This window comes from Streptomyces sp. NPDC025638 (assembly GCF_055558775.1).
Map to the genome: position 1 here is coordinate 402475 of NZ_JBVHLX010000006.1, position 57671 is coordinate 460145.

A 57671-nucleotide genomic window follows, 5' to 3' on the forward strand; every position below is an offset into this window, starting at 1 on the left:
CGAAGTCGCCGTAACCGCGCGGGCGACCAGCTCGGCGACGGCCCGGTGCGCCGCCGCCCGCACCCGGGCACGGGGGTCGCCGGGCCGCCGGGACTTCGTCGCCTCAGCCATGCGGGCGGGCACGTCGATGAGCTGTACGGGCTCGTGCCCGCGTCGTGCCGACCGGTTGGCGGCGCCCTCGCTCTGGCCCGGCTGGGGCGTCCGTGCCGAGCTCAGTCGCCTGGTCGGTGGAATGCGCGCCCTTCGCCGCGGAGCTCTCCGGCACCGACGCCGGTGCCGCTCGCCACGCCGACTCCCAGGGCGCCTTCGCGGCCCCGGCAGCGTTCGGCCGGGCGCCCTCTGACCCCGGTCTGCCTCCCCTCCCGTACCTGCCCAACCCCAACTCCCTTGCGAGGACACGCGTGTCCATAGCGTCATCGGTGACAGGTTCTGGTCAAGATCTGGCCAAGTGTCGGACGTTTTCTCCCCTGCGTGGTCGGGTCGCCTGCGACGGCTGCATCAATGCCCCGCATGGGAGGATCCGTTGTCATCACGCACCCGCAGGAGACGCAGGCTCACGATCTGCGCCCTCACCGTCTCCGCCGCACTGGTGTCCCTGCCCGCAAGTGCCGCACCCGGCAAGAACAGCACCCCCTTCGGCGCCCGCGCCCTCGCCCGGCTCGCCGCCGAACGAACGCACTCGGCGGGCGGCATCACCCACAAGGCGAAGGCCGCCGACGAGGACGACGGGAACGAGGCCGACGAGATAGCCGAGGGCGCCGACCAGTACGCCGAGGCCCGCACCTCGCCCGGCATCGTCGCGCCGGGCGCCTACGGAGCCGCCTGGAACACTCTGGGCGACCTGCCAGGCACCGGCGGACGTTGGCACCACGTCACCGACCTGCCCTACAACTCCGACGACCCCCGCTACCGCGACTACGACTCCAACTCCAGCGGCGGCGCGGGCAATGTCACCGGCCGCATGGCCGCGATGGCCGCCGACAACGACGGATACGTCTACGCCGGAAGCGCCGGCGGTGGTGTATGGCGGTCGCACACCGGCGGCGGGCACTGGCAGCCCATCAGCGACCGGCTGTCCTCGCAGTCCACCGGCGCCCTCGCGCTCGACGGGTCCGGGCGGCTGTGGCTGGGCACCGGCGAGGCCACGACCAACGCGGACGCCTACCTGGGCAGCGGCGTCTACGTCCTGACCCACCCGCACCGCGGGAACTTCTCCATGCGCAGCCGGGTCGGCGGCGACGAACTGGAGAGCACCACCGTCCACCAGCTGCGCTTCGGCGACGGCAAGGTGTGGGCGGCGACCAGCAGGGGGGTGTGGAGCCACTCCACGAAGAAGCTCACCGGCGCCTGGAAACTGGAGTTCGCGCCCAACCCCGACTATCTGCCGGGCGGTTCGAAGGCGAACGACTCCTCCGCCGCGTACAAGAACATCGCCAACGACATCGCGATCGACCCGAAGGACCCCTCCAAGGTGGTCCTGGCCGTCGGCTGGCGCAGCGGTGACGCCTACAACGGCTTCTACACCAAGGTGAACGGCGCCTGGACGCGGATCACCAGCGGCCTCGGTGATCTGCCGGCCGACCCGGAGGGCGTCGGCAACGTCACCTTCGCCCGTTCCACCGACGGCTCCCGCTACTACGCCATCGACGAGTCGCCGGAGCAGCTCAACACCAACCCGGACAGCGGTCTCGAAGGCATCTTCGTCTCCAAGTCGGGCTCCCCGACCGGCCCTTGGACGAAGATCGCCGACTACAAGGGCCTCGCGGCGGACGGCTCGGCGCTCACCAGCAGCGGCTACATGCCGGGCGTCCAGGCCTGGTACAACCAGTTCCTCACCGTCGACCCGAGCGACCCGCAGCACGTGTACGCGGGGCTCGAAGAGGTCCACGAGACCAAGGACGGCGGCAGCACCTGGTCGGCGGTCGGCCCGTACTGGAACTTCGGCTTCCCCTGCTGGAGCATCGACCCCGCCAAGCAGACCGGTGACTGCAACCAGACCACCCACCCCGACCAGCACGGCGTCGCGATCGGCCGCTACCACGGCAAGAGCTTCGTGTACGTGGGCAACGACGGCGGCGTCTACCGGCGCCCGGTCACCGGCGCCCAGGACTCCTCCGGCCACGCCACCGACTGGACCTCGCTCAACGACGGCACCATCGACACCCTCCAGTACTACTCGGTGGGTATCGGCAAGGACCTGACCTACGGCGGAGTCTCGGTCACCGGCGGACTGCAGGACAACGGCCAGTCCGTCCTGCGCGGCAACGACAAGGTGATGGGCTCCAACTTCGGCGGCGACGGCGGCGACACCCTCACCGACCCCGCCAACGGCTGCAACATCGCCGAGGAGTACGTCTACCTGGCCATCCAGATCACCCAGAACTGCGCGGTGAACGACGGCAGTTGGATGACCGACCCGAGCAAGGTCACGTCGTACAACGTCGCCCCGGCCGACAGCGCCACCAGCGAGGCCCGCTTCATCGCCCCGCTCGCGGCCGACATGAAGGACAGCTCGACCTGGATCGCGGGCGGCCGCCATGTGTGGGTGCAGACCCATGGCTACGCCATCCGCAGCGGCTCGGAGTGGACCAGCCTGCACGACCTCGGCGCCGGCCGCACCGCGACCGCCGTCGCGGCCTCGGGCGGCAAGGTGTACGTGGCCTGGTGCGGCCCCTGCAACGACCAGGGCTTCACCCGTGGCATCGCCGTCGGCAACGAGGACGGCACCGGCTGGCACGACATCACCCTGCCGGTGAACGGGACCGTACCCAACCGCTACCTCAGCGGCTTCGCCGTCGACCCGAAGAACGCCGACCACGTGTACCTCGCGGTCAACGGCTTCTCCCGGCACTGGACCGAGGGACCCGGCGCGGGCGTCGGCCATGTCTTCGAGTCCAAGGACGGCGGCACCACCTGGAAGGACATCTCGGCGAACCTGCCCGACGTGCCGACCAACTCCGCGGTCGTCACGGCGAACGGCGGCCTCGCCGTGGCCACCGACCTCGGTGTCGTCTACCGCGCGCCGGGCCGTACGACCTGGCAGCGGGTGGGCCGGCTCCCGGCCGTCGCCGTGCTCCAGCTGAAGCTGAGCCCGGACGGCCGCGCGCTGTACGCGGCCACCCACGGCCGTGGCATCTACACGATCAAGGTCAGCGACTGCGACTGACGCGAGAGGGACCAGAGGGAGGGGTGGTTCCGGCCGCAGTCCGGTTTCCGGGGGCCGGGGTCACCCCTCCCGCGGGTACGGCACCACGCTCACGTCCAGCGTGAAGGCGACGGCGGGCGCGCCCGCCACGTCCGGCGCCTTCGCCGTGGCGGTCACCTTGGCCGTGCCGCCCCGGGTGCCCGCGCAGCGCAGCGAGGCCCGGGCGGTGCCGTCCGGGTCCACATGCCAGCCGGACGGCAGCACGAAGGCGGGCGCGGAGCTGCGTACGGCCGTCCATCGTTTGTCGTCCCTGCGGGGTTCGAGGACGAGGGACACCACGGTCCCGGGCCGTGCGCACAGCCGCCGTGCGGGCGCGTCACCGGGCGCGACCGTGACCTGAGTGCGCCCGGCGGCACAGCCGCCCGCCGAGGCGGAGGGCGCGGTCGAGGGCGATGACGCGGAGGGGGGCCCGGACGAGGGCCCGGACGAGGGCCCGGACGGGGGCGCGGTCGTCCGGTTCGGCGCACTGGACGTCGGTGACGCCGAGCCGCTCCCCGTTCCGGAGGGCCCCGTGGAGGATCCGCCGGACGATCCCCCGTCGGACCCCCCGCCCCCCGGCCCGCCGCACGCCGCCAAGGCGACCATCCCGGCCACCAACCATGCCCCGGCCCACCACCGCATGCCTGTACCTCCTGCCTCCCGGCCCGCTTGTCCGGACTCCAGCATGCCCCGGCGCATGTGATGCAGTTCACGCTTGGACTAGGCTGGTTGGTGAGGGAAGTGATTCCGTTGTCCATCGCCTGGGACGACATCGGCGGGCTCGTCGATGCCCACGAGCGTTTCCTGGCCGGTGAACGAGTGGACGCGGACGTCCGGACCCCGGTCCTGGACTCCTGGAAACGGTGCAGGTCCGTAGGGCTGGAGCCGCACGGGCTGCTGCTCCCCTACACATCGGATCTGGCACTGGACGACCCGCTGCTGCAGGCCGCCGACCCGGTGCTGAGGAAGCTCGCCGACTCGCTCGCCGACGTGAACATGATGGTCGTACTGTGCGACGGTCAGGCCCGCCTGATCCGGCGCTACGGCGGTGACCCACGGCTGCGCGCACGCCTCGACGAAGTCCACTTCGCCCCCGGTTTCGACGTCTCCGAGCAGGCCGCGGGCACCAATGGCGTCGGTACCGCGCTGGCCGAGCGGGGCCCGGTCTTCGTCGCCGGCCGTGAGCACTTCGCCGACTGCCTGCTGCCGTTCGCCTGCGCGGGCGCGCCCGTCCGCGACCCGCTCAGCGGCCATGTCGAGGCGGTGCTCGACCTCACCTGTCTGCGCGGCGACGGCGACCCCGCCATGCTGGCGCTGGCCCGGGACGCCGCCCACGACATCGAGGCGCGGCTGCTCGGCCAGGCCGCCGAACGGGAACAGGCCCTGCTGGCCGCGTACCGGCTGGCCGACGCCGGCGGACTGCCCGCGGCGGGCGAGCCCCCGCCCCCGTCGGCGCGGGTGGCCGGCCACAACGGCGGCGAGATCGGCCGGCTCGACCTGGCCGTGCTGCGGGAGAAGGCCGAGGAACTGATCGCCTCTCCGCAGCACACCGTCGAGGAGGTCGAGCTCTCCGACGGCCGGACCGCCACCCTGCTGCGCCGTCAGGTCAGGTCGGCGACCGGCGAGACGGGCGCGGTCGTGGAGGCCCGGGTCCTCGGCGGCCCGCGGCTGCGCCATGTGCGGCCCACGGCGCCCGCACCGGCAGCCGTGGCGGTCCCGGGGCGTTCCGCGATACGGGCCGTCGTCCCCGCCGTCGTACCGCCGCTCGCCTCCGCCCCGCCGGTCCGGCCGGCCCCCACCCGGGCCACCGGCGACGAGGACGGCACCGACGCCGACGGCTGGCTGCTGCTCCTCGGCGAGTCCGGCGTCGGCCGGCTCGCCGTCCTGGCCCGCAGGCGCCTGGAGCTGCTGCACGACGCCGGCGTCCGGATCGGCACGACCCTGAACGTCACCCGCACCGCGGAGGAGCTGGCGGAGGTCACCGTCCCGCGCTTCGCCGACTTCACCGCCGTGGACCTGCCGGACGCGGTGCTGCGCGGCGAGGAGCCCGGTCCCCTCGGCGCGAACGCCCCGCTGCGCCGGGTCGCCCTGAGCGCCCTGCACGAGGACTCCCATCTGTACGGCGTCGGTGACACGGTGCGCTATGTCCCGACCACCCCACAGGCCCGCGGCCTGGAGACCCGCCAGTCGGTGCTCGAACCCGTGCTGGCCGCGGCCGGCGGCTGGCTCGCCCAGGACCCGGCCCGGCTGGAGCGGGTGCTCGCGGCCGGGATCCACTCGCTCATCACCGTGCCGCTGCGGGCCCGTGGCACGACCCTCGGCGTGGTGAGCTTCTACCGCGCCGAGCGGCCCGCGCCCTTCGAGGACGACGATCTGTCCCTGGCCCAGGAACTGGCCGCCCGCGCGGCGATCTGCATCGACAACGCCCGCCGCTTCACCCGCGAGCACACCACCGCGCTCGCCCTGCAGCGCAGCCTGCTGCCCCGGGGGCGGCCCGAGCAGAGCGCCGTCGAGGTCGCCTACCGCTATCTGCCCGCGCAGGCCGGGGTGGGCGGCGACTGGTTCGACGTCATCCCGCTGTCCGGCGCCCGGGTGGCGCTGGTGGTCGGCGACGTGGTCGGCCACGGGCTGCACGCCGCCGCCACGATGGGCCGGCTGCGCACCGCCGTGCACAACTTCTGCTCCCTGGACCTGCCGCCGGACGACCTGCTCACCCACCTCGACGACCTGGTCGGCGGGCTGGACCGGGGCGAGGGCTGGGGCACGGGCGAGAACGCACCGGACTCCGGGATCGCCGGCGCGACCTGTCTGTTCGCGGTGTACGACCCGGTGTCCCGGCAGTGCACCCTCACCCGCGCCGGGCACCCGGTCCCGGCGGTCGTCGGACCCGACGGCACGGTGGACTTCGTCGACCTGCCGCCCGGACTTCCCCTCGGCCTGGGCGGGATGCCCTTCGAGACGGCCGAGCTGGAGCTGGCCGAGGGCAGCCAGCTGGTGCTCTACACCGACGGCCTGATCGAGGACCGCCGACGGGACGTCGACACCGGCCTGGACCAGCTCCGTACCGTCCTGGCCTCGGCCGGCCGGCCGCCGGAGGACACCTGCGAGGCGGTGCTCGACGCGCTGCTCCCGGCCCGGCCGAGCGACGACGTGGCCCTGCTCGTCGCCCGCACGCACGCCCTGGGCGCCGACCGGGTCGCCCAGTGGGACCTGCCCAGCGACCCGGCGGTCGTCTCCCGCGCCCGTGCCGCGGTCACCGAGCAGCTCGCCGCCTGGGGCCTGGACGAACTGACCTTCACCACCGAACTCGTCGCCAGCGAACTGGTCACCAACGCCATCCGGCACGCCACCGGCCCCCTCCGCCTACGGCTGATCCGCGACCGCGCCCTGATCTGCGAGGTCTTCGACGGCAGCGCCACGTCACCCAGGCTGCGCCGGGCCAGGACCGAGGACGAGGGCGGCCGCGGCCTGTTCCTGGTAGCCCGTCTCACGGAACGCTGGGGGACCCGGTCCACGACCGAGGGAAAGGTGATCTGGACCGAGCAGTCGCTGCCGCACCCCGCGGCTGGGCTCGGCGGCCGGTGGTGAGGACATCCGTCACGCTGACGGGCCCTGTCCGGCTGGGGCTGATCCGTGACCGCGCGCTGATCCGCGAGGTCTTCGAGGACAGCACACTTCGCCGTGGCCCCCGGGTGGGCTGCGTGGTTGGTGGTGAGGATCGTCCGGGAGCGGGTCCGGGCCCTGTCCGCCGCTGCGGCTGATTCGTGTGCGTGCGCTGCCTCGGCGAGGTGTTCGACGGCAGCGCTGTCTGGCTCGCCGGGCGGGTGGGCTGCGTGGTTGGTGGTGAGGATCGTCCGGGAGCGGGTCCGGGCCTGTCCGCCGCTGCGGCTGGTGCTGGATCCTTGACCGCGGTCGGCATCCCGGCCGTCACCGGGGCGGCCCCGCCGCCCGGTGGGCGCTGATCTGCGAGGTACTCGACGACGGCAGCGCCACGCGTGGCCGCCCGGTGGGCTCAGCGGTCTGTGGTGAGGACCATGCGGAAGCGGGCCCTGCCCTCGGTCATCTTGGCGACCGCGGCCGCGGTGTCCTCCAGGGGGACCTCCTCGACCCAGGCCCGTACGCCGGTCTGGGCGGCGAAGCGCAGGGTGTCCTGGATGTCCACGGCGGCGCCGGAGGCGTGTGCGTAGATCCTGCGGGAGTTGTTCAGGAGCTGGAGGGGGGTGACGTCGAGGCGGTCGGGGGAGACGCCGACCATCACGAGTTCGCCGCGGCGGCCCAGCCCGTCGATGGTGGCGGACATCGCGTCGGCGTTGGTGACGGTGGCCAGGACCACCTTGGCCCCGCCGAGCGCCTCCAGGGCCTGGGAGACCTCGCCCGCGGTGCTGTCGATGTAGTGGGCGGCGCCGAGCTTGTGCGCCAGGTCCCGCTTCTCCTGGCCACGGGCGATGGCGACCGTGTCGAAGCCCATCTTCTGGGCGAACTGGACGCCCAGGTGACCGAGACCGCCCAGGCCCAGGATCGCGACGACGTCGCCGGGGCGGGCGGCCGTGTTGCGCAGGGCGTTGAAGACGGTCACGCCCGCACAGGCCAGCGGCGCGGCCTCGACGGCGGTCAGCTGGTCCGGGATCGCCGCGAGGGCGACGGCGGGCACGACGATGGAGTCGGCGTAGCCGCCGGGGTAGGCGACGCCGGGGACCGACAGCCGAGGGCACAGCACGGCGTCGCCGTCGCGGCAGGCGTCGCAGTATCCGCAGCTGCCGCCGTACCAGCCCACCGCCACCCGGTCCCCGGTGTGCCATCCGGCCACGCCCTCGCCCACGGCGTCGATCCGCCCGGCGATCTCGTGACCGGGCGTCACCGGGAACGTGGTCCCGGGCAGCATGCCCGAGCTGATCAGCAGGTCGGAGTGGCACACACCGCACGCCTCGATGGTGATCCGCACGGACCCCGGTCCGGCCTCTCGCGGGGCGACCTCGACCAGTTCCGGTGTGCCGCCGGGCACGGTGACCTGCGCGGCGCGCAGCGGGCCGGTGTAGGAAGTGCTGGACGCAGACATGAGCTAACCCTTCGTCACGGCGCGGAGCCTGGGGCGGGCCGCCACACGTACCGGCTCCTACGGCCTCGGGGCTCCTTCGGCCGCGAGCCGGCCCGGGCGGATTTCCGTGGTCTGCACGTCCGACGATAAGCAGGGCGCGGCCCCCTCGCACGCGCGCGTGCCGCCCGCCGCTCACCCCCGGCGGGTGAGGCAGGCGCGCCACGGCGGCCGAACGATGGACGGGCAAGGCCGGGACGGCGCCTGCCCGGGCGCGGCGGCTCGACCGAGGAGGCTCCGTGGACCGGTATCCGCCCATCGCAGAGCACGGCATGGTCGGCGATCTCCAGACGGCGGCCCTGGTGTCCTCCGGCGGCACCGTCGACTGGTGGTGCACGCCGCGTTTCGACTCGCCCAGTGTCTTCGCCTCGCTCCTGGACAGCGAGCGCGGCGGGCACTGCCATCTCGCCGTCGACCTCCCGGAGGGGAACGGACTGACGGTACGGCAGCTGTATCTGCCCGACACGGCGATCCTGGTCACCCGGTTCATGGCGCCCGGAGGCGTCGGCGAGGTGGCCGACGTGATGATGCCGATCGAGTCCACGGCACCGACGGACCGGCACCGTCTGGTGAGGATCGCGCGCGTCGTCCGCGGCAGCCTGCCCTTCAGCTTCACCTGTTCGCCGCGCTTCGACTACGGACGTGCCCCGCACACCCTCACCCTGGACGACGACCACACCGCGGTCTTCCGCGGCCCGGGAACCGACCTGCACCTCCAGTGCACCACCGGGGTCGCCCTGCGGGCCGACGGGGACGACATCACCGCCCACTTCACGCTGTCGGCCGGCGAGGCGACCGCCATGGTGCTGACCAGCACCGTGAGCGGTGGCACCGTTCCGCCCCGGCCGTCCCTGGCCGGCATCGTCGACGAGGTGGAGGCCTGCCGGGCCTTCTGGCTGAAGTGGCTGCGGACGTGCACCTACCGCGGACGCTGGCAGGACATGGTGAACCGCTCGGCGATCACGTTGAAGCTGCTGACGTACGCCCCCACCGGGGCGCCCATCGCCGCGGCCACCATGGGACTGCCCGAGCAGGTCGGCGGTGAACGCAACTGGGACTACCGCTACACCTGGGTGCGGGACGCCTCGCTCTCCGTCCGGTCCCTGATCGACGTCGGCTTCGAGGAGGAGGCGCACGCCTACCGCCGCTGGCTGCGCGACCGTATCGAAGCCGGCGGCACCGCCTCCGGCGATCCCCTGCAGATCATGTACCGGGTCGACGGCGACCCTCATCTGACCGAGGAGACCCTCGACCACCTGGAGGGCTACATGGGCTCCCGGCCGGTGCGGGCCGGCAACGCGGCGGCCGACCAGCTGCAGCTCGACATCTACGGCGAGGCCTCCGACGCCCTGGTGATCGGCAGGGACATCGGGGCGATCCGCGGCTGGCGGGCCATCAGCCGGGTGGTGGACTGGCTCGCCGACCACTGGGACCGGCCCGACGAGGGCATCTGGGAAACCCGCGGCGGCCGGCAGGACTTCACCTACAGCCGGCTGATGACCTGGGTCGCGTTCGACCGCTGCATCCATGCGGCCGTCAACGGCTCCCGCCCGGCCGACGTCCGCCGCTGGACCGAGGTCCGCGACCAGGTCTTCGAGCAGATCGTGGAGCGCGGCTGGCACGAGAAGCGGCAGGCCTTCGTGCAGCACTACGACACCGACGTGCTGGACGCCTCGCTGCTGCTCATGCCCCGGGTCGGCTTCATCTCCCCGCGGGATCCGGCCTGGCTCACCACCCTCGACGCCATGGGCGAGGAACTGGTGAGCGACAGCCTGGTCTACCGCTACAACCCCGCCGCCTCGCCCGACGGGCTGCGGGGCTCCGAGGGGACGTTCAACCTGTGCAGCTTCTTCTACGTCGAGGCCCTGGCCCGTGCCGGCCGGCTCTCCCAGGCCCGGTACGCCTTCGACAAGATGCTCACCTACGCCAACCATGTCGGCCTGTTCGCGGAGGAGATCGGCCCCTCGGGCGAGCAACTGGGCAACTTCCCGCAGGCGTTCACCCACCTCGCGCTGGTCACCGCCGCGATGGCGCTGGACGAGCAGCTGAGCGCGGCGGAGACACGGCCGGGAAGCCGCGACGACCTTCCGGTGGCCCAGGGCTTCGCGGTACCGGTCGCGCCCGCGGGCGGGGGTGACACCGGTGGATGACACGGACGGCGCGAAACAGGCCTCGCCGGGGCAGCGCATTCTCGCCCCGCTGGCGCTGGCCCAGTTCATCTGCAGTTTCGCCGGCTCCAACATGAACGTGATGATCAACGACATCAGCAGGGACCTGGATACCACCGTGCAGGGCGTGCAGGTGGCCATCACGATCTTCCTGCTGGTCATGGCGGCACTGATGATCCCCGGCGGCAAACTGACCGACCGCTACGGCCGCAAGCGGTGCCTCCTGGTGGGCCTGGTCGTGTACGGAGTCGGCGCGCTGCTCAGCGCGGCCGCGCCGGGGCTGGGCGTCCTGATCCTCGGCAACTCGATCCTGGAGGGTGTCGGCACGGCCCTGCTCATCCCGCCCGTCTACATCCTCACGACGCTTCTCTACCCGGATCTGACCTCCCGTGCCCGCGCGTTCGGCGTGATCATGGGGCTGGGCGGTATCGGGGCGGCCGCGGGCCCGCTGATCGGTGGGCTCATCACCACGGCGATCAGCTGGCGGGCGGCGTTCGTGTTCCAGGCGCTGGTCATCGTGGTGATCGTCGTCCTGAGCCGGCATATCGAGGACCCGTTGCCGCCCGATCCGGACCGGCCCTTCGACACCGGCGGGGCGGTGCTCTCGGCCGTCGGCCTGGTCCTGATCGTCTTGGGCATCCTGGCGGCGGACAACAACGTGTGGCTGATGCTCGGCCTGCTGGTCCTCGGCGCGCTCGTGCTGTGGTGGTTCTTCCGCTCGGTACGGGCCAAGGAGGCGGCGGGTGAGGAGCCGCTGCTGTCGCTGTCCCTGTTCCGCGACCGCACCTCCAACCTCGGGCTCGTCACCCAGAACGTCCAGTGGCTGCTGCTGATGGGCTCGTCGTTCACGGTGGCCGCCTACCTCCAGGTCGTGCGCGGCTACGACGCCATCCAGACCGGGGTGATCTTCACGGCGGCCACGCTCGGGCTGCTGGTCACCTCGCTGTGCGCCGAGCGCCTCGCGAAGCGGCGCCCGCAGCGGACGCTCATCATGACCGGCTTCGTCACCACCCTCGCCGGCATCGCCGTACTGATCGCCCTGGCCGGCAGCTTCACCAACGCGTGGGCCTTCGCCCCCGGGCTCCTCCTGATCGGCCTCGGCCTGGGCCTGATGCTGACGCCGTCGGTGAACGTCGTCCAGTCGAGCTTCCCCGAGGAGCAGCAGGGCGAGATCTCCGGCCTGTCCCGCAGCGTCTCCAACCTCGGCTCCTCCTTCGGCACGGCCGTCGCCGGCACGATCCTGGTCTCGGGCCTCACCACCGGCGCCTACGCCGCAGCGATGATCGCCCTGGGCGTGGCAGGCCTGGGCGGCCTCGCAGCGGCGGCCCTCCTGCCCCGCCCCGCCGACCGGCGCGGCTCAGAAGGCCCCAAAGGGCAGGCCCGGGTCGGCTGACCCGGGCCTGCCCCTTGGAGCGGTGTTCGGCTACTTCGTGGCCGTCACCTGGAGCGGTGCGAGGTTCGGGCTGGGGGTGGAGCCGGCGGTGGGCCCGGACAGGGGCTGGGCGGTGGGGGACACCGGCGCGAGCCCCTTGTAGTACGGCGTGTAGACGTAGTGCGTGCCCACGCCGATGGCCGCGCCGAGCTTGGGGATGAGGGAGGCGTCGACCGACGACGTTCCGCCGAAGACGGCCACGTGGTTCAGGCTCGACGACATCCACATCAGGTAGTGCTTGGTGTCGTACGGCAGCGAGGTGGGGTCGGTCCACAGCAGCGGACCGTACGTGGCCATCGCCGACGACGCGGAGACACCGCCGCGCCAGCTGTTCGAGGCGGCCACCGCGGCGTCCGACGGCAGCGACCACCAGAACTGGGCGAGCCTGCTGGCGTTGGACTGCGGCGTGCCGCCCGCGACCCGGTAGTAGCGGTACGAGCTGGGCCAGTGCGGCATCTTGCGGGCCTGGTACGCCTTGGCCAGCGCCGACTCGGAGTCGGTCCCCACCGTGATGATCTTCGTCGTGCTGGGGCTGTACTTGTCCAGGTAGCCGTAGACCGACGAGGTCATGGTCGTGCCCTCGGTCAGCAGGACGACCGCGGTCCCGGAACTGCCGAGGGAACCGGCGGCGGAGCTCGCCGCGAGGGCGTTGTGGTAGTCGGTGCCGGTCGCCAGGAAGATGTACTTCGGCGCGCTGGTGATCGCCTTGGCCACGGCCACCGAGGTGGAGTAGCGCGAGGTGCCGTACAGCCGCTTGGCGACGTACCCGAGCGAGGTCACCTTGGACGCCACCGAGCTGCTGAGCACCTTGGTGCCGCCGATCAGATAGACCGTCTTGCCCTTCGGCAGCATGCGCTTGAGCTCGGTCTGCACCGAAGAGTCCAGAGCCGTGCCGGAGGTCATCAGCACCGGCCCGCGCTTCTTGCCGCCCAGTGAGGTCGCGGTGGTGGCGTACGCCGAGTCCGACTTGCTGATGAGCACGGCCGAGTTGGCGTTCGTCAGGCCGGGCGTGCTGGTGCCGACCTTGTTCCAGGTCCACTTGGACGCGGCGATGTTGGTGTCGTAGGTGTCGGCACCCCAGACCCGGGAGATCGCGTTGTTCCGGATCGGCTGCCAGGCCACGTCGGTGCCTTCGACCGTGGGCACCCGCGTCTCCGTGCCCGTGCCGAGGTCGTGGATCCACACCTGCGGACCGCTCGGGCCGGTGTCCGCGCTGCCGGTGAAGTAGACGTCGTACGCGATCCGGTCGCCCTGCGGAGACCAGGCGGGCCGGTTGTGGTCGGTGGCGTCGGTGGTGAGCTGCGTCAGCCCGGTGCCGTCGGTCCTGACCGAGAAGAGCTGCTTGTGACCGTCGACGGAGCGGGTGAACGCGACCGACTGGCCGTCGGGGGAGATGCTCGGTTCGCGCGCGTCGTCGGCGAGCTTCTTGAACGCCCCGGTGCGGCCGTTGTGGACCCAGACGGCCGGGGTGCCCGCGGCCCCGCAGCTGGTCCCCGTGCGGACGAAGGCGAGCAGGCCGTTGACGGCGCCGCTCGGCTTCGAGTCGCAGCCGTCGACGTCCGTACCGAACAGTGACTTGGGCGTGCGGGTGCCGTCGGCCGCGGTCACCCGGAGCCGGCCGGCGGCCGTGAAGACGATGTCCCCGCCGCCGTACCAGAAGGTCGGGTCGGCCGGATGCCAGCCGCTGCCCGACGGCATGGCCAGGTCGAGGCTCTGCGTCCCGTCGGACAACGCCGTGCCGATGTGGTCGTCGTACGGGTTCACGAAGACGATCTGGCTGCCGTCGGCGGACCAGGCGCCCTGGTTTCCGGTCGGGTAGAACTGGGACCACCGCGACCCGTCGGGGTTGATGTAGTTCATCGAGCCGCCGACTTCCGTGTACAGCAGCTTCCCGTCGGTGGCGGGCCAGCTGCCGGAGTCGGCCGCCGCCGGCCCCGGAACCGTGGCGAGGAGCCCCGCGGCGAGCGCGGTGGCGCCGGTGAGCGCCACGAGTCTGCGGCGCGTACGCGTGTTCAATGTGCCCCCACAAGTGAATGGACGGCTGCCGGACCTCTCCCCCGAGGTGAACGGACGGCATCGACGAGCCGTCCGCACGGCAGCGGCGAAACCTTAGTGCCAGGCCATGACGGGTGTGAAGGCGGGGCGCCCGATTCCCGGGGCGGGTGAACCGGCGCGACGCGGCGAGGGGTTGCCGGGTCAGGTAATTGTAAAGAACCTTGACAGTCGATTGGTCTAGTCCAACCATGGTCGCTGTTCTCCCGGTCCTTCCACCATCCACGCCTGCTCTTGGCCCCGTTCACCCTGGGAGCGTCAATGAGACGATCTGGCCGCCTTCGTACCCTGCTGTCCGGTGTGACCGTAACTGCCCTGTCGACCGCGCTGGTTGCCCTCGGGGGAGGCGGCGCACAGGCGTCGTCGCCGCTGCCCTCGCGCCTGCCCTCGCACACCGCCAGGCCCATGCCCGCACATGTCGCCGCGCCCTACTTCGAGGCATGGACCGGTGAGAGCCCGGCCGCGCTCGCCGCCGAGTCCGGCAACAAGTACCTCACGATGGCCTTCCTCCAGACGGCCGCGACGGGTTCGTGCACCCCGTACTGGAACGGCGACACGGCCCAGCCGATCGCCGAGGCGAGCTTTGGTCGCGACATCGCGGCCATCCAGGCCCGCGGCGGCAATGTCATCCCGTCCTTCGGCGGATACAGCGCCGACACCACCGGCACCGAACTGGCCGACAGCTGCACCAGCGTCGACGCCATCGCCGCGGTCTACGAAAACCTCGTCAAGACCTACGGCATCACGCGCATCGACCTCGACATCGAGGCCGACTCCATCGAGAACACCGCCGCGATCGACCGCCGCAACAAGGCCGTCGCCAAGGCCGAGCGCTGGGCCGAACGCACCGGCCACCGGCTCCAGTTCTCCTACACCCTGCCGACCACGGCCACCGGACTCGCCCCGAGCGGAGTGGCCCTGCTGCGCAACGCCGTCGACAACGGCGCCCGGGTGGACGTCGTCAACATCATGACCTTCGACTACTGGGACGGCGCCACCCACGACATGGCGGCCGACACCGTGAGCGCCGCCACCGGCCTGTACCACCAACTGGCCGCCCTCCACCCGAAGAAGAGCCCGGCGCGGCTGTGGGGCACGGTCGGTGTCACCGAGATGCCCGGCATCGACGACTACGGCCCCGAGGAGACCTTCACCACTCAGGACGCGGCCGCGGTCGAGAAGTGGGCCGTCGCCCGGGGCATCGACACCCTCTCCTTCTGGGCGCTCCAGCGTGACAACGGCGGCTGCGTCGGCACCGCCGGCGCCAACTCCTGCTCCGGAATCGCCCAGGACACCTGGTACTTCAGCCACACCTTCGAGCCGTTCACCCGCGGCGGCGCCGGCCACTGACGGCAGAGCCCCCGGCCCCTGCCGGACCGCCCTGCGATGGTTGAGCACGCTGTTGCGCTGGATGTACGGGGCAACCAGTGCGACAGCTGTGCCCCGGCCATGACCGCTATGACAGGGGATGAGGGTGTTTTCGCCTACAGCACGCCACCGGCGTTCAGTGAAGCGACGCGTACTGGCAGGGGTCTTCGCCGCGGCGGCGGCCGGGCTCGCGGTCACCGTCACCGTGACCATGAACGCCGAGGCGGCATGGACGTCGGCCTGGAACGTGTCGGCCAAGGGCTGGTCGCCCGCCGACTCCCCCCAGGTCTCGGTCGACCGGCAGGGCGACGCCCTGCTGGCCTGGACCGCCGGTGACCTGTCGACCACGTACTCCTACCAACGCGTCCAGACCAGAGTGAAGTTCGCGAACGGAACGACGGGCGCGATCCGCACCCTGTCGCCGGACGGCGCCGCGGTGGCCTGGCCGGAGGCCGACTCCGACGACACCGGCGACTCGGCGGTGGTCTGGCAGCAGGACAGCCAGGTCGTGGGCCGGCGGGTCGCGGCCTCCGGCAGCCTGGTCGGACCGCTCCGCCAGCTCTCCACGTCGGCGCCCGCGAACACCCCGGTCGTCGCGGTGTCGCCGGGCGGTACGGCGATGGCGGCGTGGACGGAGATCCGCGACGGAAGCTGGTACGCGGTCGCCCGCAGGCTGAAGCTCGACGGCACGGTCGGCGCGCCCATCACCCTCGGCTCGGGCTCGGCCGAGAAGCCGGCCGTCGGCGTCGACCGCAGCGGCCGGTTCGTCGTCGCCTGGGCGCGGGGCGCGGACGTCGTGGCCAAGCGCATCACCTCGACCACCGTCTCCGCCACGAAGGTGCTCACGTCGCCCATCGCGTTGTACGGCGGCTTCGGCATGGTGCGGATCGGTGTCGACCGGGACGGCGACGCGGTGATCAGCTACCACTCCGGCGGCGGTGCCGTCGCGCAGGTCTGGGCCTCGCGCTGGAGCCACACCGGCACCCTGGCGGCCCCGCTGCGCATCTCGGCCGCCACGGACAACGTGGGCTTCCACCATGCCCTCGCGACCGACCTCGACGGCGACTCGATGATCGTGTGGACCCGCTACAGGAGCGGCAAGCTCGAACTGCTCGGCCGTCGGATCTCCGCGGGCGGCACCCGTGGCAGCGTCACCGTCCTCGGCGCGGGCGACCGGCCCGACCTGGCCCTCGACGACGACGGCGACGGCATGCTGGTCTTCCACACGACCGTTGCCACCTCGACGCCCCCGTACAGCGCCACCAAGGTCACCGCCCGGCTCATCAGCCGCGCCGGCACGTTCGGCACGTCGAAGACGGTCACCTCGGACGGCCGGGTACCCCAGGTCGACGCCCGCCCGACCGCCCGCTTCACGGCGACGTGGCAGCAGGCCTCCAACCCGTACACGATCAAGTCGGTCACCGGCCCCTGACCCACACCCTCCCCACCCCCGCGCGTCGACAGCGAGTTCAGGCCACCACGGCACACCCTCGCTCGACCGGGTTCACAGACACCCCACAGACCGTGACTCTCGGGTGCGCTGCGGGGACCTTTCGGCCGGCGGCGAGAAGGACACGTGGAGGGGGGTTGGTCCGTATGGTCCGCCCGCGCTTGTTGTAGGTGCCGACCGAAGATCTAGGAATGCCCCTGCCGGCAAGCCCGCAGGTGCAGCGCAGACCGGATACAGGACCAAAGAGACCGAACACCGGGCTGAGACCGGTCGGATGGCGGCTGGTCGGTGCCAACAACCGTGAACTCGGGCGCTGTGCCAGGGCGTTCGAGAGCCTGCCCGCGTGCCAGGCCGCGGTGCTGCGGTTCCGGGAACGCATCGAGGACGTGCGGCCGGTCCTCGCCATGGCGGACATCGCGGGCGCGTGGACCTGGCGGGTCGAACTCGACGGGCGCGACGTCGCCCTGGCGGGGCGGGCCTACCAGCGGCATCGCGAGTGCCTGTACAACCTGAACCAGTTCCTCGCCGCGGTCCCGGTGGCCCAGTTGAGCGACGGCCTGGTCAGCCGGCCGCGGCTGCGCGGTCTGCATCTGCCCGGTCCGGCGCGGTCCGCGCCGGCGGAGAGCCCGGGTGAGGGAGACGATCTTCGGCTGAGCCGCGCGGGGCGGGCGGGGCGCTACTTGTGCTTCCCGCTGCTCTTGCCGCTGCTCGTCTGCCCGTTGCCGGTCGCGCTGTCCGTGCCGCCGGAGTTGCTGCCGGACGTGCCGTTGCCGGAGGCGCCGGTGTTGCCCGTCGTGCCGTTGTCGGAGTTCGCGGAACCCTCGTGCGACCTGCCGGTGCCCGTCGTCCTGCCGGGCGCGGCCGTCGCCCGCGCCAACTGCTCTGCGCAGTACGAGGCGACCTTGGACTTGCCGCCGGCGGCCTCGATGAGCTGCTTCCAGGCCGTCGCGTCCAGGGCCTGGCCACGATCCTCGACCTGCTCATAGGCCCGGCAATGCGCTTCGGTGTCCTTGGCGGTGGAGGGGTGTCCCGCCTTCCCGGGGCCACCGGAGGACCCGGACGAGGCTGCGCCTCCCGGCCGGCCCGGGGCGACCGCCGACGGGTGCGCGGTCCCGCGGCCGTCACCGGCACCGTCCGTGGACGAGCCGACGGAGCCGATGGCCGCGACGGCGACACCGCCCAGGGTGAGGCTGGCGAACACCGCGCCGAACGTGAGCCTCAGCGGGCGCCGGGCACGCCGTGCCTCGGGCAGCCGCCAGTCGTCCCGGTGCCGGGTACGGGCCCGGTGCGCGCCCGCGGCGTGGGCGGCCCGGAAGGCGGCCAGCGCTCGCTGCTCGGCCTCGGGTTTGAGGTCGTCCGCGCGTATGGCGGCAGCCAGCACCGCTTCCAGCGTGGTGGAGTCGTATGCGTCCCACGGTTCGGAGACGCCGCCAGGGTGCACACGTCGGCGGCCCGGAACTCCGTCGCCGCTCAGCCGTTCACCCATGTGCGTTTCCGTTCCTGTCCGACAGGTCTCGATCGTTCGGCGTACCGGGCCTGGCGCCTGTCCGCCGGCCCGCTGTCGCTGTTGTTGTCATTTCGACTCCCCCAGCGTCCGGGTGGCCTCATCCGTCACACCTCCCCCCGCCTCGCTGCCTACACCCAGCTGGTGGGCGAGGCGTTTGAGGCCGCGGTGGGCGGCGGTGCGCACCGCTCCCGGGCGCTTGCCGAGCACGCGTGCGCTGGCGGGACCGTCCAGACCGACGACGACCCGCAGGAGAACGGCCTCGGCCTGGTCCCGCGGCAGCCCCTGGACCAGTTCGAGGGCCCACTCGGTGGAGAGGGATTCCAGGGCCTGCTCGGATGTGCTGTGCGGACCCGGCAGGTCGAGTACGTCCTGTTCGGTACCGCCCGACCGGGGCCGTACCCGCTGCCGCCGCAGATGGTCCAGCGCCCGGTGCCGGGCGATCGTCGCGGTCCAGCCGCGGAACCCGGCGCCGTCGCCTTTGAAACGGCCGATGTCGCGGGATATCTCCAGCCAGGCGTCGGAGGCCACGTCCTCCGCGTCGTCACCGACGAGGCCGCGCAGATAGCCGAGCAGGCCCGGCTGCACGATCCGGTAGACGACCGTGAAAGCGGTCTCGTCACCGTCCTGGGCCCGCGCGACTGCAACGCTCAGTTCCCCGTCGCGCGACTGTACGCGGCGGGGTTGCCGTACCTGGCCCAAGGCTGTCCTCGTTCGCACCGGTCCGTAGCGATTCCGTACCATCCGCCGCGCTCCGGTCGCACGACGGCTCCATGATGACCAGCGTCTGTCGTCACGGAAGTGTCACAACGCATCAGGAGTCCTTCGCTTTCTCACCGGTGCAGCGCCGTCCCGGCCGACCGGCACTGCCCCGGCCATGTGACGCTTCGCGCAGGCCGTGCGCTGGGAGAGTGCCGGGTTCGGTACCCGCGCACACCGAGGGCGACCAGCCGCTGGATGGGTGGCACGAAACACTGCCCCTCGGCCTCTCCCGGCGCCGCTCGTCTCTCCCCCCGTGAACGGCGCCGAGAGGCACGGAGCGGCCGGGGCCTCGCCCACTGCACGGGGCCCCGGCCGCTCCGCGCACGATGCACGTCCTGGTCGACCACGGTGGTGCAGTGGTGAAGTCGCCGTTGACTTGTGGCGTTTGTGTCTGAATTGCGCGTATGACGCGATCTTTCATGCCATTTGTTCTTGCTGCGCGGTCGAGGTGTAACACTTCCGGCCGAGCGCGCTCTTTCCATGCGGACGACCATGTCGGTCGGCCAGGACAGGGGGCACGACCCGTGCATTGGACGGACGAAAGCGGCGCAGCGTACGGCGAAGATCTGTACGGCGGCGCCGGGTACGCGTATGCCCCCGGTCACCGGGGCAGCGGCGGCACCGTCACCGACACGGCCACGCTGTCCTCGTACCCGGTGCAGTCCGGGCAGTGGTCGCACCCGACGGACCGCTTCCGGACGACGGGACCGGCCCCCCTCGTCACGGCAGTGTGGGACGCCCCCCACGGTGACGTCTTCACCGCGATGCCTCCGGATTTCGGCACGCCCGGCTACCCCGTTCCGGAACCGGCCGAACCGGAGAGCGAGCCGGCGCGGCCGGTCTTCGTCGACTCCTCGGGGCGCCGCCAGCGCCGCGTGCTCCGCGCCGCCCGGCTGCTGGTGATCCCCGCCGGCGGATACGTCGCCCTGCTGATCAGCGCGCTGCTGGGCGGCCCCAGCATCAGCTCTCCGTTCGTCCCGCAGCCGGACTCCGCGCACCGGACCACCCCCCACGCCACCGCAACCGACTCCGCGTCCGGCACCGGACACTCCGAAGAGCGCACGACTCCCGCCGCGGCGCAGAAGACCCGCCCCGCGGCGCGGCAGACCCCCGCCCCCGCCGATGGGTCGACGGCCTCCACCGTGCCCGCGGCCACGTCCGGGCCCACCGGGATCACCTCCCCGTCCCCCACCTCGACCGCTCCCGCCGCAACCTCCGCCTCCAAGGGACGCGCCCTCGGCACGTCCCACAAGCCCGTGAAGTGATCCAAGGCCCCGACGTGACCGACCGCCGACGCCGCAACGCTCCTGCCCGCCGCCGCAGCCGCACCCGCCAGATCACACCCCGCGCCCACTGGCTGCTGCTGAGCGTGCTCGTGGTGACTCTGTCGACGGCCCTTCTGCTGCAGGGTTACACCCACCACATGTTCGGGATCACGTCGGACAGCGTGACCGGCCAACGAGGCCGGAACGATGCGGTGCCCAGCAGGGTGACCCACGGCGGTCCCGTGATCGCGAACGCCGCCACCTCCGCGCACACCGCACGGCTGAAGGCCGACACCGTGGCCCTCACCTTCGACGACGGCCCCGACCCCGTCTGGACTCCGCGCATCCTGGACGTGCTGCGCCGCAACCATGTGCACGCGACCTTCTTCGTCGTCGGCACGGAGGTCGTGGACCACCCGGAGCTGGTCCGCCGGATCGTCGCCGAGGGCCACCAGATCGGCATCCACACGTTCACACATCCCGACCTGGCCCGGCTCGCCCCGTGGCAGCGCTCGCTGGAACTGCGCGAGACGCAGCTGGCGGTGGCCGGTGCCGCGGGCGTCACCACCGCGCTGTTGAGACCGCCGTACTCCTCGAAGAACGGCGCGCTGGACGACGCAGACTGGTCCGTCCTCCAGCAGGCCGACGAAGCGGGCTACGTCACGGTTCTCTCCACCCAGGACGCCGAGGACTGGCAGCGTCCCGGAGCGGACCGCATCCTCGCCAACGCGACCCCGCACGGCCACGCCGGGCAGGTCGTGCTGATGCACGACGGCGGCGGTGACCGAGCGCAGACCGTCGCAGCCCTCAGTGCCCTGATCCCACGGCTCAAGGCACACGGCTTCCGGTTCGCGACGGTCGGTGCCGCGGTCGGCATGGCCGGACCTGTCCAGCCCGCCGGGCTCGGTGAACATCTTCAGGGAATTGCTCTCATCAAGGCGCTGCGGGCCGGCGACTGGGCCGTATGGCTGCTGGGCGTGCTGATGTACGCGGCCGGGGTGCTCAGTGTGCTGCGCGCGGCGGTCGTGCTGGTCGCGGCCCGCCGGCACCGGCGGCTGCGGGCCAAGGGCCGCGGCCGGTCCTGGGGGCCACCGGTGACCGAGCCGGTCAGTGTCATCGTCCCCGCCTACAACGAGAGCGCCGGGATCGAGGCAGCCGTGCGCTCCCTGCTCGCCTCGGACCATCCGGTCGAGATCATCGTGGTCGACGACGGATCGACCGACGGCACCGCCGACCTGGTGGAGTCGCTCCGCCTGCCGGTGCGGGTGATCCGGCAGCAGAACGCGGGCAAGCCCGCCGCACTCAACACCGGGCTCGCCGCCGCCTCCTTCGACCTGGTGGTCATGGTCGACGGCGACACCGTCTTCGAATCCGACACCGTCCGCACGATCGTGCAGCCCTTCGCCGACGCCCGCGTGGGAGCCGTCTCGGGAAACGCCAAGGTCGTCAACCGTGGAGGCCTGCTGGGCCGTTGGCAGCACATCGAGTACGTGGTCGGGTTCAACCTCGACCGCCGCCTGTTCGACCTCGCCGAATGCATGCCGACCGTGCCCGGCGCCGTCGGCGCGTTCCGCCGCCGGGCACTCCTCGGCCTCGGCGGCGTCAGCGACGTCACCCTCGCCGAGGACACCGACCTCACCATGGCGCTGTGCCGCGCCGGCTGGCGCGTGGTGTACGAGGAGGAGGCGCGGGCCTGGACCGAGGCACCCGCGTCCCTGAACGCCCTGTGGCGCCAGCGGTACCGCTGGTGCTACGGCACGCTGCAGGCGATGTGGAAGCACCGCGGCGCGCTCGCGCAGCGCGGCGCGGCCGGCAAACTGGGCCGCCGGGGCCTGGTCTATCTGCTGCTCTTCCAGGTGCTGCTGCCGCTGCTCGCGCCCGTCGTGGACGTCTTCGCCCTGTACGGCCTGGTCTTCCTCGACCCGGTCCGGATCATCGGGCTGTGGCTCGCCTTCCTGCTGCTGCAACTGCTGATGGGGTTGTACGCGTTCCGCCTGGACGGAGAGCGCCCGGGGCCGCTGTGGAGCCTGCCGTTGCAGCAGTTCGTCTACCGCCAGTTGATGTACCTCGTGGTGATCCAGTCCGTCTTCACCGCCCTGTCGGGCTCGCGGCTGCGCTGGCAGCGCATGGAGCGGTACGGCAGCTTGCGGGCCCCGGTGGGCACAGAGGCCACTTCGCCTCCGGCGCCGTACGCCGACTCGGCTTATCCGGCGCCGTACGCCAACTCCGCGTATCCGGCGCCGTACACCTCCCATCCGCAGCCCGCACCGCACGACGCCACCCAGTGGTACTGAAGGGACAGTGATCCGAGCCCATGAGCGGACACCGGCGACGACCGCCGCAGCGCTCCCACGCCGGCCTCCGTGCCGCGAGTGAGCAGGCGACGTCACGCGGCGCCCGGAGGAGGCCACCGCAGAACGCCCGGAGGAGGCCACCGCAGAAGAAACGTTGGCTCGACTACCCGCGCAGCAGCAAGCAGGGCCCGCGCCGCTGGCTGCCGTCGTGGCGCCAAGTGCTGGCGCTCTTCCTGCTCTTCTTCGGCAGCACCGCTGCGCTCGTCGGCTATGCCTACGCCACGGTCACCATCCCCGACCCCAACCCCACGACGCTGCTGCAGAACAACGTCTACTACTGGTCGGACGGTACGGTCCTGGCGACCGACGGCAGCGTCAACCGCCAGAACGTCACCCTCGCGCAGGTGCCCGCGGCAGTGCAGTGGGACTTCATCGCCGCGGAGAACGCCTCCTTCTACACCGACCCGGGCATCGATCCGCAGGGCATCCTGCGCGCCGTCGTCCACATGGCCGGGGGCGGCTCCGTGCAGTCCGGATCGACGATCACCCAGCAGTTCGTGAAGAACACCTACCTGGATCAGTCGCAGACGGTCTCGCGCAAGTTCAAGGAGCTGCTGATCTCCACCAAGATCGGCGCCTCCCTGACCAAGGAGCAGATCCTCCAGGGGTATCTGAACAGTTGCTTCTTCGGCCGTCAGGCCAACGGCGTGCAGGCCGCGGCCCGCGCGTACTACAACCTCCCGGTGGAGAAGCTCGACGTGAGCCAGGGAGCCTTCCTCGCCGCGGCGGTCAACGAGCCGAGCCTCTTCCAGCACGTGGACTCCGACCCCGCGGCGAAACGGCAGGCGGTGGCGCGCTGGTCCTGGGTGCTCGACCGGATGGTGGACACCGGCAAGCTGACAGCGGCGCAGCGGGCCAAGTACGCCGCCGCCGGATTCCCGATGCCGAGGAAGTGGGCGCCGGGCTCGGGGCTCACCGGCCAGACCGGCTATCTGGTCCAGCTGGCCCGGGCGTATGTCCAGCAGCACGACCCGACCGCCACCGACGGCAGCCTGAGCCGGGGCGGCTACCAGATCCACACCACCTTCGACCGGAAGAAGACGGCGGCACTGGAACGCTCCGTCGCACGGACCCGCCGGGAACGCCTCGACCCCACCCACCGATCGGTCGACCGGGACGTCCAGGTGGGAGCCGCGTCAGTGGAACCCAGGACCGGCAAGATCCTCGCCGTCTACGGCGGCCCCGGCTTCGACCACTCCCACTTCTCGGACAACGCCGACACCTCCGGCGTCCCGGTGGGCTCGACGTTCAAGCCCGTCGTCCTCGCCGCCGCACTCCAGCACGGAGCCGTACTGCGACCCGGCAAGTCGCCGGAGCCGATCACCCCGGCCAGCAAGTTCAACGGCGACGACGGCATCAAGATCAAGGACCAGCAGGGCAACTACGTCACCGACGACAAGGACCCCACCGGCCTGCTCCACCAGCGCAACGACACCCGTGACCGCTGGGGCTACATCACCTTGCGCAAGGCGATGGAGCAGTCGGTCAACACACCGTACGTGCAACTGGGAGAGGACGTCGGCCACGAGAACGTGGCGAGCACGGCCCAGGCCCTGGGCCTGCGCCCGGGCAGCCTCGCCGGCCCCAGCGCCGGCTTCTACATCGGCACCTCGACACCGAGCGCCATTCGCATGGCGGGCGTCTACGCGACCTTCGCCGCCTCCGGTGAGCAGGCCACCCCGTACTCGGTGACCAAGGTGACCCACAACGGCTCCGTCCGGCCCGGCTTCACGGCCCCCACCCCCGCACGAGCCCTGCCCAAGGCGATCGCCGACAACGTGACCGACGTACTCCGGGGTGTCATAGCCCGGGGCACCGGCACCCGGGCCCAGGCCATCGGCAGGACCGCGGCGGGCAAGACCGGAACCACCGACGACTACCGCTCGGCCTGGTTCATCGGCTACACCCCCCAACTCGCCACCTCCGTCGTCCTCTTCCGAGAGGACCCGAAGCACCCGCAACTGCTGTCCATGGCGGGCGTCGGCGGCCTGGAGAAGGTGTTCGGCGGGGACATCCCCACCTCGATCTGGACCCAGTACATGCGCGACGCCCTCACCGGCCTGCCCGACACCCCCTTCCCCGTGCCGGCCTCCCTCGGCCGCGGCGCCGACGAGCCCGGCGCCGCCAAGCCGTCCCCGTCCGCACCCCACGACAAGCGGGGCGCCAAGAACGGCGGCAAGCAGGGAACCCCCACGGCCGGCTCCACACCGGGCGCCCCGACACCAGGCCCCAAGTGCCATGGCCACAGGTGCCGTTGACACAGGCGGCCGACAGAGCGAGGCGAGCGTGCCACAGGGCCGCAGTCCGGCGCCGGGCCGCAATCCAGCGGCCGTGGCGCAGCGCGGGAGCTAGGATCCGGGCCATGGCCCTGACCATGAACGACGTGGACCGGTTCGAGGCCTCCAGGCCCCGCCTGGAGGCCATCGCCTACCGTCTCCTCGGCTCCGCGAGCGAGGCCGAGGACGCCGTGCAGGAGACGTTCCTGCGCTGGCAGGGCGCCGACGTCGACCGCATCGAGGTCCCCGAGGCCTGGCTGACGAAGGTGCTCACCAACCTGTGCCTCAACCAGCTCACCTCGGCCCGCGCGCGGCGCGAGACCTATGTGGGCCAGTGGCTCCCCGAGCCGCTGCTCGCCGGGGACCCGATGCTCGGCCCGGCCGACACCGCCGAACAGCGCGAGTCGGTCTCGTACGCGGTGCTCGCCCTGCTGGAGCGCCTCACCCCGGGCGAGCGGGCGGTGTACGTGCTGCGGGAGGCCTTCGACTACCCGCACCGGGAGATCGCCGCGATCCTCGACGTCACCGAGGCCGCCAGCCAGCAGATCTTCCACCGCGCCAAGAAGCATGTCGCCGAGGGCAGGGCCCGCACCGAGATCGACGAGGCCGCCGCCCGGCGGATCATCGACGAGTTCCTCGCGGCCGCCACCAGCGGCCGGACCGAGCCGCTCGTACGGCTGCTCACCCAGGACGCCGTGTCCATCGGCGACGGCGGCGGGAAGGTCCCGGCCCGCGCCAAGGCGTTCGAGGGTGCCCTCGCGGTCGCGAAGTTCCTGCGGGGCCTGTTCAAGCCCAGCAAGGCCAAGCGCGACCTGGCCGGCGGATCGCCCGAGGTCTACGCCACGACCGCCAACGGCGACCCCGCCGTCGTGGCGGTCCTCGACGGCCGGGTCATCGGCGTCATGTGCCTGGAGATCACCCCCGAGGGCATCGCCGGGTTCCGCAACCAGGTCAACCCCGACAAGCTCGAACGCGCGACCAGGCGCTGGGCGGCCGCCGACCACGGCGAACCCCTGCTCAACGCCTTCTGACCTCGATGTGAGGTGCTTCACACCACGTACCTGTCAGGAAACGGCGGGCCGCCCGGTTCAAGAGGCGAATCCGCCCAAGACAGGAGCACGGACATGCAGCACCGCATCATCGTCCTCGGCGCCGGATACACCGGAGCCATCGCCGCCGGGCGCCTCGCCAAGCGGCTGCACCGCGAAGACGTCGCCATCACCCTCGTCAACGCCGAGCCCGACTTCGTCGAGCGCGTCCGGATGCACCAGCTCGCCACCGGCCAGGACCTCAAGCCCCGGCCCTTCAGCGAGATGTTCGCGGACACGGGGGTCGTGCTGAGGCTGGCGAAGGTCACCGGTGTCGACGCCGACCGCAGGACCGTCGCCGTCAGCGACGCGAACGGCACCGAGGAACTGGAGTACGACACCCTCGTGTACGCCCTCGGCAGCGCCTGGGACGACCAGGCCGTCCCCGGCACCGCCGAGCACGCCCACGAGATCGCCGGCCGTCCCGGAGCGCTCCGGCTGCGCGAGCGCCTGGCCCGGCTGGACGCCGGACAGCCCGTGGTCGTGGTCGGCGGTGGCCTCACCGGCCTGGAGGCCGCGACCGAGATCGCCGAGGCCCGCCCGGACCTCGACGTCGCCCTCGCCGCCCGCGGCGGCCTGGGCGACTGGCTCTCGCCCAAGGGCCGCCGGCATCTGCGGAAGGTCTTCGACCGGCTCGGCATCACCGTGCACGAGCACGCCGCCGTCACCGCCGTCGAGGCCGACCGCGTCACCACCGCCGACGGCACGTCCGTCCCGGCCGCGGTCACCGTGTGGACCACCGGCTTCGCCGTCCACCCGATCGCCAGGGCCACCACCCTGGAGGTCACCGACACCGGCCGGATCGTGGTGGACGGGACGATGCGCTCGGTCTCGCACCCGGACGTGTACGCCATCGGTGACGCGGCCCTGGTGGCGGGCCCCGGCGACAAGCCGCTGCGGATGTCGTGCGCCTCGGGCGTGCCCACCGCGTGGCAGGCCGCCGACGCCATCGCGGCGCGGCTGACCGGCGGAAAGCTCCCGAACGTGCCACTGCGCTACTTCAACCAGTGCATCTCGCTGGGACGCAAGGAAGGCCTGATCCAGTACGTCACCGCCGACGACCGCGCCGTCCGGGCGGCCCTGACCGGACGGCTCGCCGCCGTCTACAAGGAGCTGGTCTGCAAGGGCGCGGCCTGGGGCGTCGCCAACCCGACGGTCCTGCCGACCCGGCGCCGCCGCGTCGTACGGCAGCCGGCCCAGGCGGTCGCGACGGCCGAGGCGACGGCCTGACACGCAGGGCGGAGCCCCTTCACACCGACGCCGGAACTCCGTCAGGCGTCAGGAGAACAGCAGACGCCAGGTCAGCGGTCCGGGCCGGCCGTCGGCGTCACCGCGCAGTTCCTTGCGCGACTTCTGGAAGTCCCGCACGTTCAGCCGGTCCGCCTCGCTCCAGTGTCTGCTCGGGCCGACCTTGTAGTGGTCGCCGAAACCACGCTTCACCAACTGCCGCCCGAGCTGCAGGACGTAGTCGTTCGAGGCCCCGGCCACGAAGTACTTGCGTCCCGGGAACACGGGGACCTTCGGCTTGGGGGGCGTGCTCGGCGCCGGGCTGTCGTCGTTCAGGTCCAGGTCGGCCTTCGCGTGCTTGACCAGCAGGGGGAAGTCGATCGCTCCCGGGTCGCCGTGGTCGTTCTCGGGCACGTGCATGTGCCCGCAGACGCCCTTGAAGCCCGTCCACTGCGCGCCCGTCAGCCGCTGCCCGCCGCTCTTCCCGAACGACGTGGGGTACGCGGGCCATGCCTTCGGGCCGGACAGCGGCACGCCGTGTTCCTCGTGCATCCAGGCCAGGAAGCGGGCGACCCCCTGCAGGGCCCAGTCGGGCGCGTCCGGCCAGTGGATGTGCGCCCGGCCGGCGCCCTGCCACTTCGAGTGGGTCTTCGGATCACACGTACCGACCAGCTCGACCTGACACACGTTCAGGGTGTTCGTCTCGACGCCGCCCCGCAGATTGACCAGCGCCCTGGAGGAGGTCTCTACGTCGAAGTGCTGGTACCACTTCAGCTTCTTGCCGGCGAGATCGGGGACCGCCGTCAGGTTCGGCGCGGTGGCGCCGCCGTCGTAACCGGGCAGATTGGTGCTCTCCGTCGTGTGCAGGACGACGGCGTTGACCTCCATCGGGTCCCCACCGAAGTCGTCCTGGTACCAGTTCGCCCGGCTGGCGCCGGGGTAACGCTGGGGTCCCGTCTTGGTGCTCATCACAGACTCCTGAGGTGAATGTGTCGAGACGGGGCGGTCGTCATCGATGAGCACGCCGAATCGCATCGCGTGTCCGTGACGTGAGTTCAATGGCGGGCCACCCCCGTTGCTCCGCTGCGGTCCGAGTGCTGTCCGCGTCGGCCCACAGCGATAATGCCGCGAAATGCGCCTTTCGCGCAGCCCTTTGCGGCATGCAGGAGTTGCCCGTGGTCGGTCAGCGGCTACGACACCGACAGCCGCGCCTTCGGCACGCGCAGCGTGGCGACGACGCCGGCATGGTCGGAGGGCCACAGCCCCGACGGCGTACGGTCGCTCTGCTCGTTCCCGACCAGGTGGATGTTTCTCACCTCGAAGTCCCCGCGGAACAGGACCAGATCAATGCGCAGACTCAGGGCGGAGACCGGATTCCTCAGGTCAGGCGCCTGACAGCAGGTGAAGCCGGGATCGCCGGGGTGCGCCGCGCGCCAGGCATCGGTGAACCCCGAGCCGATCAGGAATTGATACGTCGGATAGGTCGGGTTCTGCGGATCATTGGCGGCCGTGTTGAAGTCACCGGCGAACACCACCGGAAGATCGGTGTCCGCCGCACTCGCGACGAGGTCCTGAGCCTGCGCTCGCTGGACGGCGAACGGCGGCAGCGGCTCCAAGTGCGTGGTGACGAACCGGAACGTGCGGCCGTCGACCGTGGCGTCGACCGACGCCCAGCCGTTCCGACTGGTGATCGAGCCGACCGGCGACTGGAGCACATGCTGGACGGCGTACGTCTGCACCTGCAGGTTCGACACCTTGACGGGCCGGGACGGACTGACCCGGGCGAGGATCACGTTGCGCACGGAGAGGCGTACGTCGAAGCCGAGCGTGCTCGGGGCCTCGACATCGTCCTCGGGCACGATCGCCACCGCCTCGTAATGCCGGCCGAGCCGGTCGAGCGCGGCGAGGAGCGCCTTGAGCTGGTCCGACCGCACGTCGGTCGCGGGCGGAGCCCCGGTGCGCACGATGTCGGCCTCTTGCAGGGCGACGAGATCGGGCTCGTTCCGGGCGACTTCGCGGGCCACGGCGGCGGCGCGCTCACTCGGTTGTGACGCCAGGATGTTCTGGTAGGTCAGCGTCACCGCGGCAAAGAACTGCTGCGGCGTCCGCGCGTCGGCAAGGGCAGAGAAATCACTGCCCACATACATGTTCTGAGTCATGAAGCGGACACTTGCGCGGCCGCCCCCACCCCCACTTCCGCCTTCGCCCGCGAGTGCCACGGCATCGCTCGGCAACACGACAACACCGAGAAGCACACTCACCAGAAGTGCGTTGACGGCGCGAGAAAGCCAATGCATCGGATCGAACCCTCTCTAGCGGTTGGCGCAGGTGTTGCCCGCCGCCGGGTTGAGCAGTCCGACGACGTTCACGGTGTTGCCGCAGGCGTTCACCGGGAGGTCCAGCGGAACCTGTACGACGTTGCCGGACAGCAGACCGGGCGAACCCGTAGCGGTGCCCACGGCCCCACTCTCGCTGTTGACGGTCAGGGTCGCGGCGGCCGGAAGATCCAGACCAATCGTGGTGATCGCGTCGGGACGATTGACGTGGGTTCCCACCTCGTCGGCGGTGACATTCACGGTGACCGTGCAGGACTTCTGGCCGGCGGACAGGTCACCACCGGCCAGAGCAACGGAGGAGCCCCCCGCTGCCGCGGAGACCGTGCCGTTCCCACAGGTCGTCGATGCGCTCGCGTTCGAGGCCACCGTCACTCCGGCGGGCAGGCTGTCGGTGAAGCCGAAGTCGTTCTTCGCCGCCAGTTCACTGGTGTTGGTCACCGTCATGGTGAGCGTCGAGATGCCGCCCTGGTCGATCGTGTCGGGACCGAACGCCTTGTCCAGCTGCGGGGTGGCGTCCAGGATCCGAATGTTGTCGAACGCGTGGTCATTACCGAACGCGTGGCCCTGCCCATTGAGCATCTTGATGCCCAACTCGGTACCGCCGAACAGCACGGCTCGATCACCGGCGTACGATCCGGCCATGAGCCCGCTCATTCCCCCGGAATAGGGCTTGGCTTTGGGGTCGGTACAGGGATTGATGGGAGTGGTGAAGGTCGGGATATCCGGACCGCTGCCGGTGAGGTAGAACTTCAGCAGCGGATTCTCGTAACGGCAATTGTCCGCCGCGACGTCCACCGCGAACGTGATGTACCGATTCGGCTTCGCGATCGGGATCTGCTGCTCGGTCCGGAACTCCACCCTGTCGACGCCGGGATCCACAGTGTCGCTGTACGCCGACACCGCGTGGTTGGTCGGCGGATTCGTCCCGCCGACCTGACCCAGCGCATCGGCCATGTCCTTCAGATACGACACCCACCGGCAGCCGGGCTGATCAGCACCGGCACGGCTGAGGATGATGCCATTGCACTGCCCGTGGTCGAGCCACGGCGGGTCGGCCGTGTACGTCTCGTTCAGCGGCGGAGCCCCGACGTACTTTTCCAAAAATACCGGGCTGTCACCCGCCTTTTCAAAGTCCTCGACGAACACAGTGACCGGGGCCTGCGGAACCCCAGGAGTACCCGGAACTTGGACTTGGACCTGGCCCTGGGCTCGTGCTTGAGCTTGTGCCACGTGCGGAGCACCGGCAAGAGCAAGAGCCACCAAGGAAACAGAAGCGGCGGCGCGCGCCCACCAAGAATACTTCGCTGCGGAAATCACTGCCACCTCTTTTTCCCATCAGCAGGTCGCGCACATTCAAGCACGCACCCCAAAAGAAAAATGGCCGGCGAACTCGACGATCACATCTTTCACCGCGTTGGTCGAACCGAACCGACGCCGAGCCGTGCGAGCGAGACCGGGCGGCCACGGGCGGCCCGCGCTCGACTCTTCTGGCCCCGCGCGTAACGTGCATGTAACACTGCGTAGATGGGGGACAGCAGCTTAGGGGTGGCCGGCCTCACCGCGGCGACGGCGATTGTCGCCAGCCTGGCCGCCACCTGGAGCGCCCGTTCGCAGGCCCGGACCGAGGCCAGGACTCGCCGGGCGGAGGCGACGAACCAGCGCCGACGGGAGTCCTACCGCGCGATGACCAGGTGCGTCAGTGGGTTCTCCAAGGTTCTCTGGCGCATGGCTCAGGTCGATCAAGAGGCGGACGACGCCATCCGTCGTGGCCTGGTGGACAGCATCCGAAGTGATGCGCGCACGGCCCTGGACGACGTGGAGGAGGCTACTCGCGGCGTTGAGATCGATGGCCCTGAGGAGGTCTCCAAAGCGGCGTCGGAGCTGTGCTTCAGAGCGGTTCTGACACACCACGCGCTGTCCGCGTTGACCGATGGCCGAGATCCGCTCAGGGCCGAGTACGACCAGGCATACCGTGAGTACCGGCGATGTGAGGATCGATTCCTCAGGTTGGCACGCGCGACTCTGGGGGAGAGGTGATCGTCGCCGTCGAACGCATGGCCCGTAACGGAGCTCCGCGGTCAGAACGGCGGTTCTTCGCTGTACCCCTCGGTGGTGTTGGGGCCGGTGAGCCAAGCTGATCGGCCATCGTGCGGCAGATCGGAATCGCAGAACAGGAACGGGTTCTGCCGGCCTACCAAGCCCGAAGAGTCCTCGCCCCATGCGTCGAGGGCGTCGATGGCTCGTTCACGGTGCTGCCAAAGTTCACTCGTGCCAGGACCTCTCGGACCAGGGGCACCAATGCCTGCCGGTGGTGCAGCAACCGGGGATCGTCGAGGAGCGGGATGCAGGCTGTGAGGGCCGCTTCGCGCACGTGGCGATCGGTGTCCTCGGTGCAGGGGAGAGTTGCCCGGAACAGGAGCGGTCGAAGGCCTCGGATGCCGACTGCCGGCGGGTAGTCGTCGAGGGGCAGTCCAATGCGCTGCGCCACCGCTTCGGCCTCGTCCGTGACCGCATCGGTGACTGAGGCGATCCAGGCCAGCAACTCGGCACGCAAACAGCCGGGGAAGGCGTGGCGCTCCTTGCCGACGGCACGGGTTGTTCGCGGATCCGGCAGGATCGCGGCCACGTACAGTGCCGTGGGCACCGTTGCTTCGTAGAGCGTGTTCTGGTGGTGCAAGATGCCGTGCAGGTAATCGAGCGCCTTGGTTCTCACGCTCTGGTCCGCATCGAACAACGAGGCCAGCATCTCCGGTGCCTCGGTGGCGGATCCATAGGCATGCGTCAACGCAGCCCATTCCGTTCCTGCCAGCAAGATCCGGGCATCGGACCCGTCCGATGGAGAAGTGCCGTCACTCGTCATGCGATCAGCGTACGGGTGCGTTCTCAGGATCCTGGTGGGTCATTGACGGGCGGTGAGGTTGCTGGAGTGCGCTGCCGTACGGTGACGGCACTGCCGGGCACGCGAAGGCCTCGTCCCCGGTATCGCCACCGCCGGCTTCTTGTCCTGTGCGTGCGTACCTCGGCCAGATTGTGTTCCCAGGTGAGCACGGCGGATGTGCCGTACGCCCGAGCGGCGAGCTCATTGATTCGGGACTCAAGGGTGCGCAGCTGATCGCCGAGTGAACGCATGGCGAGGTTCCCCTGGCGCCACCACCCCAGCGCTACGACTGTCACGAGCAGGGCCGCGTACGGCAGCGGCTTCCTGAAGGAGAGGCCGTCGGCGGTGGTCATGATCGCCGCAACAACGCCCACGATGGCGGCGATGTCGCCGATGCGGGCGTGGACGCGCTCGGCGACGGTGTCCCGGAACACGGTGAGCCGTTCGACGGTGGGCAGCGTGCCGCGGAACTTCTCCGGGTTCGCCGAGTCCATGAGCGCGTCCAGTTCCGGGTCCGGACTGGAGTCCTCGTGGGGGCGCCAGGTCACCTCGTCCGGCGTGAGGCCGGATCCAGCGCCACGACCAGCACGACGGCCGCAACCAGCAGACCGACCGCGTACCAGCCCTTGCCCCGTTGCCGTCGGGCCGGTCGCGGACTCCGCCACGGCTCCGGTGGGCCGGTCTCCTCCCGCAGCCGCCGCGCCACCATCCGGGCCCGCGCCGACGGCTCCTTGGGCGCGCTCCGAGTCCCCGCCTCGGCTTCACGCAGGAAGCGCTCCCACTCTTCGTCCGGTATGGACTCCTCACCCTTGCCCACGATGGACCTCACCCTTCCCACGCATGCGGTCCCTCCCCAGGGCCGGTGATCTTCCTGCATCGTCACACGGCTGAGCTTGGCTCCGTGATCGCCGTCCGCATGGGCTGCTCCACCGGCTTCTGGCGGGAGTTGTTGCCGGGACGCTCTTCCCCGGCGAGACCGGCGACCGGCCGATCCCACCGCTGGGCGCAGCGGATCGCTGTGCAATGATCCCCGCGCTGAGCCGCGCTTCCTGCATGCTGGGCGACGTACGCGACGCACTGCACGAGCTCTCGGCCTGAACACACGACGTGAACCACGTCCGTCAGTACGCCGGGCCGGTCGTTTCGCGGACCACCAGCTGCGGGGCGAGGCTGAATTCCCGTGTCTCGCCGCCGGGGCCGTCGTCGAGGCGTCCGACGGCGGTCTGGGCGGCGAGTCGGGCCAGTTTGAAGCGGGCAGCAGCCGGAAGGCCTCCTTGCAGAAGCACACCGAGGAAGGTTCGCCCTGTGACCACTTCGCACGCGTGACACCCTCGGCCGGTCTCATCGACCCGGCGTGGCCGACATGACGCTGGAAGTTGCGAAGGCGCCCGGTGACATCAAGTCACCGGGCGCCTTGGAGGACCGAACTCACCGCCTACGAAAGGAACTTGTAGCCGCTCCAGCCGCTCGCGATCTGCGTCCGCGGACCGAACGAGCCCTTTCCGTCCCCGCTGTTGCGCCACACCTTGCCACTGGTGTCGCGGGAGACCAGGTCCGGCCTGCCGTCGTCCGTGATGTCGCCGACCCCGACGACCGCGTTGTACGAGCCGCCCCAGTTCGACAGCACCTTGACGCGGGCCGCGAACGTGCCGTCGCCCTTGCCGTTGTAGCGGTAGACGTTGTTGGACGTGTCCTGGGCCAGGAGGTCGGCCTTGCCGTCGCCGGTGAGGTCACCGGTGCCGACGATCTTCTTGTAGCCCTTCCAGTTGTCGTAGAGCTTGACGCGGGAGGCGAGCTTGCCGTCGCTCGTCCCCTTGTAGAGGTAGACCGCTCCGGTGGACGAGTTCCTCGCGATCAGGTCCGGGCGTCCGTCGCCGCTCACGTCGCCGGGCGAGGTGAGCGCGTTGTACTGCGTCCAGCCGCTGGTCGCGAGGGTCGTGTACGACGTCGACGGCTTGACCGCCGCCCCGCAGCCCGGCTTGTACAGCCGCAGCGCGCCGCTGCTGTAGCGGACGAGGACGTCGTTGCAGCGGTCGCCGCTGAGGTCGCCGAAGGGGATCGCCATGATCGTCGTGGGCCAGCCGGTGCCCGTGTACTTGTCGCCGAACCTGCCCGTCCCCGTGCCGCTGTGGAAGGTCAGCCCGCCCGAGGAGTTCAGGGTGAGCAGGTCGCCGCGGCCGTCCGGGCCGTCGGGGCTGACGAAGTCGCGGCGCACCGCGGCTCCGCGCTGCAGGTAGCCCTTGCCGGTGGTCACCGTGTCCGGCGTGGCGGTGCCGAGGCCGGTCGCCTTCAGGGTCCAGGTGAAGTGGCCGTTGGGGAAGTAACTCCCGCTCGCCGTCTTGCCGTTCCAGGTCGCCGTCACCCGGTCCGGGGTCGCGCCGCCGGTGAGAGTGCGGGTGGCCTTGCCGTTCGCGCCGCTCTGCACCGAGGTGAAGGTGAGCGACCAGGAGGTGACCGGACGGGACAGCACCCAGGTGCCCTGGAAGGGCGCCCCCGGGCCCACGTAGTCGCCGACCGACGTCTCGAAGGCCGTCACGGCGGACGGGGCGATGCCCGTGGTGATGACGTGGGTGCGCTCGTAGTCGTCGAACCAGGCGACCAGGCCGGTGTACTCGTCGACCGACCAGCGGTAACGGCGGTCCACGGTCGGGCCCTTGTCGGCCAGGCCGGAGGCGATCGTGCGCGTGGTGCCGGTGGCCGCCTCGGTGAGGACCAGCGTGCCCGCGCCATGGTCGTGGCGGACGGTGAAGCCGTCGCCGAGAAGCACGTCGCCGGGGGTGACCGCCGTCGACGTACCGGCCTTGGCGTCGTACACGCCCGCCGAGTCCGTCCCGCAGGCCCAGTACACCCAGCGTCCCGCCGCCTGGAGTTCGCTCGGCACGCAGGCCAGGCCGGGGACGGTCACCGTGGTGAGCGTCTTCTCCTGCGGGATGCTGTACGAGGTCAGCTGGCCGACGGTGCCGGCGCTCCACAGGGTGGAGCCGTTCAGGGCGGCGGCACGCACGGACCGCTTCAGCTTCTGGCCCTGGCCGAACTCACCGACGTACTGCGCCGGGGTGGTGCCGCCGGAGTCGAAGACGGCGTAGTCGTCGGAGACGTCGACGATTCGGCCGCCCTGGCCGCCGAAGTCCAGATAGTGGCCGCCGATCTCCACCAGCCGGTCATCGCCGAGGCTCTCGCCCTCGCCGGTGCCGCCGTTCGCGTCGAGGTAGACGTCCCGGGCGTCGAGGTTCCCCCACAGCGCCGAGCACGTGGTGCCCTCGTACGGGCAGAGAGCGGCGTAGATCGAGCCGCTCGCCGTGGCCTCGGACGCCGTCAGCGCGGCGGAGCCGTCGGTGGTGAGGGTGCGCACGGACGTGGTGTCCGCGGCGGCGTTCGGGTCGTCCTCGGCGACCCGCAGGCTGCCGCGGCTGAGCGCGATGCCCGTCTTGGTGTTCTCCACCGCCGGGGCCTGCTGAACCTTCGCCAGGTTCAGCGTGCCGTCCTCGGCCTGGCTCACCCGCCGCACCCACCAGTCGGTGGCGTCGGTGCCGCCGGTGACCAGCGCACTGCCGTCACCCGCCGCCAGCGTGTACTCGCCGGCGCTCGCCAGCAGGGTCCGCTGCACCGAGGGATCGTCGACGTCGACCGCGAGCAGCCGGGAGCCGAGCGAGCTGGAGGACAGTGGCAGCAGCAGCCAGTCGCCGACCAGGACCGGGTCGCCGTCGAGCGTGCCCGGGTTGGTGGGCAGCGTGACGACCTGCTCGGCGGCGGTGAGGTCGGTGCGGGACTTCAGGTGCAGCTCGGCGATGCCGGCGTCGTACCAGCCGATGCGGTCCTCGCTCATCACATGGTGCGAGGCGTAGGTGGCGCCGGTGAACGCATAGGTGTTCACGCCAGAGCCGATGTCGATGTAGCCGATCCTGCTGGTGTCGACCGACCAGAGCACACCGGCGGAGTCCGCCGCGAGGACGTCCTCGCTCCCCACGCTCGTCTCGTCACCGGTGACCCTGCGGGTGCGCCACTCGCCGTCGACCTTGTCCATCAGGGAGTGGGTGGTGACGATCGTGTCGCCTGCAAGGGCCCGGTAGTAGCCCTGGCCGTATTGGACGGAGCCGTTCCAGCTCACCTTCTTGGAGGTGGCCGTCGCCGGATCCCACAGGGTGGCGTACGCGTCGTTGGCCGTGGTCGGCAGAGCGACCAGGTCGCTGTCCGAGCCGTACCAGGCGTTACGGCACTCGGAGCCGATGTATGTGCAGCCGGTGCCCGGGGTGTAGACACCGTCGGCGTTCTCGACGGTGACGGTCCTGCCGGTCGTGTAGTCGGTCCACAACAGTCCGGTCCTGCCGGTCTGCCGGTGCAGGAAGCCGGTGTCGCCCGCGACGTACGGGCGGTCGGTGCGTGGTGTGGTCGAGCTGGGGTCGACCAGCGTGATCGCGGTGGTGTCGGCCTCGGCCGCTTCCGCGGAGCCGCCGCCCTCCGAGAGGACGGCGGACGCGGCCACGACGGCAACCGCGAGCGAGAAGACGGCGGCGGCCGGCCCGCCCCGTCTCAGGGCGTGTCTGCCCACGTGATGTTCCCTCCCCTGCGAGGGTCCGTGCCCTCGCACAAGTGGCCGGATCTTACCTGGCCCTTACCAAGGGGTGGTGACGGCAGGGGGATGCTCGCGGACTCTCTGGTCAGGGGCTGGGCATTTTTTTCGGACGCGACCTGCCGCGGGCGGTCAGTACAGGGCCTTGTAGCCCTGCCACCCAGCGGCGATCCCGGTGCGAGGACCGAAGGAGCCCTTTCCGTCGCCGTTGTTGCGCCACAGCTTGCCGGAGGTGTCGCGGGAGACGATGTCCGCCCTCCCGTCCCCGGTGACGTCACCGGCGCCCAGCACGACGTCGTAGGAAGCACCCCAGTTGTCGGCCACCTTGACCCGCGCCCTGAAGCCGCCGGTCGCCGTGCCCGCGTACCGCCACAGCTTGTTCGACGTGTCCTGCGCCAGCAGGTCTCCGTACCCGTCACCGTTGAGGTCGCCGACGCCGACGATCTTCTTGTAACCGGACCACTTGGAGAAGATCTTCACCCGTGCCGAGAGCTTTCCGCTGCTGGTGGGCTTGTACAGGTAGATGTCACCGGTGGACGCCTGGCGGGCGATCAGGTCCGCCCGGCCGTCACCGGTGATGTCGCCCGGTGAGGTCAGCACGTTGTACTGGTTCCAGCCCGACGTCCCCAGCGTGGTGTACGGCGTGGATGTCGTCAGGGCTTTGCCGCACCCCGGGCGGTACGCCCGCAGCGCACCGCTGCTGAACCGCACGAGCACGTCATTGCAGCGGTCACCGTTCAGGTCCCCGAACGGCACCACCGTGATCGAGGCCGGCCATCCCGAAGCCGAGGTCTTCGTCGAGAACTTCCCGGCGCCGTCGCCCCGATGGAAGGAGAGTGCACCCTGGGAGGTGAGCGTGAGCAGGTCACCGATGCCGTCGGACCCGACATGGTCGCGTCTCACCGCGGCACCACCGGTCAGCTTCAGCGTGCCGGACGCCGTCGCCGACGCACCGTGCCCGTCGGCCGGGGCCGCCGTCAGCGTCCAGCTGTACGTGCCGTTCGGCACATACGCGCCTGTCGACGTCCTGCCGTTCCAGGACGTATGGACCGCGTCGTGAGCGGCGCCACCGGACAGTGTGCGCACGGTGGCCCCGGTCGCCTTGTTCCTGAGCACCAGCGTCCACGACGCGGCCGGCCTCGACAGCCACCACGTCCCGTCCCACGAGGACGACGAGCTCACCAGGCTGACCGAAGGTTCCGTCCGCGCTCCGAGGACCGCGATGTCCGTGGCGGGGACGCCACTCCGTAGGACGTGGATGTCCTGGGAGGCCGGGTCCACATAGCCGACCAGGCCGGTGTAGGGATCGACGTCCCACTTTCCGGCCCTGTCCGCCAGGGTCCGCCTCACCGCGGAGCCGCTCGTGACGTCCGTGAGGGTCAGCGCTCCGGACCTGGAGTCACGCGTGACCAGGAAGCCGTCGCCCAGGCGCGTCTCTCCGCTGGAGGGCACGGCGATGAGCGTCTTCCTGCGGGTGTCGTACACGAAGGCCTTCTGCACGCTGCCCTGGGGAAGATCGCACGAGCCGGACCAGTACACCCAGCGTCCCACCGCCTGGAAGCCGCCCACATCGCAGCCGCTGCCGCTGCCGACCACCCGGAACGACGTGATCGTGTTTGCCGAACGCACTTCCGTGGCCGAGACAGTGCCGTCCGCGGCCGCCGCCCACAGCGTTTCCCCCCACAGGGCGGAGGGGACCGCACCGGCGGCGCCCGTACGGGTGAGCACGACCTTCCGTGTGTCCAGATCCGCCACCACCAGGCCGTCTCCCGCGGGCGAGGGCCCACGCCAGGCCGCATACCGGCCCGCGACGTCCACGAGGCCGTGGTTGTCCTGGAGGCCGGAGGTCACCACGGTGCCGGGAAGGGGCTGACCCCGGTCCAGGACGGAGACCTCCCCGGCCGTGTTCCGGATGACCGCCCGACCGTCACCCGTACCCATCAAGTCGGGACAGCTCCCGAAGTCCCCGGCCATGACCCCGCACCGCTGGGTCGCTCCCCGGTCCGTGCGCGTGCCCGCCGTCAGAGCCTCCGCCGTGGTCAGCGAGCGGCTGTACAGATGCGTCGCCCCGTCGCCGGACTCGTAGGTCATCAGCTCACCGCCGCTCAGATCGAGCGACTCGATCCCCATGGGTACGGCCGCAAGGTCCACGATCCGGCGGACCCGGGGCAGACCGTCGCCGCCCGCCTGGACCTTGGCGATGCCGTAGTCCAGAGCGGACTCCCCGCCGGCGAGGACGAGCCCGCCGTCGGGGGTCATGACGGCAGCGGGATCCGCCCGCTTGAACAGGGGCAGTTCTGCGGAGCCGTCGAAGGGCAGCGCTGACACGCTCCAGACGGAGGAGCCGCTGCGCCGCGCGACGACGAGCGCGTCACCGACGACGCCGAGGATCTTGTTGTCGGAGGTGTGGGGGAACACGACCTCGTGAGCGGGCGTGTCGTAGGCACCCTGCGCGTACACCCGCACCCGGGACGTGCCGTACCAGCTGACCAGGTAGTCGGACCCCACCACGGTGTCCTGGTTCGCCACCAGTGGAGGCAGGATCGTGGCAGCACCGGTCTCCGTATCCACCCAGGCGTACTGGAGGACCCGGTCCGGGCCGTAGTGGTTGACGAGGATGCCGGAGGCGGAGCCCGTGGGGTAGAAGGGGAAGACCGTCCCGTCCGGGAGCCCGGTCACGGGCTTCTGCACCGTGCTGCCGTTCTCGTTGTGCAGCAGGAACAGCCGAGTTCGTTCCCCACCTGTCGACGTGCTGGTCAGGACAGTACGTCCGTACGTCTGCAGATAGCTCTGGCCCGCCGGGACGGCCACGGTCTCCGTCGTACCGGTTCCCATGTCCCGGAGCAGGACCTGCCCACCACTGCTCTGGGACGGGCGAACGGCGACGACGTCCGAACCGGTGCCGTACGCACCCGCAGTGCGCGGCCCGAGTCCCTCGCCACCTTCCACCGGCTTTCGGCTGCCGTCGTAGCTGGTCCACCAGAGGCCGGAACCCTCGGCGGTGGAGCGGTACTCGAGGAAGCCGGAAGCCCCCGCGCTCTGCAGATACGCCATGCGCGGAGCCGTGCGCATGGTGGCCGGAACGATGATCTCCGTTGCGGTGTCCGCGTACGCGGGCGCCGCCAGCGGCACGGCGGACACAGAGAGCGCCAACCCGATGAGCGTGACAAGTGAGCCACGCATGAAGGTACGACGAGTCACTTGCTTCCCCTCCCCGACGGAGGGCCCCATCCCCCCGAACAAGCGCGCGGATACTAGCACTTGCTCAAGACGGATGACCTTGCCGAGCCGGTCGGCCGGCCGACCCGGGCACGAAACGAACAAAAGCCCATGTTCTATGACGTCGGTCACAGCGCTCCACCAATCACCCGGCGCCCTTAGTAGACGCGACGCGGCAGACATTTAGCCATTTGTCCGTCTTGGCCCGGATGTGGATTCCGACGCGCGTCCCGGAACTCCGCCCAGCCGGCCCGCACGCCCAGTCCCCCCTGAAGCAAGGCTTCTGACGCCGCGACAGCTTTCCCTCCCGCCGCCGTCTGCGGACCGGAGACCCGCACACTGCCCTGGCGAGGTTCCGGGACCTACGAGGCGACGTAGTGGTGGGGACCCTTTGCGCTCCCTGTCAAGCCGTTCTAAGAATGACGACCCACAGGACGTCGCCGCAGTTCGGAACCGGTTTTCACGCAGAGTCGACCGCGCACCGGGCGCTCGGCGTCACCGAGGTGAGGCGCTCGGCGTCACCGAGTGAGTAGGAGCCCCCCACATGAAGTCGTCCCGAACCTCCGCGAGACTCCTCGCTCTCGCTCTCGGCCTGGGTCTGGCCTCCAGCGTGCTGGGCACGGCGGTGCCGGCGAGCGCCCAGACGGCCGCCACCCCGTCCGCTTCCGCCGCTACCTCCGTGGCGCGGTACGCCGGGTCGGTCGAGGAGGCCGCGAACAACAGGGCGTTCTTCGAGGCCGTGCTCAAGTCGGTCGCCCAGAAGCGCGCCGCCCAGCCCAACGCGCAGGCGGTGACCGTCTACTACAACGCCTCCCAGGCACCGAGCTTCCGTTCGCAGATATCGAGCGCGGCCTCGATCTGGAACAGCTCCGAGTCCAACGTCAAGCTCCAGGAGGCGTCGAGTGGTGCCGACTTCTCCTACTACGAGGGCAACGACCCGCGCGGGTCCTACGCCTCCACCAACGGCCACGGAAGCGGCTACGTCTTCCTCGACTACACCCAGAGCCGGCAGTACGACTCGGTCCGCGTCGTCACCCACGAGACCGGGCACGTGCTGGGCCTGCCGGACGACTACGGCGGGCCGTGCAGTGAGCTGATGTCGGGCGGCACCGCCGGCCCGTCCTGCACCAACCGCTACCCGAACGCCACCGAGCGCTCGCGTGTCGACCAGCTGTGGGCCACCGGACTCGCGCAGGCCCCGGGCACGGTGAACCAGCCCTCTGACCAGCTGAGCACTGTACCGCCGGTACCGACCCTGACACCGGGCCGCGGTCCGTGGCGTCCGCTCCACAGCACGCCTTGGAGTTGATTGCGTTCCGAGGTGGGAAGCGGCTCGCTGTCATGGTGCGCCAGTGGTGCGGCACCCGCCCGCCGGTCTAGACAACAAGGAACCCCCGGGCCCACGACCTGGGGGTTCTGCTGGAGCGGGTGACGAGAATCGAACTCGCGCTCTCAGCCTATGAAGCGACGGAGCTTGGGCCGGTGCTGAGGCGCTGACCTGCAAAGACACGCTCTCTTCCCAGGTTCGAAGTGGGCGGGACGTACCGCTGCGGACCTTTGTTGTCCGTTCTCAAGGGCACGCGGAGGGCCCGGAGTCATCGGTGGGGGTGGTGCGAGGCGCGCGCGGCCCTTGCCGGGTCGCAGTCGGCCGTTCTGGCGGTGCCCGCCCGGTTGGCGGTTGCGCGCGCACCTGCGGAGCGCTGTGGGTGTGGCTCGGACAGGCCACACCGGTTGCCACATCCTCGGTTTTCCAACCCGAAACGGCGCATGGCTGCCGTCGCCCCGGAAAGCGTCACCAACCGAGCGCATCCTCGTCGGCTCGCGCGTCTCGGGCCGGCATGACCGGGCGCGCGTCGTGGCAGGTGAAGCCGAGGCGGGTCAGTGCCCGGCGCATCTCACCCGTCGTGAAGTCCCGGCGGTTCTGCCTGGTGATCACTTCCCCGACCTGCATCACGGGATAGACACGGCGGTCGATGGTCACGGACACGCCGGTGACGGGCTCGGGCGTGATGCCACTCATCGACTGCTCGACCTCGATCTTGGTCAGGTCGAAGGGGTAACGGGCGATGACACAACGCATGGATGCCTCCACGGGGGTGGGGAAGAACACCGGAGACGCCGACCGTGCCACGGCGGTCGGACGGCGGTCAGGGCGTGAGGGCGAGGACGCCCAGGGCGTAGCCGTGTTCGTCGATCACGGGGGACACGTCCAGGGTCCGGTGCCGCATGGCGGCTTCCGCCTCGCCGAGCGCGGCCCTGGACGAGGTGAACGGTCCGCGGTCGAGCGGGATGTCCTGCAGCCGGGTCCGGTCGCTGTACCACGAGCCGCCGCGGTGCGCGGCGAGCTGGGCCCGGGTGACCAGGCCGACGCACCGCCCGTCCTCGTCCCGGAGGAGCAGGTGCGGGACGCGCGCACCGATGAGCACGGACAGGGCCACGTCGACCGCCATGTGGTCGTCGACCTGCGGTCCGGGAGCGTGCATGGCGTCGCGGGCGGTCAGACCGGTGCCGTCGGCCTGCTGCGTTCGGGGCGGAAACGGCGTCAAGGGCTTCTCCTCTTCATCGGGGCGGGCAGGACGGGCGACGGCTCGTCCCGACCGCAGGGAGCGCATCCCCGTGCTTGGGCTATGGGTTGTTCCTCGGGGCAGGCCGACGGGCCCGGCCGGCGGCTCGGCCGTGCTCGCCACTGCCGACGGCCCGGCCCCTGCGCTTCGGGCCGGCAGCTCCCTTGCCCTCGCGTCGTCCGTCGACCGGTGCGGCGAGGGCGACGGGCACGCCGGAGGGGGGCCGGGCGCCGGTGATGCGATGGAGCTCCGCCTCGCCCGGGCGGATCCGGACGGTACTCGGAGCGATGCCGGCATCGGCCATCAGGCGGTCCACCGCGCGCCGCTGGTGCGGCAGGACGAGGGTGACGACGGTGCCGGACTCGCCGGCGCGTGCCGTACGGCCGCCGCGGTGGAGGTAGTCCTTGTGGTCGCCGGGAGGGTCGACGTTCACGACGAGGTCGAGGCCCGCGATGTGGATTCCGCGGGCGGCGACGTTGGTGGCCACCAGGACCGTGACGTGGCCGTCCTTGAACTGGGCGAGCGTCCGGTTGCGCTCTGTCTGGGACTTGCCGCCGTGCAGGGCCGAGGCACGCACCCCGACGGACAGCAGGTGGTCGGCCAGCCGGTCCACCGCGTGCTTGGTGTCCCGGAACATCAGCACGCGTCCGTCGCGAGCGGCGATCTCGGTCGCGGCGGTGTCCTTGTCGGCGTCACGCACGTGCAGCAGATGGTGCTCCATGGTGGTGACCGCGCCCGCAGGCGGGTCGACCGAGTGCACGACGGGGTCGTGGAGGTAGCGGCGCACCAGGAGGTCGATGTTGCGGTCCAGGGTGGCCGAGAACAGCAACCGCTGGCCACGGGACGGGACTTGGTCGAGCAGCGCGGTCACCTGGGGCATGAAGCCCATGTCGGCCATCTGGTCGGCCTCGTCCAGGACGGTGACGGCGACCTGTTCCAGCCGGCAGCCTCGCCGCTCGATGAGGTCCTTGAGACGGCCGGGCGTCGCGACGACGACCTCGGCGCCGTCCCGCAGCGCACTCGCCTGACGGCCCATCGACATGCCGCCCACCACGGTGGCGAGTCGCAGCCGCAGGGCGCGGGCATAGGGGGTGAGCGCGTCGGTGACCTGCTGGGCCAGTTCCCGGGTGGGTACGAGGACCAGGGCGAGCGGCTGCCGGGGCTGCGCCCGCTGCCCGTCCAGGCGGGCCAGCACCGGCAGGCCGTAGGCGAGCGTCTTGCCCGAGCCCGTACGGCCCCGGCCCAGGACGTCCCGGCCGGCCAGCGTGTTCGGCAGCGTGGCGGCCTGGATCGGGAAGGGCACGGTCAAGCCCTCGGCGCCGAGCGCGGCCAGCAGCCGTGCGGGCATGTCCAGTTCGCCGAACGTCTCGACCGCCGGCAGCGGCTCGGTGTGGGTGACCGGCAGGGCGAACTCCTGTCGGCGCGGGGAAGGGCGTGTGCCCTGGCCGCTCCTTCGTCCGGTGCCCGGACGGGGAGCCTGGCGGCCCGTCCCCTGCGTACGGAAGCGGCTGCCAGGAGTGCCGCCGGTGCGGCGGGTGCGGTTCATGGAAGAACCTTCCTCGATGCGGCGTATCGAGGAATTCCGTCCAGCGGCGACGACCGCACGAGGATTCGCAAGAATGAGCCGAAAAATAAGAAGAGCCGGGTCTCGTGACGCTGAGGCGGGACGGCCGGCGGTCCGGGAAATCCGGAAAGAGGAAAAGCAATGAGCTGGGGCCCGCACCCCAAGAGCGCGGGCCCCAGCCACATGATGCGCGAACCACTGGCTCGCGACGGTTTGCGTCAGTGTCAGGCGGGAACGATGTTCTCGGCCTGCGGGCCCTTCTGGCCCTGCGTGACGTCGAAGGTAACCTTCTGGCCTTCCTGAAGCTCGCGGAAGCCGGTGGTGGCGATGTTCGAGTAGTGGGCGAACACGTCAGCGCCGCCGCCGTCCTGCTCGATGAAGCCGAAGCCCTTTTCCGCGTTGAACCACTTCACGGTGCCAGATGCCATATTGAATCTCCCTTGGGGGGCAGTGCCGGACTCCGCACTTTGCGGAGTCGAGTCGCCGCGATGATCACCCCTCCGGAAAGATCCGGAAAGCTCTGCAAAGAAAAAACCTCTGGCAACCAAAACTGCAACTGCTATCAAGTTAACACAGGTCAGGAGGGACCGGCACTGTGATTTCGGGATCGCCCGGTGATTCTCATATCGCGGTGGTCCGTATTTCTGTACCGGCGGGACTAGGTATCCGCGCCGTGCTCGTCCAGCTTCCGGCGCATTTCCTGGTTCAGGTGGAGGGCGTCGTCGAGCTGGTTCTCAAGCGAGATGATGCGGCACGCGGCCTCGACGGGGGTGCCCTGGTCGACCAGCTCACGGGCGCGGGCGGCGATGCGCAACTGGCGGCGCGAGTAGCGGCGGTGGCCGCCTTCCGAACGCAGGGGGGTGATCAGCCCGGCTTCGCCGACGGCACGGAGAAAGGCGGGGGTGGTGCCGAGAACCTCCGCGGCCCGCCCCATGGTGTAGGCGGGATAGTCGTCGTCGTCGAGGTTGCCGGCGCCAGGGGCGTTCTCAGCGGGCATAGCACCTTCGTTTCGGGGACGCGGCGAGGGACCCGGGTGCGCGTGGCAGCCGTGCTCCGAAGGAGTCAGCACCATTTGCCTCGTGCCACAACCCTAACTCCGGCAGGCACGGATATGTGACCTCGCCGTGACAGATGCCCTCGGACCCGCTCACTCAGCTCGCGAAGTGGCCCGGCTCCGGTGTCAGCCCGGCGGCGGACACGAGCGATTCGGCGGCCCGTTCGGTTGCCTCCGGTGGCACGACCAGCAGGTCCCGACGCCCATGGCCGGGGGCCATCAGGACGATGGTGCTGGGTGCGTGCGCCGTGGCGGTCCCGCGCAGCCGTACGACCTGGTTGCAGACGAGCATGCGGCCCGGTGCCCCCGTCCACAGTGCGCCGTTCACCAGGACACTGACGATCTGGCCCCAGGCACGCGGCAGGCCGGAGAGCAGCTGCGGGAGTTCCGCCAGGAGATCGAAGGTGCGCGGCCACCAGGCCCCGTCGATACGGCGTGGCACGGTGCTCTCGGGCGCGAGGTACAGGCGGAGGAGGGGCCGGGCTGGTTGCGGGGGCCGTAGTCCGTTGTTCATGAGGCGTCCTGTCGAGTGGTTCGGCGCGGTACGTCGTCCTCGGCCGGACGGTGTTCCTCGGCGGCCAGGAGTGCGCTCGCGGTGAGGCGAAGGGCGGGGTCGGCGGCTGCGGCGGAGGTGAACCAGGTGACCCTCACGGCGTGGCCCGTCACGGGCAGGTCGCACGGGGCGGTCGGCCGGGTGCTGCGGCCGACGGCGACCTGCCCGACGCGACCTACCCTCGTGTCGAAGACCTCGGCAAGCGCGGGGAGTTCGGCTGCGAGGTCGTCGGAGCGCGGTCGGCAGGCGCCGTACCCGGGGCCGGGTGGGAAGGTCCGGTGGGCGCAGGGCGAGCCGTGCGGGAATCGAAGGAGCGGGGGGCTCCGGCTGGACCGAGCGGGCTTTTCACTGGGCGCGTTCATGTTGCGGCCCCTGTCTCCGGGCCGCCATGCGGTGATCCGGTGCCGCGCGGTCACGCGTGCCGGCCGGGTAGCTCCGGTCTGCATCGGGGCCCGTCCGGCCGAGTCCTCGGATGTGTGCTGACCTGGTCCGGTACGCCGGCGTCGGCCGTTCGTCCCTCCCAGGCGTCCTGCGCGCTGGCATAAGGGGGGAAGAGGTCGAGGAGACCGGTGCAGCGGAAGACCAGGTCGGTCGTGCGGTTGTCGTAGATGATGCGTATCCAGCCGTCCCGGGCGCGACAGTCGGACCATGCCTCGCACAGTGGCGGCAGGATGCCGCAGTCGGTGAAGGTCACCTTGCTCAGATCCACGATGAGGAGGAGTCGTCCGGGGCGGGCGGCGCGGGCCTCGTCCAGGGCGCGGACGAGTGGCGCCACGGTCTGCGCGTCCAGCTCGCCGTGTGCGCGGACGATACGGCACTCCTCGAAGAGCGCGGGCGCTTCATCTTGAGTGGTCAACGGCTCGCGAGAGGAGGGTGGTTGAGGTCGGACGGCAGTTCCGGCCGTGGGCGTCCAAGGGGCCGCCTGCCTCATTCCGCGTCCCCTGTCATGCCCCCGAGGCGACCGGTCTCGGCGAGCGCCAGCATCCGCGCGGCGGTCAGCGGGTTCTCGGGGTCGGCCGCGGCGGCCAGCAGCCGGGCGGCTGTTCCCGCGGGCTCCTCGGGCGGGACGACCAGGAGCGCCCAGCGTCCCACGGTGCCGCAGTCCAGAGTGATGACGTGTGCCTCGCTTCCGGGTCCGGCCGGTTCCACGGCGATCACCCGGCCGGGCGCCATGACCGTGTGCGGCGCGTCGGGCCATTCGGCGGGGTCCACGATGACCCGTACCGTGGTGCCAGCCTCCGGCTCCAACGAGCAGACGAGCGCGGGCAGTTCGAGTTCCAGCGCGTCACAGCGCGGCCACCACGCTCCGTCCAGCGGGCCATGGCTGACGTCCGGGGTGAGGGTCAGGCGCGGCAGGGGCATGCGATACGTGTGCGCGTCGTCCGCGGACGCGCATCCCGCCGGCGTTCTGCTGGGTTCCATCGTGCGGTCCCGTCCCGGGAGTCGTGGGACGACAACCGGTTTCGTCACTCGCCGGGAACGGCACCGCCGGTCGCGCTGCGCGAAAAGCCCTCGGTACGGCCAGGCTACTCCCGGTCGAGGAGAAGCGGGCGGGTCAGTCGTCCGACCGTGTCTTCTCTGCCTCTTCCTGTTCCTCCTGTTCCTCCTGTTCCTCCTCCTGCTCCTCCATCAGGCGGATGCCCTCGTGGGTCAGCGACACGGCCGCGGGGGTCCGGTGCGAGGTCCAGTCCACGCTGATCAGGCCCTCGTCGGCGAGATAGGCGCAGGCGGCGAAGAGGTCCTCGTCGGGCAGGCCCAGCTCGGTGCGAAGCGCCGATCCGCTGACCTCGGGGCGGTTGTGCTCCGCAGCCTCGTACAGGGATCTCAGGACCAACTCACGGTTGTGCTTGCGTTCGTGGAGTTTCGTCATGGCTGTCGTTCTCCGAGGTGTTGACGGCCGTGGGGGACGGATGCGACGGCGGATCCTGGTGGCCTCGCAGACCCGGGTCACACCTCGTCGGCGTGTGTCTGGTCATGGTCTGTCGATTCGCTGGTCGCCAGCCAGGACCGTGCGGGTTCCGCGGCGTGCGCAGTGTCGAGGGTGAGATGGAGCCGGGTCCCTTCTCCGCGGTCGGCGGGGTAGCTGCGCTGCTCGGTCGAGGCGAAGCAGCGCCGCAGCACTTCGGCGACTCGACGGGCGACCTCAGGCGTCGCGGCGACGATGCGGACCTCTGCGTGGCCCTCGGAGGGCAAGGGCTCGTGATCCATACGGACCTCCTGGCAGGCGACGGGCACGAAGCGGTCGCTGTCCGGCAGGCCGGGCGACGGCGCGGGGACTGCGACGCGTTTCCACGGCGGCCCCTTTCTGAAGGGTATGCCGGGTAAGCGCGGCCGTGCGTGCCACGGCCGACCGGCGCTCCGGCCGCCCGCCGGCTGCCAGACCCCCGTGGCCGATCGGGGTCGGCCTGGGGCGGCCTGTGCCGGAGAGCAGCGAACGCTTGCGGAAGGCCGGTGCCCTTCTCGGCGCCGGCTGCCGCAGTCGTCGGCGACCGCCGGGCCACTGTGGCGGGCCCGGCCCGGAGTACGGTGGAAACACCGAGGGCATGCCGCGTACCGGCTCCGACACCGGTGCCGCTCTCGGCGACCGACGACGCCGGGGCGGCCTTCGTTCGCGCCCGGGGCAGGGTTCGCGCCATGACCGCGCACATGATTCTCCCGACGACCTCGAACCTTCCTGCGCCCCGACTCGCACCGGGCAAGTCGCGCACGCCGGGACGACCGAAGCGGGAGCAGGGATCCTCGCCCCACGAGGGAGAACGCCTCCGCCCGCTGACACGTTGCCAGGTCGAGGACCGCCTGCAGGAGCTGGGCGACCTGTACGCGGAGGCCTCCGGTGGCGGCCCATGGGCGTGGAACCAGGCGCGTACCGCCTTTCTGCGGCATCTCGCGGCCGACGCGCGACGGCCGGGGTTCTCGCTGCTGATCGCGGAGACCACCGCTTTGACCGGATGCGCCTACGGCTTTCCCGCGGGCAACGCCGGTCCGTGGTGGGAGGGCTTCGACGGCCGTCTCCCGGGGAATCTGCTCCGCCGCGCCGCCTCCGGGGGGCTCTTCGTCGTCTCCGGGATCGTCGTCCCGCCCCGCGTGCGCCGGGAGTACCAGGACCGTGCCTGGAACCTCGCCCGGCGCCTGCAGCGGCGACTGCTGGCCGACCACGGCGCCGTGCTCGGCGTCACGTTGGTGGATTCCGGGGACGACGGGACCGTTGAGGCGCTGTGGTCCTGGGGGTGGCGAAGCGCCGGAGACGACGCCCTTACCGCCTTGCCGCTCGGCCCGTTCCGCGTTCTGGTGCTGGCTCCGGAGACGTGAGCACCCCCGTCATCCCTCACGCCTCGGCCCTGGTCAGGGCACGGGCAGGCGCAGGACGAGGAGGGCGATGTCGTCGGTGCTGCCGGGAGGCATCCGGGCCGACAGCTGGTCGCACAGGGTGCCCAGCGGTTCGTGGGCGAGGGCGAGGGCATGGCGGCGCAGTCGGCCGAGCCCCGTCTCCAGGTCGCTGCCGGGAACCTCGATCAGGCCGTCGGTGTAGAGCAGGAGCGTGGACCCCGGCGGCAGGGCGTGGGAGGCGCTCGGGCGAGGAGCGCCGGCGCCCAGGTGGGTTCCGAGGAGCAGTCCCTGCCCGGCTTCGAGGTACTGCGCGTTCCCGTCGGGGGTCAGCAGCAGGGGTGGCGGGTGCCCGGCACTGGTCCACTGCAGCGTCCAGGGTCCGGTGTCCGGGCCTTCCACCCGGGCGAGGACGAGGGTGGCCATCGACACAGTGGTGATGGCGTGCATGGCGTCGTCGAGACGGTCCACGACGGCACCGGTCGGCCCGGTGTGGTCCCAGGCGAGTGAGCGCAGGATGCCGTGCAGCTGCGCCATGCCGGCCGCGGCGGTCAGATCGTGGCCTACGACGTCGCCGATGACCAGGGCGAGCGTGCCGTCCCTGAGTGTGAACGCGTCGTACCAGTCGCCACCGACCTGCGAGCCGGCCGGAGCGGGCTGGTACCGGGCGGCCAGCTGGATGCGGCCGTGCCGGGGCAGCGGGGGGAGGAGGTTGTGTTGCATGGCCTCGGCGACCGCGCGCTGTCGGCCGAACCGGCGGGCGTTGTCGATGACCAGGCCGACCCGGCGGCCGATGTCGCTCACCACGTTCAGGTCGCCGGTGTCGAAGGGACGTGCCGGGTCGGTGCGCACCAATGTCAGGGCACCGGTGACCTGCCGTGCGGGGCCCAGCGGCACCGTGATGACGGATGCCGCGCCGGTTGCTCCGAGGAAGGCGCTGTGGGCGGCGGCCAGAGGGGAGTCGGTCGATAGGTCCATGTCCGCCCGGTCCTGGAGGACGGGGCCGCCTCCGTTCAGCACGAGGACCAGGGGCGAGTAGGCCGCCGCCCCGGCCGGCGGAAGATGACCGCGCCAGTCCTCCTGCCCGGCGTCACGGCCCTCGGGGCCGGTCACCGCCACCCGGTGCACCTGACGGGAGCCGACCCGGAGGTCCACGGCCGCCCAGTCTGCAAGGCGGGGAACCAGAAGTCGGCTCAGCCGGGCGAGGGCCTCATCCACCTCCAGGGTCTGACCGAGCACGTCGGTGATCTCCGCGACGAGCGTCAGCCGCTCGGCGAGACTCTCCAGAGCGCGCGCATGGGCGGCTCGTTCCGCCTGTTCCGCCCGTTCCGCCTGCTCGGCACGTTCCGCGCGTTCCCTACGGGCATGGCGGTCCACCGCCGTCTCGACGATCAGCAGAACCATGCCCTGGGCGACGCCGTCGTCCGTCAGAGGCGTAGCCGACCAGGAGATCCGGGTCAGCCGTCCGTCGCCCCGCAGACACCTGTCGTCGTCCCCGCGTGCCGAACGCCCCTCGGCCAGTGCGCGCAGCAGTGGGCAGCGCTCCCGTGGGATCCGGGCGCCTCCCGGGTCCCGATGGCAGAGGTCGTGCAGGTCCTGCCCGTAGACCACCGCTGCCGCGCGCCCCAGCAGCCGCTCGGCGGCCGGATTGACCGCGAGGATCCGCCCCGCCGGGTCGATCACGGCCATGGCCGTGCCGAGCTGCTCGACGACCCGCTGCCACAGACGCGGCTCCGCTGCCGACAGCCGCCACTCGTGCTCTCCGCCGGACCTCGAGCCCTCCACCGCGCCGCCGCCCTTCCCTGCACAGACCGCACCGCCGCCGGGGTCCCGGCCCCCGGGAGCACGGAGGCGTCGGTACCCCGATGGTCCCTCTGCGCGTACTCGGCCGCACGGCCGACACGACGGCGCCTCCGTGATACCGCTGTACGGCGGCTCCGGCCGGGCACGGCGGTTTTCCTGCGACGGAAGGCCGGTTGGCCCGCGGCGGCTGATCACCGGACACAACAACAAGGCCCAGGTCTCCGACCTGGGCCTCGAACATGGGGCGGCTGGACCTCGCTGACGTGCAGTTTTCTGCCTGGCAGCGGCACCAGCAGCTCCTGCGCGTAGTCCTGGAGCAGTATGGAGACGTCACGGCCTCCGATCCTGGCCACCACCTCCGCGATCAGCTGCGGCGGCAAATGCGGCACCGCCGCCCCAAGCTGACGCGGACGTGAGGTCGGTGGAACGACTTTCGGCCTGGAGTTTCAATGGCCGCTCAGCGTGATCGCTTGGTTCTACGAGCCTGCCGTCGCTGCCGGGACTTCGCGTGTATGCCGGTCGAGATCACGACCACACCAGCGTCCATCGTTTGCCCCGGATACACCGCCTGAAGTGGCTTCGCGGTGGACCAGGCGCTGAGATGGGTCATGGCCAGTCACGGCTCCTCCGACTGACCACGCCACGCGCAGACGGGCCGCACATCTCGGATTCCGGAAACTGCACCGAACAAGGAGTTGCCATGCGAGCCGTCACTGTCCGAGACCCTGACGCTGGCGTCGGCGGCCTCTCCCTGACGGACATGCCCTATCCCCAGGCCGCTGAGAACGACGTCATCGTGCAGGTGCACGCCGCCGGTTTCACCCCCGGAGAGCTCGACTGGCCGGCAACCTGGACGGACCGCGCCGGCCGCGCGCGGACCCCGAGCGTGCCCGGGCACGAAGTGTCGGGTGTCGTCGCCAAGCTGGGGTATGGAACCACCGGCCTCACCGTCGGCCAGCGGGTATTCGGACTGACCGACTGGGCCCGTAACGGGTCACTGGCCGAGTACGTCGCCGTGGAGGCCCGCAACCTTGCTCCGCTTCCTGCGGACGTCGACCACACCGTGGCCGCCGCGCTGCCCATCTCCGGGCTGACCTCATGGCAGGGCCTGTTTGACCATGCGCGCCTCCTGACCGGCCAGACCGTCCTGATCCACGGCGTTGCGGGCGGCGTCGGGTCGATCGCGGTGCAGCTTGCGCGCGAGGCGGGAGCCCGGGTGATCGGTACCGGCCGGGCGGCGGACAGGGAGACGGCACTCGGTCTGGGCGTGAATGCCTTCCTGGACCTGCAGGCCGATCAACTGGAGGGTGCCGGCGAAGTCGACGTGGTGTTCGACGTGATCGGCGGCGAGATCCTCGACCGCTCGGCCGCGCTGGTGCGCGCCGGCGGCACGCTCGTCACCATCGCTGCGCCCCCCAAGGTCCATCCCAAGGACGGACGGGCCCTCTTCTTCGTCGTCGAACCCGATCGTGCCCGGCTCACTGACCTCGTCCAGTGGCTCCGGGACGGACGGCTCAAACCCGTCGTCGGAGCGGTGCGGCCGCTCTCAGAGGCGCCCGCCGCGTTCGCCCGCGACCGGCGCACCCCCGGCAAGACGATCATCAGGGTCGTGGAGGGCTGAATGGGAGAGCAAGCGTGATCACAATGCGGTTGTCGTCTTGTCAGGACACGCGGAGGGCATGCCATCCCTAAATTGGACTGGACAAAAAGTAAGCCCCAGGTTGCTGACCTGGGGCTTCACCATGGAGCGGGTGACGAGAATCGAACTCGCGCTCTCAGCTTGGGAAGCTGCGATCATTTGTGGCTGGTTTGGGTGCTGACCTGGGCGAACGGTTGGGCTGCGGGCTCGTCGTCGGCGCCCGCTTTCACCGTGACTCCCCGTTGTTCCCCGCTCGATCCGGTGCGGCGGCTGTGGCGCACCGAGCAGGCCGGACCCGAGTTGATTCACAACCGCGTGGGCTGCGGCAAATGCCTTTCCCCCACACCCACCGCGCAGGTGAACGGCCCCTGACCAGGCGAATTGGTCAGGGGCCTGCGTTGTGCGGTGCCCGCTCGGCACCGTGGTTCCCCGCGGTTCCCCGTGCGATCGGGCACGGATGGGGCACGGGCACCGTCTGATCCGTAGCTCTATGTGGATCGGTCGACGGCGTTCATCGCGGTCGCGTCGAAGTCTCCAAGGGACGCTACAGGCCATGGGCCATCGCTGGGGTTGCTGTACCGCAACCGAGCTCCGTCGCCCCCCTTCGCGGGCCGCCGTCCACCGTTTCCAGCGGGAACCCTGCCGTCGTCACTCGGCGCAGGCGGTCAGACGCACCCCCCTTCACTGAGACGTCGCGACAAAATGCGCGAATATGAGTGAAGGGGATGTTTTGGTATGTGCCAGGGAGCCACTGGATGGATGCCTCGGACGAACTTCTTCGAAGGGCCGACCCGGCGGCTCTTTTGACGCCAGATGGTGCCATCCGCAGCCTCAACCCTGCGATGGCCACGGCGCTGGGCAGGTCGGCGGAGCAGTGCCTGGGCCGTAACTTCGGTGAGCTGTGGCCCGCAAGCCAGCGGACGTCGGCCGAGAGTCTTGTGGCCCACGCCGCCAAGATGAAAACGGTCGCGATGCGGGTGCTGGAGTTCCCCGGGCGCGGCGGAGCATCCGTTGCCTGCTTGTTCGAGGCGCAGCCGGTGACGGATCCCGCAGGTGACGAGCAGCTGGTCTGGGTGCACGCCCTGGATGCGCGCAATGACCTGGCCAGTCTGCTGATCCCATTCCGGCTGGCCACTGAGGCCGCCGACCTCGGCCTGTGGATGTACTCGCACGATGAGCGCCAGCTGGAGTGGCTCGGTGGCCTACCAGCCCTGGTCGCGCTCTACCCGGATCTCACCGCGCCGCTGTCCAGAGTGATCTCGGCAGTGCACCCCGACGACCGGGAGGCTTTCCGGCAGCTCCTGCGCTCGGGTCCCGCCCAATCCCCCTCCCCCTGGGTGAGGTACCAGTACCTCACCCGGCACGACGGCTGGCACCAGCTGGCCGCCCAGACCCGTCGGATCCAGCTGGGCTACGACGGCCCCGAACGGATCTTCGGGGTGGTCCGCGACGACACCAAACAGGAGAAGCGCAAGAAGAAGGCGCAGGCCGCACTGACTGCCGAACGACAGCGCGCCAAAGCCACCGCCGACTTCTCCTCCGCCTTGATCGCCGCAGCCACGGAGCAGGAACTGCAGCAGGTCGTCCTGACCCGGCTAGCCGCGACGTTCGGCGCCACCGGCGTCCTGTTCGCACTCGTCGACCACGGCCGGCTGCGCGTCTCCAGCGACGCCGGGATATGCACGGGGGAGGCGCAGGCCCTGCAGGGCATGTCACTGGACCATCCCAGCCCGCTGCCCGAAGCGATTCGTACCGGCAAGCCGCAGTTCGTCCCCGACCAGGAGGACTACGTCCGCCGCTGGCCGGACGGGGCATCCTTGCCGTGGCTCGCTCGGATCGGCTCCGACTACACCGTCTCCATCACGCCCCTCAGCGAGACCGGCAATCCGCCACTCGGAGCGTGGGAGATGACCTACGGCAGTGGATACCGGCCGTCCCTGGACGAGCGGACCCTCATGGGCACGCTGGCCGACCTGGCAGGCCAGGCACTGAGGCGCATCAGGTTGCAACAGGCACGCGTCGAGCTGGCCATGGCGCTGCAGCAGACCATGCTGCCCACGCTGCCCGAGCACCTCCCGGGTCTGCAGGTTGCCGCCCGCTACCGACCCAGCCGGGACGGGCTGGACATCGGCGGAGACTGGTACGACGCCTTCGTCACGCCCGACGGCGCGATCGCCCTGGAGATCGGCGACGTACAGGGGCACGACGTGGACGCCGCCGCCTTCATGGGACAGGTCCGCCTGTCCATGCGTGCGATCGCCGCCCAGGAACCGGATCCGGCAACCGTGCTGATGCGGACCAACGAGCTGCTCGTCACGATGGATCGGGCACGATTCGCCAGCTGCACCATCCTGCGTGTCGACCCGCACGACGGACGGGTCACCGGCACCAGTGCCGGCCATGTGCCGGTGCTCTGCGCGCACAGGGACGGCAGCCACGAGGTCCGTGAGCTGCCGGGCGGGCCGGTCCTGGGAGTCGTGCCCGGCACCGAGTACCGTGAGGAGACCTTCACCCTGGACGAGGACAGTGCGCTGGTCATGGTCACCGACGGCGTGGTCGAAGGACCGGGCCTCACGCTGGAAGCCGGACTGGAGCGAGCCGGAGAGCTGGCCGCCCAGGCCGTCCACGACGGGCTGAACGCCGAGGAGACCGCCGACCGCATCCTCGACGCCGCGGTCGCGGTCGACCACCTCGACGATGTGGCAGTGCTGGTCATACGACGTACGTGACTGCATCACGCTGGCGGGGCGCCATCAATCGGTCGATGACGACGCCCATGCCGGCACAGGCTTTGAGATCTGGCCTCGTCCTTATCAGGTCGATCATGGGTCTCGGCAACGTCGATCAACCCGCCGACATCCTCGGCCGATGGTTCGGTGAGTTTCAGCGCTGGCCGCCAGCGTCCGCGTCTGTTGGTGTCAGCCGTTGATGTCACCCCCCGCAGGCAGGCATGACAAACGCCACCAGGCCAACGCGGCTCATCTGGTACTCATCATCCGCTCGCCATGGATCTTGGCGGCCCGCTGCCACTTGCAGGCGGTACAGCGTTCCAGATACGCGTATGGCGAGGCATCCATGGCCTCCGCTTCTTGGTTGTCCCAGGTCGAGGCAGACCTCACCCGTGAGGACTGGCGTTCGCCCGACGCCGGCACCAGCGCCTGCCCGCCGTAACCGTGGAAGGCGTACTGGTGGGTGCTCTTGGACGGTTGGCACCCAGGCGTGCGCCGACCCCGTTGTCACCACCCTCCGGCCGGGAGCGGCGAGGTTGCGGTGCTCGTCCTCGCCCCCAAGCATGGGCTCAGAGGAACAGTGACGAAGCACATCGGAAGTCACGTCCCGGGAGGACATGAGAGCCATGACGTTTCCTGCGCCCCGGTCCGCCGACCGTCGCCGGACAAGGCGCACTCGACAGACATGCGTGCGATCGGCATGACCGACGACGACCGGCCGCTGCGCTGTCTGGTCACCGGCGCCACCGGTTACCTGGGCGGCAGGCTGGTGCCGGAGTTGCTGGCCGCCGGGCATTCCGTGCGCTGCCTGGCCCGCTCGCCCGGCAAGCTGCGGGACCATCCGTGGGCTGGGCAGGCGGAGGCCGTGCGCGGGGACGTAACGGACGAGGGGGTCGTGCGCGCGGCCATGGAGGGCATGGACGTCGCGTACTACCTGGTGCACGCGCTGGGCACCGGTCGGGGCTTCGAGGAGACCGACCGGCGCGCGGCCAGGATCTTCGGTGAGCAGGCGCGTGCCGCCGGAATCCGTCGGATCGTCTACCTCGGCGGTCTGAGCCCTTCCGGAGTACCCGAGCACGCACTGTCACCCCATCTGCGGTCCCGCGCCGAAGTGGGCCGCATCCTCCTGGCCTCGGGCGTGCCGACCGCCGTACTGCGGGCAGCCGTGATCATCGGGTCGGGTTCGGCCTCGTTCGAGATGCTGCGATATCTGACCGAGCGGCTGCCCGTGATGGTGACCCCGAGCTGGGTGCGCACCCGCATCCAGCCGATCGCCGTCCGCGACGTGCTGCGCTTCCTCGTGGGATGCGCGAGGCTGCCGTACGACGTGAACCGCGCCTTCGACATCGGCGGACCGGACATCGTCACGTACGAGGAGATGATGCGGCGGTACGCCGTCGTCGCCGGGCTGCCGAAACGCGTTATTGTCCCCGTTCCGCTGCTCACCCCCCGACTGTCCAGCCTCTGGGTCGGTCTGGTCACCCCGGTGCCGGGCGCTCTCGCGCGCCCGCTGGTCGAGTCGCTGAAGCACGAGGTGGTCTGCGCCGAGCGGGACATCGTCCGTTACGTGCCGGACCCTCCGGAGGGACCAGTCACCCTCGACCGGGCGATCCGGCTGGCTCTGAGGCGCGTGCAGGACGCGGACGTTGCCACCACGTGGTCCTCAGCCTCGATTCCCCGCGCCCCCAGCGACCCGCTGCCCACCGACCCCGACTGGGCGGGCGGGAGCCTCTACACGGATCACCGCGAGCGCACGGTCGCGGCGTCGCCGCAGGCGCTGTGGCGGGTGGTGGAGGCGATCGGGGGCGAGAACGGTTGGTACTCCTCGCCGCTGGCCTGGTCCCTGCGGGGCTGGCTGGACACCCTGGCGGGCGGTGTCGGCATGCGCCGGGGCCGCCGGGACGCGACCCGGCTGCGGGTCGGCGACAGCCTGGACTTCTGGCGAGTGGAGGAGATCGAGCCGGGCCGGCTGCTCCGGTTGCGCGCGGAGATGCGGCTGCCGGGCCTGGCCTGGCTGGAGATGGCCGTCGACCGGGATCCACAGGGGCGCACGGTGTACCGGCAGCGGGCCCTGTTCCATCCGCACGGCCTGGCCGGGTACGCCTACTGGTGGGGCGTGGCCCCCTTCCACGCCGCGGTCTTCGGCGGCATGGCCCGCAACATCGCCGCCGCGGCCGAATCGGCCGCCCCTGAACCGGCCCGTACTCACTGAGGGG

43 protein-coding genes and 2 pseudogenes are annotated in these 57671 nt (G+C 70.8%); 18 read left to right on the forward strand and 27 right to left on the reverse strand.

The genetic code is table 11. The features are described from left to right. The first annotated feature begins 523 nt into the window (after positions 1–523). On the forward strand, positions 524–3166 hold the full coding sequence (locus tag ACZ4EG_RS18880; protein WP_467791334.1) for a beta propeller repeat protein: 2643 nt from the start codon (positions 524–526) through the stop codon (positions 3164–3166). Between the two features lie 60 nt (positions 3167–3226). Here ACZ4EG_RS18880 and ACZ4EG_RS18885 read toward each other — a convergent pair whose 3' ends face one another. Next, positions 3227–3484 (reverse strand): acetyl-CoA synthetase, encoded by a 258-nt coding sequence (locus ACZ4EG_RS18885; RefSeq protein WP_453547195.1) that lies wholly within the window; start codon positions 3482–3484, stop codon positions 3227–3229. A gap of 61 nt (positions 3485–3545) precedes the next feature. Here ACZ4EG_RS18885 and ACZ4EG_RS18890 point away from each other — a divergent pair, with 61 nt between their 5' ends. Both ACZ4EG_RS18890 and ACZ4EG_RS18895 read left to right on the forward strand, forming a co-directional pair. Then, positions 3546–3887 carry a hypothetical protein gene (locus ACZ4EG_RS18890; RefSeq protein WP_467791335.1) on the forward strand — a complete coding sequence of 114 codons (342 nt, stop codon included), beginning with the start codon at positions 3546–3548 and terminating at the stop codon, positions 3885–3887. After that, entirely contained in the window at positions 3887–6772 is a 2886-nt protein-coding gene (locus ACZ4EG_RS18895; protein ID WP_467791336.1) for a SpoIIE family protein phosphatase, read from the forward strand. The genes ACZ4EG_RS18890 and ACZ4EG_RS18895 overlap by 1 nt, the downstream gene beginning before the upstream one ends. 424 nt (positions 6773–7196) lie before the next feature. Here ACZ4EG_RS18895 and ACZ4EG_RS18900 read toward each other — a convergent pair whose 3' ends face one another. After that, a complete protein-coding gene (locus ACZ4EG_RS18900; protein ID WP_453547201.1) occupies positions 7197–8240 on the reverse strand; it encodes an alcohol dehydrogenase catalytic domain-containing protein in 1044 nt (347 codons plus the stop codon). A 275-nt stretch (positions 8241–8515) separates the two neighbouring features. On the opposite strand from ACZ4EG_RS18900, the gene ACZ4EG_RS18905 reads away from it, so the two are divergent. Continuing rightward, entirely contained in the window at positions 8516–10426 is a 1911-nt protein-coding gene (locus tag ACZ4EG_RS18905; RefSeq protein ID WP_467791337.1) for a glycoside hydrolase family 15 protein, read from the forward strand. Then, the gene (locus tag ACZ4EG_RS18910) at positions 10419–11837 is read left to right on the forward strand and encodes an MFS transporter (protein ID WP_453547205.1); all 1419 of its coding nucleotides are present in this window, start codon (positions 10419–10421) and stop codon (positions 11835–11837) included. The genes ACZ4EG_RS18905 and ACZ4EG_RS18910 overlap by 8 nt, the downstream gene beginning before the upstream one ends. Before the next feature lie 30 nt (positions 11838–11867). On the opposite strand, the gene ACZ4EG_RS18915 is transcribed toward ACZ4EG_RS18910, so the two are convergent. Next, a complete protein-coding gene (locus ACZ4EG_RS18915) occupies positions 11868–13892 on the reverse strand; it encodes a cell wall-binding repeat-containing protein (protein WP_467791338.1) in 2025 nt (674 codons plus the stop codon). 336 nt (positions 13893–14228) lie between these two features. On the opposite strand from ACZ4EG_RS18915, the gene ACZ4EG_RS18920 reads away from it, so the two are divergent. Together ACZ4EG_RS18920 and ACZ4EG_RS18925 are read left to right on the forward strand one after the other, a co-directional pair. Further along, positions 14229–15278, forward strand: a complete 1050-nt coding sequence (locus ACZ4EG_RS18920; RefSeq protein WP_453547210.1) for a chitinase — start codon at positions 14229–14231, stop codon at positions 15276–15278. Between the two features lie 157 nt (positions 15279–15435). After that, the gene (locus ACZ4EG_RS18925; protein ID WP_467791339.1) at positions 15436–16728 is read left to right on the forward strand and encodes a hypothetical protein; all 1293 of its coding nucleotides are present in this window, start codon (positions 15436–15438) and stop codon (positions 16726–16728) included. Between the two features lie 694 nt (positions 16729–17422). On the opposite strand, the gene ACZ4EG_RS18930 is transcribed toward ACZ4EG_RS18925, so the two are convergent. After that, a complete protein-coding gene (locus ACZ4EG_RS18930; RefSeq protein ID WP_467791340.1) occupies positions 17423–18232 on the reverse strand; it encodes a hypothetical protein in 810 nt (269 codons plus the stop codon). An 87-nt stretch (positions 18233–18319) separates the two neighbouring features. Beyond that, entirely contained in the window at positions 18320–18952 is a 633-nt protein-coding gene (locus tag ACZ4EG_RS18935) for an RNA polymerase sigma factor (protein ID WP_467791341.1), read from the reverse strand. A 584-nt stretch (positions 18953–19536) separates the two neighbouring features. Here ACZ4EG_RS18935 and ACZ4EG_RS18940 point away from each other — a divergent pair. The 5 genes from ACZ4EG_RS18940 (at position 19537) to ACZ4EG_RS18960 (ending at position 27225) form a co-directional block, all read left to right on the forward strand. Further along, the gene (locus ACZ4EG_RS18940; protein WP_467791342.1) at positions 19537–20277 is read left to right on the forward strand and encodes a hypothetical protein; all 741 of its coding nucleotides are present in this window, start codon (positions 19537–19539) and stop codon (positions 20275–20277) included. Between the two features lie 14 nt (positions 20278–20291). Then, positions 20292–22571, forward strand: a complete 2280-nt coding sequence (locus ACZ4EG_RS18945) for a bifunctional polysaccharide deacetylase/glycosyltransferase family 2 protein (protein ID WP_467791343.1) — start codon at positions 20292–20294, stop codon at positions 22569–22571. 20 nt (positions 22572–22591) lie between these two features. Beyond that, the gene (locus ACZ4EG_RS18950) at positions 22592–24889 is read left to right on the forward strand and encodes a transglycosylase domain-containing protein (protein WP_467791344.1); all 2298 of its coding nucleotides are present in this window, start codon (positions 22592–22594) and stop codon (positions 24887–24889) included. Positions 24890–24993: 104 nt separating this feature from the next. Next, positions 24994–25938 carry an RNA polymerase sigma-70 factor gene (locus ACZ4EG_RS18955; RefSeq protein ID WP_390708202.1) on the forward strand — a complete coding sequence of 315 codons (945 nt, stop codon included), beginning with the start codon at positions 24994–24996 and terminating at the stop codon, positions 25936–25938. Between the two features lie 93 nt (positions 25939–26031). Next, complete coding sequence (locus ACZ4EG_RS18960; RefSeq protein ID WP_467791345.1) at positions 26032–27225, forward strand: NAD(P)/FAD-dependent oxidoreductase; 1194 nt, start codon at positions 26032–26034, stop codon at positions 27223–27225. Between the two features lie 48 nt (positions 27226–27273). On the opposite strand, the gene ACZ4EG_RS18965 is transcribed toward ACZ4EG_RS18960, so the two are convergent. From ACZ4EG_RS18965 to ACZ4EG_RS18975, 3 genes are all read right to left on the reverse strand, one after another. Continuing rightward, positions 27274–28191: a peptidoglycan-binding protein gene (locus ACZ4EG_RS18965; RefSeq protein ID WP_453547226.1), complete on the reverse strand. Its 918-nt coding sequence runs from the start codon at positions 28189–28191 to the stop codon at positions 27274–27276. A gap of 221 nt (positions 28192–28412) precedes the next feature. After that, positions 28413–29483 (reverse strand): endonuclease/exonuclease/phosphatase family protein, encoded by a 1071-nt coding sequence (locus ACZ4EG_RS18970; RefSeq protein ID WP_453547228.1) that lies wholly within the window; start codon positions 29481–29483, stop codon positions 28413–28415. 51 nt (positions 29484–29534) lie between these two features. Further along, entirely contained in the window at positions 29535–30704 is a 1170-nt protein-coding gene (locus ACZ4EG_RS18975; RefSeq protein WP_467791346.1) for a chaplin, read from the reverse strand. A 378-nt stretch (positions 30705–31082) separates the two neighbouring features. On the opposite strand from ACZ4EG_RS18975, the gene ACZ4EG_RS18980 reads away from it, so the two are divergent. Then, the gene (locus ACZ4EG_RS18980; protein ID WP_467791347.1) at positions 31083–31595 is read left to right on the forward strand and encodes a hypothetical protein; all 513 of its coding nucleotides are present in this window, start codon (positions 31083–31085) and stop codon (positions 31593–31595) included. Between the two features lie 154 nt (positions 31596–31749). Here the strand turns inward: ACZ4EG_RS18980 and ACZ4EG_RS18985 are convergent, their stop codons facing one another. The 6 genes and pseudogenes from ACZ4EG_RS18985 to ACZ4EG_RS19010 all read right to left on the reverse strand — a co-directional run bounded on the left by ACZ4EG_RS18985 (position 31750) and on the right by ACZ4EG_RS19010 (position 40159). Then, positions 31750–32418 carry a hypothetical protein gene (locus tag ACZ4EG_RS18985; RefSeq protein ID WP_467791348.1) on the reverse strand — a complete coding sequence of 223 codons (669 nt, stop codon included), beginning with the start codon at positions 32416–32418 and terminating at the stop codon, positions 31750–31752. Between the two features lie 23 nt (positions 32419–32441). Next, positions 32442–32984 carry a hypothetical protein gene (locus tag ACZ4EG_RS18990; protein ID WP_467791349.1) on the reverse strand — a complete coding sequence of 181 codons (543 nt, stop codon included), beginning with the start codon at positions 32982–32984 and terminating at the stop codon, positions 32442–32444. Between the two features lie 17 nt (positions 32985–33001). Beyond that, positions 33002–33253 (reverse strand): annotated as a pseudogene (locus ACZ4EG_RS18995) (hypothetical protein); the annotation flags it as partial. Between the two features lie 304 nt (positions 33254–33557). Further along, a complete protein-coding gene (locus ACZ4EG_RS19000; RefSeq protein ID WP_467791350.1) occupies positions 33558–33722 on the reverse strand; it encodes a hypothetical protein in 165 nt (54 codons plus the stop codon). A 149-nt stretch (positions 33723–33871) separates the two neighbouring features. Continuing rightward, a complete protein-coding gene (locus ACZ4EG_RS19005; protein ID WP_467791351.1) occupies positions 33872–36985 on the reverse strand; it encodes an FG-GAP repeat domain-containing protein in 3114 nt (1037 codons plus the stop codon). A 153-nt stretch (positions 36986–37138) separates the two neighbouring features. Further along, a complete protein-coding gene (locus ACZ4EG_RS19010) occupies positions 37139–40159 on the reverse strand; it encodes an FG-GAP-like repeat-containing protein (protein WP_467791352.1) in 3021 nt (1006 codons plus the stop codon). 610 nt (positions 40160–40769) lie between these two features. Between ACZ4EG_RS19010 and snpA the strand changes: the two genes are divergently transcribed. Next, positions 40770–41534, forward strand: coding sequence for a snapalysin (snpA, locus tag ACZ4EG_RS19015; RefSeq protein WP_467791353.1), 765 nt, complete (start codon positions 40770–40772; stop codon positions 41532–41534). Positions 41535–42017: 483 nt separating this feature from the next. On the opposite strand, the gene ACZ4EG_RS19020 is transcribed toward snpA, so the two are convergent. The 11 genes from ACZ4EG_RS19020 to ACZ4EG_RS19070 form a co-directional block, all read right to left on the reverse strand. Then, positions 42018–42305, reverse strand: a complete 288-nt coding sequence (locus tag ACZ4EG_RS19020) for an SCO5918 family protein (protein WP_361617340.1) — start codon at positions 42303–42305, stop codon at positions 42018–42020. Positions 42306–42372: 67 nt separating this feature from the next. Next, positions 42373–42771, reverse strand: a complete 399-nt coding sequence (locus tag ACZ4EG_RS19025; RefSeq protein WP_467791354.1) for a CBS domain-containing protein — start codon at positions 42769–42771, stop codon at positions 42373–42375. A gap of 79 nt (positions 42772–42850) precedes the next feature. After that, positions 42851–44335, reverse strand: coding sequence for a DEAD/DEAH box helicase (locus ACZ4EG_RS19030; RefSeq protein ID WP_467791355.1), 1485 nt, complete (start codon positions 44333–44335; stop codon positions 42851–42853). A 242-nt stretch (positions 44336–44577) separates the two neighbouring features. After that, a complete protein-coding gene (locus tag ACZ4EG_RS19035; protein ID WP_030736617.1) occupies positions 44578–44781 on the reverse strand; it encodes a cold-shock protein in 204 nt (67 codons plus the stop codon). Positions 44782–45011: 230 nt separating this feature from the next. After that, positions 45012–45350 carry a MerR family transcriptional regulator gene (locus ACZ4EG_RS19040; RefSeq protein WP_467791356.1) on the reverse strand — a complete coding sequence of 113 codons (339 nt, stop codon included), beginning with the start codon at positions 45348–45350 and terminating at the stop codon, positions 45012–45014. Between the two features lie 154 nt (positions 45351–45504). Then, positions 45505–45921, reverse strand: coding sequence for a DUF5994 family protein (locus ACZ4EG_RS19045; RefSeq protein WP_467791357.1), 417 nt, complete (start codon positions 45919–45921; stop codon positions 45505–45507). Continuing rightward, a complete protein-coding gene (locus ACZ4EG_RS19050) occupies positions 45918–46406 on the reverse strand; it encodes a DUF5994 family protein (RefSeq protein ID WP_467791358.1) in 489 nt (162 codons plus the stop codon). The genes ACZ4EG_RS19045 and ACZ4EG_RS19050 overlap by 4 nt, the downstream gene beginning before the upstream one ends. Further along, a complete protein-coding gene (locus ACZ4EG_RS19055; RefSeq protein WP_453547252.1) occupies positions 46373–46816 on the reverse strand; it encodes an STAS domain-containing protein in 444 nt (147 codons plus the stop codon). Before ACZ4EG_RS19055 ends, ACZ4EG_RS19050 begins: the two co-directional genes overlap by 34 nt. Positions 46817–46887: 71 nt before the next feature. Next, a complete protein-coding gene (locus tag ACZ4EG_RS19060; protein ID WP_467791359.1) occupies positions 46888–47322 on the reverse strand; it encodes a DUF5994 family protein in 435 nt (144 codons plus the stop codon). Positions 47323–47515: 193 nt separating this feature from the next. Further along, positions 47516–47830, reverse strand: a complete 315-nt coding sequence (locus ACZ4EG_RS19065; RefSeq protein ID WP_467791360.1) for a hypothetical protein — start codon at positions 47828–47830, stop codon at positions 47516–47518. Positions 47831–47907: 77 nt separating this feature from the next. After that, the gene (locus tag ACZ4EG_RS19070) at positions 47908–48168 is read right to left on the reverse strand and encodes a hypothetical protein (RefSeq protein ID WP_453547260.1); all 261 of its coding nucleotides are present in this window, start codon (positions 48166–48168) and stop codon (positions 47908–47910) included. A gap of 426 nt (positions 48169–48594) precedes the next feature. Between ACZ4EG_RS19070 and ACZ4EG_RS19075 the strand changes: the two genes are divergently transcribed. Then, positions 48595–49269, forward strand: coding sequence for a hypothetical protein (locus ACZ4EG_RS19075; RefSeq protein ID WP_453547262.1), 675 nt, complete (start codon positions 48595–48597; stop codon positions 49267–49269). Between the two features lie 33 nt (positions 49270–49302). Here the strand turns inward: ACZ4EG_RS19075 and ACZ4EG_RS19080 are convergent, their stop codons facing one another. Further along, a complete protein-coding gene (locus tag ACZ4EG_RS19080; RefSeq protein ID WP_467791361.1) occupies positions 49303–51069 on the reverse strand; it encodes a PP2C family protein-serine/threonine phosphatase in 1767 nt (588 codons plus the stop codon). A gap of 263 nt (positions 51070–51332) precedes the next feature. Then, a pseudogene (locus ACZ4EG_RS19085) lies at positions 51333–51467 on the reverse strand (serine/threonine-protein phosphatase); the annotation flags it as partial. Positions 51468–51787: 320 nt separating this feature from the next. On the opposite strand from ACZ4EG_RS19085, the gene ACZ4EG_RS19090 reads away from it, so the two are divergent. The 3 genes from ACZ4EG_RS19090 to ACZ4EG_RS19100 all read left to right on the forward strand — a co-directional run bounded on the left by ACZ4EG_RS19090 (position 51788) and on the right by ACZ4EG_RS19100 (position 57667). Beyond that, the gene (locus ACZ4EG_RS19090; RefSeq protein WP_467791382.1) at positions 51788–52708 is read left to right on the forward strand and encodes an NADP-dependent oxidoreductase; all 921 of its coding nucleotides are present in this window, start codon (positions 51788–51790) and stop codon (positions 52706–52708) included. 773 nt (positions 52709–53481) lie between these two features. Next, positions 53482–55455: a SpoIIE family protein phosphatase gene (locus tag ACZ4EG_RS19095; protein ID WP_467791362.1), complete on the forward strand. Its 1974-nt coding sequence runs from the start codon at positions 53482–53484 to the stop codon at positions 55453–55455. Positions 55456–56140: 685 nt separating this feature from the next. Beyond that, the gene (locus ACZ4EG_RS19100) at positions 56141–57667 is read left to right on the forward strand and encodes an SDR family oxidoreductase (protein ID WP_467791363.1); all 1527 of its coding nucleotides are present in this window, start codon (positions 56141–56143) and stop codon (positions 57665–57667) included. The last annotated feature ends 4 nt before the right edge of the window (positions 57668–57671 follow it).

Bases quoted from the DNA above. Each gene is read 5' to 3' on its own strand.
- ACZ4EG_RS19030 (WP_467791355.1), bottom strand. From the start codon at position 44,335: ATGAACCGCACCCGCCGCACCGGCGGCACTCCTGGCAGCCGCTTCCGT.
- ACZ4EG_RS19040 (WP_467791356.1), bottom strand. From the start codon at position 45,350: ATGCCCGCTGAGAACGCCCCTGGCGCCGGCAACCTCGACGACGACGAC.
- ACZ4EG_RS19090 (WP_467791382.1), top strand. From the start codon at position 51,788: ATGCGAGCCGTCACTGTCCGAGACCCTGACGCTGGCGTCGGCGGCCTC.
- ACZ4EG_RS19065 (WP_467791360.1), bottom strand. From the start codon at position 47,830: ATGACGAAACTCCACGAACGCAAGCACAACCGTGAGTTGGTCCTGAGA.
- ACZ4EG_RS19060 (WP_467791359.1), bottom strand. From the start codon at position 47,322: ATGCCCCTGCCGCGCCTGACCCTCACCCCGGACGTCAGCCATGGCCCG.
- ACZ4EG_RS18900 (WP_453547201.1), bottom strand. From the start codon at position 8,240: ATGTCTGCGTCCAGCACTTCCTACACCGGCCCGCTGCGCGCCGCGCAG.
- ACZ4EG_RS19100 (WP_467791363.1), top strand. From the start codon at position 56,141: ATGCGTGCGATCGGCATGACCGACGACGACCGGCCGCTGCGCTGTCTG.
- snpA (WP_467791353.1), top strand. From the start codon at position 40,770: ATGAAGTCGTCCCGAACCTCCGCGAGACTCCTCGCTCTCGCTCTCGGC.
- ACZ4EG_RS19045 (WP_467791357.1), bottom strand. From the start codon at position 45,921: ATGAACAACGGACTACGGCCCCCGCAACCAGCCCGGCCCCTCCTCCGC.
- ACZ4EG_RS18980 (WP_467791347.1), top strand. From the start codon at position 31,083: ATGGGGGACAGCAGCTTAGGGGTGGCCGGCCTCACCGCGGCGACGGCG.
- ACZ4EG_RS19075 (WP_453547262.1), top strand. From the start codon at position 48,595: ATGACCGCGCACATGATTCTCCCGACGACCTCGAACCTTCCTGCGCCC.
- ACZ4EG_RS18930 (WP_467791340.1), bottom strand. From the start codon at position 18,232: ATGGGTGAACGGCTGAGCGGCGACGGAGTTCCGGGCCGCCGACGTGTG.
- ACZ4EG_RS19070 (WP_453547260.1), bottom strand. From the start codon at position 48,168: ATGGATCACGAGCCCTTGCCCTCCGAGGGCCACGCAGAGGTCCGCATC.
- ACZ4EG_RS19035 (WP_030736617.1), bottom strand. From the start codon at position 44,781: ATGGCATCTGGCACCGTGAAGTGGTTCAACGCGGAAAAGGGCTTCGGC.
- ACZ4EG_RS19050 (WP_467791358.1), bottom strand. From the start codon at position 46,406: ATGCAGACCGGAGCTACCCGGCCGGCACGCGTGACCGCGCGGCACCGG.
- ACZ4EG_RS18965 (WP_453547226.1), bottom strand. From the start codon at position 28,191: ATGAGCACCAAGACGGGACCCCAGCGTTACCCCGGCGCCAGCCGGGCG.
- ACZ4EG_RS19020 (WP_361617340.1), bottom strand. From the start codon at position 42,305: ATGCGTTGTGTCATCGCCCGTTACCCCTTCGACCTGACCAAGATCGAG.
- ACZ4EG_RS18955 (WP_390708202.1), top strand. From the start codon at position 24,994: ATGGCCCTGACCATGAACGACGTGGACCGGTTCGAGGCCTCCAGGCCC.
- ACZ4EG_RS18960 (WP_467791345.1), top strand. From the start codon at position 26,032: ATGCAGCACCGCATCATCGTCCTCGGCGCCGGATACACCGGAGCCATC.
- ACZ4EG_RS18985 (WP_467791348.1), bottom strand. From the start codon at position 32,418: ATGACGAGTGACGGCACTTCTCCATCGGACGGGTCCGATGCCCGGATC.
- ACZ4EG_RS19095 (WP_467791362.1), top strand. From the start codon at position 53,482: ATGGATGCCTCGGACGAACTTCTTCGAAGGGCCGACCCGGCGGCTCTT.
- ACZ4EG_RS18950 (WP_467791344.1), top strand. From the start codon at position 22,592: ATGAGCGGACACCGGCGACGACCGCCGCAGCGCTCCCACGCCGGCCTC.
- ACZ4EG_RS18895 (WP_467791336.1), top strand. From the start codon at position 3,887: ATGCAGTTCACGCTTGGACTAGGCTGGTTGGTGAGGGAAGTGATTCCG.